This window comes from Microbacterium daqui, from assembly GCF_050408675.1.
In the GTDB taxonomy this organism is placed as follows: Bacteria; Actinomycetota; Actinomycetes; order Actinomycetales; family Microbacteriaceae; genus Microbacterium.
Genome location: NZ_JBNTKF010000004.1, coordinates 53984 through 108629 on the forward strand (window position 1 = coordinate 53984; position 54646 = coordinate 108629).

Annotated in this window: 60 protein-coding genes and 5 tRNA genes (2 of these 65 cut by a window edge); 22 read left to right on the forward strand and 43 right to left on the reverse strand. The window is 64.1% G+C overall.

What is annotated here, in order from left to right; all coding sequences use genetic code 11:
- A protein-coding gene (locus ACQUSY_RS03705; RefSeq protein ID WP_428903169.1) for an SDR family NAD(P)-dependent oxidoreductase crosses the window boundary here: on the reverse strand, nt 1–578 show its 5' portion. 289 nt of this gene lie to the left of the window's left edge; the window shows 578 of its 867 coding nt (coding positions 1–578); the start codon lies at nt 576–578; its stop codon lies off the left edge, out of view.
- Nucleotides 579–669: 91 nt separating this feature from the next.
- On the opposite strand from ACQUSY_RS03705, the gene ACQUSY_RS03710 reads away from it, so the two are divergent.
- The 4 genes from ACQUSY_RS03710 to ACQUSY_RS03725 are packed head-to-tail and all read left to right on the forward strand — an operon-like array spanning nt 670 to nt 4401.
- Nucleotides 670–1410: an SDR family NAD(P)-dependent oxidoreductase gene (locus tag ACQUSY_RS03710; RefSeq protein WP_428903170.1), complete on the forward strand. Its 741-nt coding sequence runs from the start codon at nt 670–672 to the stop codon at nt 1408–1410.
- A complete protein-coding gene (locus tag ACQUSY_RS03715; RefSeq protein WP_428903171.1) occupies nt 1407–1829 on the forward strand; it encodes an acyl-CoA thioesterase in 423 nt (140 codons plus the stop codon). Before ACQUSY_RS03710 ends, ACQUSY_RS03715 begins: the two co-directional genes overlap by 4 nt.
- A complete protein-coding gene (locus ACQUSY_RS03720; RefSeq protein ID WP_428903172.1) occupies nt 1826–3211 on the forward strand; it encodes an MFS transporter in 1386 nt (461 codons plus the stop codon). The genes ACQUSY_RS03715 and ACQUSY_RS03720 overlap by 4 nt, the downstream gene beginning before the upstream one ends.
- Before the next feature lie 14 nt (nt 3212–3225).
- Complete coding sequence (locus ACQUSY_RS03725; protein ID WP_428903173.1) at nt 3226–4401, forward strand: NADH:flavin oxidoreductase/NADH oxidase; 1176 nt, start codon at nt 3226–3228, stop codon at nt 4399–4401.
- 63 nt (nt 4402–4464) lie between these two features.
- Here ACQUSY_RS03725 and ACQUSY_RS03730 read toward each other — a convergent pair whose 3' ends face one another.
- The 3 genes from ACQUSY_RS03730 to ACQUSY_RS03740 all read right to left on the reverse strand — a co-directional run bounded on the left by ACQUSY_RS03730 (nt 4465) and on the right by ACQUSY_RS03740 (nt 7769).
- Complete coding sequence (locus ACQUSY_RS03730; protein ID WP_428903174.1) at nt 4465–5226, reverse strand: hypothetical protein; 762 nt, start codon at nt 5224–5226, stop codon at nt 4465–4467.
- A 166-nt stretch (nt 5227–5392) separates the two neighbouring features.
- On the reverse strand, nt 5393–7105 hold the full coding sequence (locus tag ACQUSY_RS03735; protein ID WP_428903175.1) for an acyl-CoA dehydrogenase family protein: 1713 nt from the start codon (nt 7103–7105) through the stop codon (nt 5393–5395).
- Nucleotides 7035–7769 (reverse strand): hypothetical protein, encoded by a 735-nt coding sequence (locus ACQUSY_RS03740; protein WP_428903176.1) that lies wholly within the window; start codon nt 7767–7769, stop codon nt 7035–7037. The genes ACQUSY_RS03735 and ACQUSY_RS03740 overlap by 71 nt, the downstream gene beginning before the upstream one ends.
- A 107-nt stretch (nt 7770–7876) precedes the next feature.
- Here ACQUSY_RS03740 and ACQUSY_RS03745 point away from each other — a divergent pair, with 107 nt between their 5' ends.
- Nucleotides 7877–8074 carry a hypothetical protein gene (locus ACQUSY_RS03745; protein ID WP_428903177.1) on the forward strand — a complete coding sequence of 66 codons (198 nt, stop codon included), beginning with the start codon at nt 7877–7879 and terminating at the stop codon, nt 8072–8074.
- Between the two features lie 327 nt (nt 8075–8401).
- On the opposite strand, the gene ACQUSY_RS03750 is transcribed toward ACQUSY_RS03745, so the two are convergent.
- From ACQUSY_RS03750 to ACQUSY_RS03765, 4 genes are all read right to left on the reverse strand, one after another.
- Nucleotides 8402–8493, reverse strand: a tRNA-Ser gene (locus ACQUSY_RS03750).
- A 126-nt stretch (nt 8494–8619) separates the two neighbouring features.
- Nucleotides 8620–9936: an LCP family protein gene (locus ACQUSY_RS03755; RefSeq protein WP_428903178.1), complete on the reverse strand. Its 1317-nt coding sequence runs from the start codon at nt 9934–9936 to the stop codon at nt 8620–8622.
- A 44-nt stretch (nt 9937–9980) separates the two neighbouring features.
- Nucleotides 9981–10065 (reverse strand) — tRNA-Ser (locus ACQUSY_RS03760).
- Nucleotides 10066–10216: 151 nt separating this feature from the next.
- The gene (locus ACQUSY_RS03765; RefSeq protein WP_428903179.1) at nt 10217–10552 is read right to left on the reverse strand and encodes a hypothetical protein; all 336 of its coding nucleotides are present in this window, start codon (nt 10550–10552) and stop codon (nt 10217–10219) included.
- 160 nt (nt 10553–10712) lie between these two features.
- Here ACQUSY_RS03765 and ACQUSY_RS03770 point away from each other — a divergent pair, with 160 nt between their 5' ends.
- Nucleotides 10713–10844 (forward strand): hypothetical protein, encoded by a 132-nt coding sequence (locus ACQUSY_RS03770; RefSeq protein WP_428903180.1) that lies wholly within the window; start codon nt 10713–10715, stop codon nt 10842–10844.
- A 4-nt stretch (nt 10845–10848) separates the two neighbouring features.
- On the opposite strand, the gene ACQUSY_RS03775 is transcribed toward ACQUSY_RS03770, so the two are convergent.
- Both ACQUSY_RS03775 and serS read right to left on the reverse strand, forming a co-directional pair.
- Nucleotides 10849–11670 (reverse strand): HAD-IIB family hydrolase, encoded by an 822-nt coding sequence (locus ACQUSY_RS03775; protein ID WP_428903181.1) that lies wholly within the window; start codon nt 11668–11670, stop codon nt 10849–10851.
- A complete protein-coding gene (gene serS / locus ACQUSY_RS03780; protein ID WP_428903182.1) occupies nt 11667–12932 on the reverse strand; it encodes a serine--tRNA ligase in 1266 nt (421 codons plus the stop codon). The genes ACQUSY_RS03775 and serS overlap by 4 nt, the downstream gene beginning before the upstream one ends.
- 42 nt (nt 12933–12974) lie before the next feature.
- Between serS and ACQUSY_RS03785 the strand changes: the two genes are divergently transcribed.
- Nucleotides 12975–13976, forward strand: a complete 1002-nt coding sequence (locus ACQUSY_RS03785) for a diacylglycerol/lipid kinase family protein (RefSeq protein WP_428903183.1) — start codon at nt 12975–12977, stop codon at nt 13974–13976.
- A gap of 59 nt (nt 13977–14035) precedes the next feature.
- On the opposite strand, the gene ACQUSY_RS03790 is transcribed toward ACQUSY_RS03785, so the two are convergent.
- From ACQUSY_RS03790 to ACQUSY_RS03800, 3 genes are all read right to left on the reverse strand, one after another.
- A complete protein-coding gene (locus ACQUSY_RS03790; RefSeq protein WP_428903184.1) occupies nt 14036–14761 on the reverse strand; it encodes a hypothetical protein in 726 nt (241 codons plus the stop codon).
- A gap of 115 nt (nt 14762–14876) precedes the next feature.
- Complete coding sequence (gene cls / locus ACQUSY_RS03795) at nt 14877–16325, reverse strand: cardiolipin synthase (protein WP_428903185.1); 1449 nt, start codon at nt 16323–16325, stop codon at nt 14877–14879.
- A gap of 52 nt (nt 16326–16377) precedes the next feature.
- Complete coding sequence (locus tag ACQUSY_RS03800) at nt 16378–16554, reverse strand: hypothetical protein (RefSeq protein ID WP_428903186.1); 177 nt, start codon at nt 16552–16554, stop codon at nt 16378–16380.
- Nucleotides 16555–16688: 134 nt separating this feature from the next.
- Here ACQUSY_RS03800 and ACQUSY_RS03805 point away from each other — a divergent pair, with 134 nt between their 5' ends.
- Nucleotides 16689–17744, forward strand: a complete 1056-nt coding sequence (locus ACQUSY_RS03805; protein WP_428903187.1) for a DUF4192 family protein — start codon at nt 16689–16691, stop codon at nt 17742–17744.
- A gap of 119 nt (nt 17745–17863) precedes the next feature.
- Here the strand turns inward: ACQUSY_RS03805 and lysS are convergent, their stop codons facing one another.
- From lysS to hpt, 11 genes are all read right to left on the reverse strand, one after another.
- On the reverse strand, nt 17864–19387 hold the full coding sequence (gene lysS / locus ACQUSY_RS03810; protein ID WP_428903188.1) for a lysine--tRNA ligase: 1524 nt from the start codon (nt 19385–19387) through the stop codon (nt 17864–17866).
- Nucleotides 19388–19459: 72 nt separating this feature from the next.
- The gene (locus ACQUSY_RS03815) at nt 19460–20218 is read right to left on the reverse strand and encodes a DUF2520 domain-containing protein (protein ID WP_428903189.1); all 759 of its coding nucleotides are present in this window, start codon (nt 20216–20218) and stop codon (nt 19460–19462) included.
- Nucleotides 20215–21924: a PH domain-containing protein gene (locus ACQUSY_RS03820; protein WP_428903190.1), complete on the reverse strand. Its 1710-nt coding sequence runs from the start codon at nt 21922–21924 to the stop codon at nt 20215–20217. Before ACQUSY_RS03820 ends, ACQUSY_RS03815 begins: the two co-directional genes overlap by 4 nt.
- On the reverse strand, nt 21921–22490 hold the full coding sequence (locus ACQUSY_RS03825) for a PH domain-containing protein (RefSeq protein WP_428903298.1): 570 nt from the start codon (nt 22488–22490) through the stop codon (nt 21921–21923). The genes ACQUSY_RS03820 and ACQUSY_RS03825 overlap by 4 nt, the downstream gene beginning before the upstream one ends.
- Before the next feature lie 85 nt (nt 22491–22575).
- Complete coding sequence (locus tag ACQUSY_RS03830; protein WP_428903191.1) at nt 22576–23043, reverse strand: DUF3180 domain-containing protein; 468 nt, start codon at nt 23041–23043, stop codon at nt 22576–22578.
- On the reverse strand, nt 23040–23567 hold the full coding sequence (folK, locus tag ACQUSY_RS03835; RefSeq protein WP_428903192.1) for a 2-amino-4-hydroxy-6-hydroxymethyldihydropteridine diphosphokinase: 528 nt from the start codon (nt 23565–23567) through the stop codon (nt 23040–23042). The genes ACQUSY_RS03830 and folK overlap by 4 nt, the downstream gene beginning before the upstream one ends.
- Nucleotides 23564–24001, reverse strand: coding sequence for a dihydroneopterin aldolase (folB, locus tag ACQUSY_RS03840; protein WP_428903193.1), 438 nt, complete (start codon nt 23999–24001; stop codon nt 23564–23566). The genes folK and folB overlap by 4 nt, the downstream gene beginning before the upstream one ends.
- Nucleotides 23994–24797 carry a dihydropteroate synthase gene (gene folP, locus ACQUSY_RS03845; protein ID WP_428903194.1) on the reverse strand — a complete coding sequence of 268 codons (804 nt, stop codon included), beginning with the start codon at nt 24795–24797 and terminating at the stop codon, nt 23994–23996. Before folP ends, folB begins: the two co-directional genes overlap by 8 nt.
- Nucleotides 24794–25381 carry a GTP cyclohydrolase I gene (gene folE, locus ACQUSY_RS03850; RefSeq protein ID WP_428903195.1) on the reverse strand — a complete coding sequence of 196 codons (588 nt, stop codon included), beginning with the start codon at nt 25379–25381 and terminating at the stop codon, nt 24794–24796. The genes folP and folE overlap by 4 nt, the downstream gene beginning before the upstream one ends.
- A gap of 1 nt (nt 25382) precedes the next feature.
- Nucleotides 25383–27539 carry an ATP-dependent zinc metalloprotease FtsH gene (ftsH, locus tag ACQUSY_RS03855; RefSeq protein WP_428903196.1) on the reverse strand — a complete coding sequence of 719 codons (2157 nt, stop codon included), beginning with the start codon at nt 27537–27539 and terminating at the stop codon, nt 25383–25385.
- Between the two features lie 184 nt (nt 27540–27723).
- Nucleotides 27724–28275 (reverse strand): hypoxanthine phosphoribosyltransferase, encoded by a 552-nt coding sequence (gene hpt / locus ACQUSY_RS03860; protein ID WP_428903197.1) that lies wholly within the window; start codon nt 28273–28275, stop codon nt 27724–27726.
- Between the two features lie 172 nt (nt 28276–28447).
- Between hpt and ACQUSY_RS03865 the strand changes: the two genes are divergently transcribed.
- Nucleotides 28448–29041: a DUF937 domain-containing protein gene (locus ACQUSY_RS03865; RefSeq protein WP_428903198.1), complete on the forward strand. Its 594-nt coding sequence runs from the start codon at nt 28448–28450 to the stop codon at nt 29039–29041.
- A 106-nt stretch (nt 29042–29147) separates the two neighbouring features.
- On the opposite strand, the gene tilS is transcribed toward ACQUSY_RS03865, so the two are convergent.
- Nucleotides 29148–30125: a tRNA lysidine(34) synthetase TilS gene (gene tilS / locus ACQUSY_RS03870; RefSeq protein ID WP_428903199.1), complete on the reverse strand. Its 978-nt coding sequence runs from the start codon at nt 30123–30125 to the stop codon at nt 29148–29150.
- A gap of 152 nt (nt 30126–30277) precedes the next feature.
- Between tilS and ACQUSY_RS03875 the strand changes: the two genes are divergently transcribed.
- The gene (locus ACQUSY_RS03875) at nt 30278–30811 is read left to right on the forward strand and encodes an inorganic diphosphatase (protein WP_428903200.1); all 534 of its coding nucleotides are present in this window, start codon (nt 30278–30280) and stop codon (nt 30809–30811) included.
- A gap of 73 nt (nt 30812–30884) precedes the next feature.
- On the opposite strand, the gene ACQUSY_RS03880 is transcribed toward ACQUSY_RS03875, so the two are convergent.
- Together ACQUSY_RS03880 and ACQUSY_RS03885 are read right to left on the reverse strand one after the other, a co-directional pair.
- Nucleotides 30885–31193 carry a hypothetical protein gene (locus tag ACQUSY_RS03880; RefSeq protein WP_428903201.1) on the reverse strand — a complete coding sequence of 103 codons (309 nt, stop codon included), beginning with the start codon at nt 31191–31193 and terminating at the stop codon, nt 30885–30887.
- 54 nt (nt 31194–31247) lie between these two features.
- Nucleotides 31248–32654, reverse strand: a complete 1407-nt coding sequence (locus ACQUSY_RS03885; protein ID WP_428903202.1) for a peptidoglycan DD-metalloendopeptidase family protein — start codon at nt 32652–32654, stop codon at nt 31248–31250.
- A 296-nt stretch (nt 32655–32950) separates the two neighbouring features.
- Here ACQUSY_RS03885 and ACQUSY_RS03890 point away from each other — a divergent pair.
- The 3 genes from ACQUSY_RS03890 to ACQUSY_RS03900 all read left to right on the forward strand — a co-directional run bounded on the left by ACQUSY_RS03890 (nt 32951) and on the right by ACQUSY_RS03900 (nt 33259).
- Nucleotides 32951–33023, forward strand: a tRNA-Glu gene (locus tag ACQUSY_RS03890).
- Between the two features lie 21 nt (nt 33024–33044).
- A tRNA-Asp gene (locus ACQUSY_RS03895) sits at nt 33045–33118 on the forward strand.
- A 68-nt stretch (nt 33119–33186) separates the two neighbouring features.
- Nucleotides 33187–33259: transfer RNA gene (locus ACQUSY_RS03900), tRNA-Phe, on the forward strand.
- 527 nt (nt 33260–33786) lie between these two features.
- On the opposite strand, the gene ACQUSY_RS03905 is transcribed toward ACQUSY_RS03900, so the two are convergent.
- The 3 genes from ACQUSY_RS03905 to ACQUSY_RS03915 all read right to left on the reverse strand — a co-directional run bounded on the left by ACQUSY_RS03905 (nt 33787) and on the right by ACQUSY_RS03915 (nt 36434).
- Nucleotides 33787–34911: a DUF998 domain-containing protein gene (locus ACQUSY_RS03905; RefSeq protein WP_428903203.1), complete on the reverse strand. Its 1125-nt coding sequence runs from the start codon at nt 34909–34911 to the stop codon at nt 33787–33789.
- Between the two features lie 36 nt (nt 34912–34947).
- The gene (locus ACQUSY_RS03910; protein ID WP_428903204.1) at nt 34948–35739 is read right to left on the reverse strand and encodes a hypothetical protein; all 792 of its coding nucleotides are present in this window, start codon (nt 35737–35739) and stop codon (nt 34948–34950) included.
- A 107-nt stretch (nt 35740–35846) separates the two neighbouring features.
- A complete protein-coding gene (locus ACQUSY_RS03915; RefSeq protein WP_428903205.1) occupies nt 35847–36434 on the reverse strand; it encodes a suppressor of fused domain protein in 588 nt (195 codons plus the stop codon).
- Nucleotides 36435–36626: 192 nt separating this feature from the next.
- Between ACQUSY_RS03915 and ACQUSY_RS03920 the strand changes: the two genes are divergently transcribed.
- The 5 genes from ACQUSY_RS03920 to ACQUSY_RS03940 all read left to right on the forward strand — a co-directional run bounded on the left by ACQUSY_RS03920 (nt 36627) and on the right by ACQUSY_RS03940 (nt 38303).
- Nucleotides 36627–36812 (forward strand): DUF8730 family Cys-rich protein, encoded by a 186-nt coding sequence (locus ACQUSY_RS03920; RefSeq protein WP_428903206.1) that lies wholly within the window; start codon nt 36627–36629, stop codon nt 36810–36812.
- A 15-nt stretch (nt 36813–36827) separates the two neighbouring features.
- Nucleotides 36828–37193: a rhodanese-like domain-containing protein gene (locus tag ACQUSY_RS03925; protein WP_428903207.1), complete on the forward strand. Its 366-nt coding sequence runs from the start codon at nt 36828–36830 to the stop codon at nt 37191–37193.
- A gap of 57 nt (nt 37194–37250) precedes the next feature.
- A complete protein-coding gene (locus ACQUSY_RS03930) occupies nt 37251–37637 on the forward strand; it encodes a cupin domain-containing protein (RefSeq protein WP_428903208.1) in 387 nt (128 codons plus the stop codon).
- A gap of 153 nt (nt 37638–37790) precedes the next feature.
- Complete coding sequence (locus tag ACQUSY_RS03935) at nt 37791–38057, forward strand: hypothetical protein (protein ID WP_428903209.1); 267 nt, start codon at nt 37791–37793, stop codon at nt 38055–38057.
- Between the two features lie 42 nt (nt 38058–38099).
- Entirely contained in the window at nt 38100–38303 is a 204-nt protein-coding gene (locus ACQUSY_RS03940; RefSeq protein WP_217338607.1) for a cold-shock protein, read from the forward strand.
- Nucleotides 38304–38366: 63 nt separating this feature from the next.
- Here ACQUSY_RS03940 and ACQUSY_RS03945 read toward each other — a convergent pair whose 3' ends face one another.
- Nucleotides 38367–38930: a nucleosidase gene (locus ACQUSY_RS03945; RefSeq protein ID WP_428903210.1), complete on the reverse strand. Its 564-nt coding sequence runs from the start codon at nt 38928–38930 to the stop codon at nt 38367–38369.
- A 100-nt stretch (nt 38931–39030) separates the two neighbouring features.
- Between ACQUSY_RS03945 and ACQUSY_RS03950 the strand changes: the two genes are divergently transcribed.
- Entirely contained in the window at nt 39031–39723 is a 693-nt protein-coding gene (locus tag ACQUSY_RS03950) for a FadR/GntR family transcriptional regulator (protein ID WP_428903211.1), read from the forward strand.
- 12 nt (nt 39724–39735) lie between these two features.
- Here ACQUSY_RS03950 and ACQUSY_RS03955 read toward each other — a convergent pair whose 3' ends face one another.
- Together ACQUSY_RS03955 and ACQUSY_RS03960 are read right to left on the reverse strand one after the other, a co-directional pair.
- Entirely contained in the window at nt 39736–40665 is a 930-nt protein-coding gene (locus ACQUSY_RS03955; protein WP_428903212.1) for a DnaJ domain-containing protein, read from the reverse strand.
- 5 nt (nt 40666–40670) lie between these two features.
- Nucleotides 40671–41753, reverse strand: coding sequence for a 3-hydroxyisobutyryl-CoA hydrolase (locus ACQUSY_RS03960; RefSeq protein WP_428903213.1), 1083 nt, complete (start codon nt 41751–41753; stop codon nt 40671–40673).
- A gap of 109 nt (nt 41754–41862) precedes the next feature.
- Between ACQUSY_RS03960 and ACQUSY_RS03965 the strand changes: the two genes are divergently transcribed.
- Together ACQUSY_RS03965 and ACQUSY_RS03970 are read left to right on the forward strand one after the other, a co-directional pair.
- Complete coding sequence (locus tag ACQUSY_RS03965; RefSeq protein WP_428903214.1) at nt 41863–44295, forward strand: ABC transporter ATP-binding protein; 2433 nt, start codon at nt 41863–41865, stop codon at nt 44293–44295.
- Nucleotides 44292–45107 carry an ABC transporter permease gene (locus ACQUSY_RS03970; protein ID WP_428903215.1) on the forward strand — a complete coding sequence of 272 codons (816 nt, stop codon included), beginning with the start codon at nt 44292–44294 and terminating at the stop codon, nt 45105–45107. Before ACQUSY_RS03965 ends, ACQUSY_RS03970 begins: the two co-directional genes overlap by 4 nt.
- 5 nt (nt 45108–45112) lie before the next feature.
- Here the strand turns inward: ACQUSY_RS03970 and ACQUSY_RS03975 are convergent, their stop codons facing one another.
- Nucleotides 45113–45553 carry a hypothetical protein gene (locus ACQUSY_RS03975; protein WP_428903216.1) on the reverse strand — a complete coding sequence of 147 codons (441 nt, stop codon included), beginning with the start codon at nt 45551–45553 and terminating at the stop codon, nt 45113–45115.
- A 105-nt stretch (nt 45554–45658) separates the two neighbouring features.
- Here ACQUSY_RS03975 and ACQUSY_RS03980 point away from each other — a divergent pair, with 105 nt between their 5' ends.
- Nucleotides 45659–46330, forward strand: a complete 672-nt coding sequence (locus ACQUSY_RS03980; protein ID WP_428903217.1) for a hypothetical protein — start codon at nt 45659–45661, stop codon at nt 46328–46330.
- 2 nt (nt 46331–46332) lie between these two features.
- On the opposite strand, the gene ACQUSY_RS03985 is transcribed toward ACQUSY_RS03980, so the two are convergent.
- From ACQUSY_RS03985 to ACQUSY_RS04025, 9 genes are all read right to left on the reverse strand, one after another.
- Nucleotides 46333–47133 (reverse strand): uroporphyrinogen-III synthase, encoded by an 801-nt coding sequence (locus ACQUSY_RS03985; protein WP_428903218.1) that lies wholly within the window; start codon nt 47131–47133, stop codon nt 46333–46335.
- A 278-nt stretch (nt 47134–47411) separates the two neighbouring features.
- The gene (locus ACQUSY_RS03990) at nt 47412–47672 is read right to left on the reverse strand and encodes a hypothetical protein (RefSeq protein ID WP_428903219.1); all 261 of its coding nucleotides are present in this window, start codon (nt 47670–47672) and stop codon (nt 47412–47414) included.
- Nucleotides 47662–48072 carry a phage holin family protein gene (locus ACQUSY_RS03995; RefSeq protein ID WP_428903220.1) on the reverse strand — a complete coding sequence of 137 codons (411 nt, stop codon included), beginning with the start codon at nt 48070–48072 and terminating at the stop codon, nt 47662–47664. Before ACQUSY_RS03995 ends, ACQUSY_RS03990 begins: the two co-directional genes overlap by 11 nt.
- A gap of 2 nt (nt 48073–48074) precedes the next feature.
- Complete coding sequence (locus tag ACQUSY_RS04000) at nt 48075–48488, reverse strand: hypothetical protein (RefSeq protein ID WP_428903221.1); 414 nt, start codon at nt 48486–48488, stop codon at nt 48075–48077.
- Nucleotides 48489–48564: 76 nt separating this feature from the next.
- Nucleotides 48565–49944: a protoporphyrinogen/coproporphyrinogen oxidase gene (locus tag ACQUSY_RS04005; RefSeq protein ID WP_428903222.1), complete on the reverse strand. Its 1380-nt coding sequence runs from the start codon at nt 49942–49944 to the stop codon at nt 48565–48567.
- A 38-nt stretch (nt 49945–49982) separates the two neighbouring features.
- Nucleotides 49983–50921 carry an ABC transporter ATP-binding protein gene (locus tag ACQUSY_RS04010; RefSeq protein WP_428903223.1) on the reverse strand — a complete coding sequence of 313 codons (939 nt, stop codon included), beginning with the start codon at nt 50919–50921 and terminating at the stop codon, nt 49983–49985.
- Nucleotides 50918–51844 carry an ABC transporter ATP-binding protein gene (locus ACQUSY_RS04015; protein WP_428903224.1) on the reverse strand — a complete coding sequence of 309 codons (927 nt, stop codon included), beginning with the start codon at nt 51842–51844 and terminating at the stop codon, nt 50918–50920. Before ACQUSY_RS04015 ends, ACQUSY_RS04010 begins: the two co-directional genes overlap by 4 nt.
- Nucleotides 51841–54576: an ABC transporter permease gene (locus tag ACQUSY_RS04020; RefSeq protein ID WP_428903225.1), complete on the reverse strand. Its 2736-nt coding sequence runs from the start codon at nt 54574–54576 to the stop codon at nt 51841–51843. The genes ACQUSY_RS04015 and ACQUSY_RS04020 overlap by 4 nt, the downstream gene beginning before the upstream one ends.
- On the reverse strand, nt 54573–54646 hold the final stretch of the coding sequence (locus tag ACQUSY_RS04025) for an FtsX-like permease family protein (protein WP_428903226.1). 2638 nt of this gene lie beyond the right edge of the window; 74 of the gene's 2712 nt are visible here — the last part of the coding sequence; the start codon falls outside the window, past its right edge — the gene reads right to left on this strand; it ends in the stop codon at nt 54573–54575. The genes ACQUSY_RS04020 and ACQUSY_RS04025 overlap by 4 nt, the downstream gene beginning before the upstream one ends.

The following is a 54646-nucleotide window of genomic DNA, read 5'->3' on the forward strand; positions in this document are numbered from 1 at the left end:
AGAGCCGTAACGCCGTGCGACTGCAGATCGACCGCGAAGTCGTGGGCCATTTTGTCGACGCCGGCCTTCACCGCGCCGTATGCCGGCCCGTGCATGAAGCAGGTCCCACCGAAGCCCGAAGTGTTCACAACCAGGCCGCGACGCGAGGGGTCGGCGATCATGAGGGGTGCCGCGAGCGCTGTCATGACGTAGGTCGATCGCAGGCCGATGTCGAACATCTGGCCCATGTCGAGCGCCTGCTCCCAAAACGGCAGGGGCTTCGTGAGCCCATCCGGCACGGCGAACACGTTGTTCACGAGCACGTCGACATATCCGTGCTCGGCGCTCACCTGCTCAACGAAAGCGGCGACCGACTCGTCTGAGGCGTGGTCAACCGCGACGCCAATGCCGCGGCCACCGCGGGCCGTGACTTCGGCGGCGGTCTCACCGATGGTCCCGGGCAAATCTCCCGTCGGGCCAGCGGTTGATCGTCCGGTCACATACACCGTCATTCCCGCTTCGCCGAGCGCGAGGGCAATGCCTTTGCCCGCTCCGCGGCTCGCGCCGGTGACGATCGCAACACGCGGCTTTTCAATCATCTCGTGCCCTCTTTCGGTACATGGGATTGTCGGGGCAAGCGCCACACGCTAGCATTCTGACACAAGCAAACGCTTGGTTGAAAGGAGCATCATGGGCGATGCAAACTTCGGATTCTCCGACGACGCACTTCTGATCACCGGCGCTGGCAGCGGAATTGGCCGCGCCACGGCACTTCGCGCCGTCGACATGGGACTGCGCGTCTCGGGTTGGGACCTCAACCCGGCGGGCCTGGCCGAAACCGCAGAACTCGTTGCCGCAGCGGGCGGAACCTTCCACTCGTGGGTTGCGGATGTCTCTGACGACGAGGCGGTCACTGCCGGCATCGCGGCCGCCACCGCAGAGCTCGGCCCGATCCGATACCTGCACAACAATGCGGGCCCCGCTTCCAGCGCGCCCATCCCCTTCGACCAGGCCCTCCTGATTTGTGTCGGCAGCGTGCGCCGCGTTACGGACGCGTGGGCCGCTTCCGGCCCCGGCGAGGGTGCCGCGATGGTGGCGACGTCGTCAGTTGCCGGCAACAAGGTCGGCACCAACTCCGACTGGTACTCCGCCAGCAAGGCCGCCATCATGGGCTACGTTCGCCACCTCACGTCGTACCGTTCGCACGAGTTCCGCAGCAACGCGGTCGCTCCCGGCATGACTGATACCCCGCGCCTCGCGGGGTTCTCAGCGAGTGACGTGGGTCAGCGCGTGCTTGAGCGCATTCCGCTGAACCGCATGGCCACGCCTGACGACATCGCATACGCCACGCTCTTCCTCCTCTCCCCCATGGCGAGCTACATCAACGGCGTCTTCCTGCCGGTTGACGGCGGCTGGACGGTCACGCAGTGACCCTCTCCCCCGTTCTGCACTCACACACGTCGCGCCTCAGCTACGCCGACACCGACCCCGCGGGCATCCTCTACTACGCGGCTTGGTTTCCGCGTATGGAGCGCCTGCAGTCGGAGTTCATGTACCTGCAGGGGCTGCGCCAAGACACCCTGAAAGACACGCACGGCTGGTGGACGGTCTCGCGTGCCACCCAGTGCGAATACCTCGCTGCTGCCGTGCTGTTCGATGAGATTCGCATCGACCTGCGCATTGGCGATATCAGTCGCTCATCGTTCAAGTTTCACCACGAAATGGTGCGCACGAGTGACAACGTCACGGTCGCCCGCTCCTGGATTCATGTTGTGACCGTTTCGCCCGAACAAAAGGCGATCTCGATCCCCGAAGGTCTGCGCGCGCACCTCGACGCGTGGATGCAGTGACGCGCCCGGCAGATCGTCGCGTGCTGTGGGCGATCGCGTCCACCGGACTTGTTTCGTCCCTGCAATTCACCCTCATGGTTCCGGCGCTTCCGTCGATGCCCGAGGCGCTCAACGTCTCGGTCAGCGATGCCTCGTGGGTCGTCACGATCACCCTGCTGACCGGCGCTGTGGTGACACCGATTCTGGCGCGCCTCGCCGATCTACACGGCCGCAAGAAGATGCTGCTGGTCGCGATGATCACGCTCGGAGTCTGTTCGCTCATCGCCGCCGTATGGGCATCGAATTTTTGGCTCGTGATGCTGGGGCGCGCGATGCAGGGATTCGGAACCACGATTGTTCCGATTGGCGTGAGCCTGTTGCGCGGGATTTTGCCGCGCGAGCACGCCGTCATCGGCATCGCGATGCTGAGCGCGACCGTCGGTGTCGGCAGCGGATTCGGTTTGCCACTGGCCGGAGTTTTGCTGCATTTCGGTGGCCTGCCGCTGACCTTCATCGTTTCAGCAATCGGCGCCGTCATCACGAGCGTCATGGTGTGGCGCTGGGTACCTGACCGTCACGAGTCGGCACCCGGATCATTCGACCTCGTCGGTGCCGCCGTTTTGGCGGCCGGTCTCACAGCCATTCTGCTCATCGTGTCGAAGGTCGGCGAATGGGGTATCGCAAGCGTGCCAACCGTGATCGCGGCCATCGTGGTGTGTGTATCGGTTGCGCTGTTCATTCCCCTGCAGTTGCGTTCGCCGTCGCCTGTCATTGACCTCCGGCTCGCAATGCGACCAGCGATGGTGATCGCGAACGCGCTCGCGTTTTTCACCTCCTTCGCGATGTTTAGCAATCACCTGCTGACGATGCAGGAGGCGCTGGCTCCCGCATCAACGGATATCGGACTCGGGCTCCCCGAAATCGCCGCGGGTCTCGTCCTGGTGCCATTCGCCATCGCTATGGTTGCCGGCGCGCAGCCAACGGCGGCGCTCATGCGACGCTTCGGCACCCGCACCGTCTTGATGTTGGGATGTGCGGTGATGACCGTGGCCTTCGCATTCCACGTCATGGTGCACAACGGCCTGATCGCGCTCCTGGTAACCACCCTGATAGCTGGCATCGGAACCACCCTCGTCTTCGGGAGCCTCCCCACCCTGGTGCTTGACGTGGTTCCGATCGAGCAGGCATCATCCGCCAGTGGCCTGAACTCCCTCCTGCGTTCGATCTCCGGTGCCGCCGCGAGCGCCGCCTTCGCGTTCTTGCTGACGACGTTCGGCATCGACCTTCTCCCTGACTTCCTCACCGAAACTGGTCTCATGATCGGGTTCGGAACAATCGCGCTTTTCTGCTTGTTATCGACCGTGCTGACGTGGTTTCTGCCGCGTCGCCAGCAATCCCTGTGAACGAAAGATCATCAATGACTGCTCCTGCTCTGTTCCAGCCCCTCACTCTGCGTGGCGTCACGCTGAAGAACCGCATCGGTGTGAGCCCGATGTGCATGTACTCGTCAGAGGATGGTTTCGCCACCGACTTCCACCTGGTACACTTCGGCCGTTTCGCCCTGGGCGGCGCGGGCCTCGTGATCATGGAAGCGACGGCGGTTGATCCCGCCGGTCGCATCTCCCCGTATGACGCGGGCATCTGGAGCGACGAGCACATCCCGGGCCTGGCACGAGTGGCCTCGTTTGTTGCCGCCAGCGGTGCAGTTCCCGGCATTCAGCTCGGCCACGCTGGTCGCCGCGCCAGCGTGCGCGAACCGTGGTTCGCGGGTGCACCGCTCGGCGACGATGCCGTTGAGCAGGGGTACCCAGAGGGCTCGCCGTGGGTCACGCAGGCGCCCTCGGCCCAACCCGCTGGCCCCGAATTCCCGACGCCCGCCGAAATGACCGCCGATGACGTACGCGGCTCGATCGAAGCGTGGGCCGCTGCCGCTCGCCGTGCGGTCACCGCGGGCTTCCGCTTCATTGAGCTGCACGGCGCGCACGGCTACCTGCTGCACTCCTTCCTCTCTCCGCTCTCCAATTTCCGCACCGACGAGTTTGGTGGTTCCGTCGAGGGGCGTCGCCGCTACCCGCTCGAGGTCGTGCGCGCCATTCGTGCGGCCGTCGATGACGACATCGCCTTGTCGTACCGCGTCTCCAGCGTTGACGGTTTCGAGGGCGGTCTCGACATCGACGACACCGTGGATTTCGCGCGTGACCTCAAGGCTGCCGGTATCGACATCATTGACACGAGCTCGGGCGGCATCACGACCGACCGCTCGATGGACACGCGCGTGCGCCGCGGATACGCATTCCATGCCGACTTCAGCCGTGCTGTGCGCGAAGGCGCTGACATGCCGGCCGCGACCGTCGGACTCATCACCGACCCGCATCAGGCTGAGTCACTGCTGTCGCACGGCGACGCCGACATGGTGCTGCTCGGGCGTGAAATGCTGAACAACCCGAACTGGGCTCACCACGCGCTCGCCGCCCTCGCGGACAGCCATGAAGAGTGGGACATTCGCTATGGTTCCGCCATCGCCCCCCGTGCCGGTACGCTGGCACGCCTGGCGGCATCGGGCGAGACGCCGCTGACGCGCTTCAGCATGTAGTTCATGCAAAACGGCGGGGTGTGAGATCCAACTCACACCCCGCCGTTTCGTATTTGTCGACTATTAGTCCCAGTCTTGCCAGGGGATGATCGTCTTGATCGCGCCAGCAAACAGCACCTGCTGCGTGGGGGCAAGAATGTCAAGCTCGCGCTCGATCTCCTGCAGCTTCGGCGTGACAACGGCGGGGTAGTCTTCGAGGTACACGAGGCGCACGCGCAGCGAACCCTGCTTGCGCTCCGCGGGGCCCGCGAACGGCAGCGTCTTGTGCTGCTGAACGTGGCTGAACGAGAAGGTCCACGCACCGGCAACGCCGTCGACATCGAGCAGCGCGGGAATCAACTCACGGTCTTCACGCGTGTAGGCGGTGTGCGTGTCCATGCCGTGGGGCTCATCGGTGCTCGTGAGCGTGAGGTAAACGCCCTGGTTTGCACGGAAAGGCAGCACGTCAGGGTTCACGAGCGCACGCGGCGCCGCGTAGCCCTTGACCGGCTTGAAGAAGCCCAACAGCGGGCGCTTCACCGCAGGAATCAGAGGACCGCGACCCCACTGGAACGACGCTTCACCGAGTGCATCCCATGCCTCAACGGACTGCTCCACTGGCGGGCGGAACCAGTACATCGCCACGTAGTTGGCGTCGGTGAATTCAGCTTCACCGGTCGTCAGTGAGCGGTATTCGTCGAGGTGGCGCCAGCGCTGACCGGCGGCGACGCCCTCGAGGGCCAAGTTTTCGGGCAGGTGGTCTAGCTGGTGCCACTCGTTGTACGCCCGGTGAAATGACGGATCCGTCAACTGAATGAAGGAGAAGAAGGCAAGCTCTGAGAACATACGCTTAGTCAAGCGCTTGCTTGGTCAGCAAGTCAAGCATCTGTTCCGTCTTGCGGGCTACGTTCCGCGCCCCGGGGTTCCGGTCGCTACGACGGCAGAAATCGAGAAGCGGAACCAGCTGCTCGGGTCGTAAGCCGATGGTTCCGCTTCAGAGATGGTGCTGGTTTTACGAGATCTCGCCGCCCGCGACGGTCTCGGCGAGGGCGTGAACGCGCGGTAAGTGGTGGCTGCCGTAGAAGTCGGCGATCGTGAGGCGCTCGGAGTCGGTTTCGCCGGCCGTGAGCACGGCGACGGCCGCGAGGGCGTGCATCCAGCCGCCGGCGAGCGTGCCGAGCAGCATGAGGTACGGCACACTGACGGCAGCGGCGTCACGCGGTGACGACGCGAAACCGAGTAGCGACTGCGTCGCGGTGCGCGCAGCCTCGATCGCACGCTGCAGGCGAGCAGCGGTGCGAGCGGCAACGGGGTTGTCGAAGCTTTCAAGTGCGGCAACGGACTGCGCCATGTCGTCGAGCAGCTGCTCGACGGTCGCGCCCTGGTTGCGAATCACCTTGCGACCGATGAGGTCGTTCGACTGAATCGCGGTCGTGCCCTCGTAGATCGGCATGATGCGGGCGTCGCGGTAGTGCTGTGCGGCGCCGGTCTCCTCGATGAAGCCCATGCCACCGTGCACCTGAATGCCGTCGCTCGTGACGGTCAGGGCATCTTCCGTTGCCCAGCCCTTCAAAATCGGCACGAAGAACTCAGCCAGCTCGCCGGTTCCGTCGGCCTCGGCACGGTCGAAGAGGTCAGCGACGTACACGCCGAGGGCGCGCATCGCGAAGACGTCGCTGCGCATCGACAGCAGCAGGCGGCGCACGTCGGGGTGCTCAGCAATCGGTGTACCCGCGGGGCGGTCAAGCACCGCACCCTGCAGGCGCTGGTTCGTGTACTGCACGGCACCCTGGTACGCGCGCTCCGAAATACCGGTCGCCTGGAAGCCCATGCCCACACGCGCCGAGTTCATCATGACGAACATGCCGGCGAGGCCGCCGTGCAGGTCACCGACGAGGTAGCCGATCGCGCCGTCGTAGTTAAGCACCGCGGTCGGGCTCGCGTGAATGCCCAGCTTGTGCTCAAGCGAGACGGTGGTCACGCCGTTGCGCTCCCCGAGCGTGCCATCAGCGTTCACGAGGAACTTCGGAACCACGAAGAGCGAGAGTCCGCGGGCGCCCTCGGGCGCATCGGGAGTACGGGCGAGAACGAGGTGCACAATGTTTTCGGCAACCTCGTGGTCTCCCCACGTGATGAAGATCTTGTCGCCCTTGAGCGAGAACGAGCCATCCGCCTGGGGCGTCGCGATCGTGCGAATCGCACCGAGGTCGGTGCCGGCCTCGGGCTCGGTAAGGTTCATGGTTCCGGTCCACTCGCCAGACACGAGCTTCGTGAGGTAGGTCTCGCGAATCTCATCAGAGGCCTTCGCGTCAAGCGCGTGAATCTGTCCCTGCGTCAGCAGCCAGCACAGCGCGAAGGCCGCGTTGGAGGAGTTCCAGATTTCTCCGAGCGCCGCGCGCACGGTGTCGGGCAGGCCATCGCCACCGGCGGAGGCGGGCGCCTCGGCGCTGATCCACCCGGCGTCAACCATTTCGCGGTACGCCTCGGCGTAGCCCGCAGGCAGCTGCACGGTGCCGTCGACGAGCTTGGCGCCCTGGGTGTCACCAATGCGGCTCAGCGGAGCCAGCACGTTGGCGGCAAATTCGCCAGCACCTTCGACGATGTCGGTAGCGTCATCTGCGGTCAGGGCGCCATCAGTCGAACGGGCGATGAGGTCAACACCAAACGCGCTCGTGTAGAGAAAGCGGTAGTCGTCGACGGGGGCGGTGTACTGCGAATCGCGCACGGCATTGTCTCCTTCTGTGGGCAAGCCCTCCGAGTATACGAACCCTCACACGCAAGGCCGACTCGTTAGGAGGAGTCCTACAATCGGCAGCGCGCACCTGGTTCTCCCAGAACGTACAACAGGCAGCCGTCGCACACGCGAGTTGCACATGAGCGTCGGAACCATCGCGAAGCAGATTGGCGAGATTGGCGGCAAGGCTCGCGAGCGCCGTCTCCCACGCTTCCTGGTACATCGTTGCGCGCTCTTCCGAGGTCAGCAGCGGGTTCAATCCGTCGCCAGTAATCTCCTTGATGAGTGCGTTCTCTTCGGGCGTGCGCGCGAGGTTGAAGCCGCCGGTGAGGTACAGGTCGACGGTCGCGGCCGGGCCTGCCTGCGGGGCGAAGCTTGCCGTGACGAGCGATTCGAAGTCGCCGGCCATAAAGCGCGTGTTGCTCTCGGTAACCGGAACCGGGTTCAACTGCGCATCAATGCCCACTTCGGCAAGTGCCATCTGCAGCACGTTGGCGGGGGCCTCGGTGTTGGAACCAACGGGGAAGGTGAGCGCAATGCTCACGCCGCCGAGTTCGTCGACCATCTTCTTGGCCTTCTCCGGGTTGTACTCGTACGGGTACTCCCAGTCTTGAAGCGCCGACCAGTCAGCGGGCAATCCTCGCGTCGCTGTCACCGGAAGCCGCCCAAGACGTTTTACAGCTCCACACCGAGGCAGGACTCCCTGCGTACGACGAAGTTGCCCTGCACGCCGAGTTCCTCACCGCAGAGCCCTATGGCGGCGTGCTTGTTCGCGACGGCAAGCATCACCGTTCGGGTATCAGCACGGCGGCAGCGTCGGTCCTGCTCGACGACGCGCCCGTCGCGGCTATCTCGCTGGCGTGGAAGGGCGAACGCACGTCGCTGAGACGCGGCGCCCAGCTCGTGCGTGTGACCGCTGACACGGTCTCTGCCGACCTCGCCGAGCTGCTCGCGTTCTAGCAGTTTCGAGTCTGCCGGCGCGAGCGAGCACGTCACGAGCGGAGGTAAACGTCGTGGGAGGAGGTGATTATTCGCATAATCACCTCCTCCCACGACAATCGCCTCCTACCGTGTCGTGGTTCCGGAACCACGACACGGCAGGAGGCGATTGTCGTGGGAGGAGGTGATTATTCGCATAATCACCTCCTCCCACGACAATCGCCTCCTGCCGTGTCGTGGTTCCGGAACCACGCGCACAGCCCCAGCAGGTGGTTCCGGGACCACGGGCACAAGCGACCGAGATCAGCCCGACAACGCAAAAACCCCGCCGAAGCGGGGTTTTGCATTTGGCGGAGACGGAGGGATTTGAACCCTCGGTCCCCTTGCGAGGACTCCACCTTAGCAGGGTGGTGCACTAGGCCTGACTATGCGACGTCTCCGTGGCTTCACCGGTGAGGTGAAGGCACTCAGCAATACTAACGGGTTCCGGAGCGTGATTCGAACCAAAGCGGCCGAAAGCGCGATTCCTCGACAAAATTGCGCGCAAATTCTGCGCAATTCCGCGATTATTCGTTGCTGACGGTTCCGTCAGAGCAGACATTTTGCGAAGCGTTGGTGCCCGTGACCGACGGCGGCAGTGCGCCGGGCACCTCAGTGCCCGGGTCTGTCGGCTCCGGCGTCGGCTCGATGATCTCGGTCGGCATTGGCTCGCCGGTTTCGTCGTCGAGGCCATCGCCGTCGCCGTCGTACATCTTCTCGGCTTCGAGCGCCGCGATATCTTCTTCGGTCAGCGAGCCACCGGTTCCGCCGGTCACCGTCAACGACTGGCCCGAGGCGATAGCCGCCCACAGCGCGTCAGCGTCTTCGTAGATCGGAATCACGCGGTTCGGGTCGGCGGGGTCATCCTGCACCGGGTACTGCACAAACACGAAGTCTTGGAACGGCACGTCCTTGACGGCCATCGCGATCTGCATCAGCTTGTACGGGTCTGCCATGCTCGTCGACGGGTCGATCGATTCGACAGCAACCTTCGCGAGGCGCAGCAGCGTGCCGGGGTTCGACAGCACCTGCTCGCTCATCAGCTTCTTGACGAGGTTCGACATGTACTGCTGCTGGTTGGAGATACGACCGAGGTCGGAACCATTACCAACGCCGTGGCGGGTGCGCAAGAACTGCAGGGCCTCAAGACCCGAGATCGTGCGGGGGCCGGCCTTCCAGTCGATGCCGGTGTGGCGGTCATACATATCCGCACCGATGCAGACATCAACGCCACCGATGGCGTTCGTCATCTCGATGACGCCACCCCAGTTGATCGACGCCGCGAACTGAATCGGCTGGCCGGTCAGCTCGCGAACCGTCGCCACGGTGCAAGCGAGGCCACCGAGGCCAAAGGCCGAGTTGATCATGGCCTTTGACTGTTCCCAGGTGGGGTTGCCGTTGGCATCGGTGCACTCGGGGATCGGAACCATGAGGTCACGCGGGAAGGAGATGACCGTCACTTTGCGCGGTGCGGCCGAGATGTTCAGCAGCATCAGCACGTCGCTGCGAACGCCGTCTTCGGCATCAGAGCACCGTTCTTGGAAGAGTTCGGCGTACTCCGGCTCACACACGTCGGTACCGGCCATGAGAATCTGGACGGGGCCGTCGTAGGCAGCGATGTCGGGCGGCGGCGCCTCACCACCGATGTCCACCATGTCGGCGCTCAGCGACGACGTCAGGTCGGTTGCAATGAACGCAGCGACACCAACACCGGCAACGAGCACCGTGGCAACCGCGACGCTCAGAAAGCGAACGATCGCTCCCCAGGCGCTCGGGGATTTCATCGAGCCATGACGAGCAAGGGTGCGGCGGCGGTCGCGCTCCGACCGGGTCGTTTCACTCACTCGATTGTGCTCCTACGCTTTTCAGACTTGCCGCGCAGTATGTGCGGAAGGTGTGGGATTCGAACCCACGAGACATTGCTGCCCACTGGTTTTCAAGACCAGCTCCATCGGCCACTCGGACAACCTTCCCGAACGAGCGCACTCGTTCGCGTGAATGAGTCTAGCCGACTCTCCATTGTGCAAAATGCGCCTGAGCGGCTCCTGATGAATTTATGGCGGCGGGCTGAGTGCCGCGCGCTACCCAATGCGGCCGCAACCGCCCTGATACGCCAGCAAATTTCTACAGCGGCGTCGTGGTTCCGCCAATGTGTCCGTGCCCCGGCTGATCGTTGCGGAATCCCGGCACGCCACGCGCACTTGCCACCTCCGGTGCCATCGTGAGACCAAGCTCCGCCACCGGGGCCGTCTTGGCGCGCAGCGCCACATCGCGCTGGATGATCTGCCGCACCTCCAGAACATCGATGGCCGCCGAAATATCGTTGCGAATCGCCTGTTTCGTCGCGAGCGGCAGGGTGCGCACTTGCTCCTCCAGGTAGCCCACAAAGGTCTGCGGTGCACGCTTGGTCGGCGCACCGAAGAGACCTGCGATCATGAGCCCAAGTGGCAGAATCGCCATGGCCGCGAACGGAATCACCGCCCACACGACGTCTTCAGTCCACCGGCCATCGTCGACACGCGACTAAATCAGCCACGCGGCGACGCCCGACGGAACCGACACGAAAACTGCCAACGCGAGCATGCCGACGATGTGCGCCAGCCGACCCCTGAAGCGGTCGATGAGCTCGATCATCGACACCAACGCACAGCCGACGGTGACCGCGATGGCGAACGGAACCAGCTGCGGGCAGTCATGCGCACGACGCTATCGCATCGCCGCCCGTGGCGGCACGCGGCTTCCCCAGGCGTAGCCGGTCAGCGCGCGGGCTGCAGGCCCCGCAATACTTCGGTCACGCCGCCTTCTTGCACGCGGCGGGTGATGTAGCTCGCGGCGTCCTTCACTTCTTCCGGAGCCTGACCCATCGCCACGGCGGTTCCGCCGTTCTCCTGCGCCCATGCGAACATGCCGAGATCGTTGCGGCCGTCACCGATCACGACGGTGTTGGCGCGATCGTGGCCGAGCCATGCGCACACCAGGTCGAGCCCGGAGCCCTTATCGACGCCCTGCGGGGCGATGTCGAGCCACGCTGTCCAGCCGACGGCGTACGACACCTGGTTGAGGCCAATCGTCGAGACGAGTTCAGCGAAATCCTTTTCGTCGTGCTCGGGCGACACCACAACAATGCGCGACACCGGCTGAGCCTTGAGCTCTTCAAACGTCACCTGGTGGGCGAGGTTGAGGCTCCAGTCGTGCATTTCGTCGGTGTACAGGCGCGTGCCGTCGCCGTGCTCGACCATGTAGTGCGCGTCAGGCAAGTGTTGCTCGAGAATGTCGAGCGCCGGCGACGGATCAAACAGTTCGGTGTGAAAGCGCTCATACTCGCCGTCATCGCCGCGCTTGTAGATCGCGGCACCGTTCGCACACACGGCGTACTCGGGCGCAATGCCGAGCATCGTCATGATGCGACCGGTGGCGGCCCAGCTACGGCCCGTCGCGAGCATGACCTCGTGGCCATCCCTCACCGCTTCGGCCACAGCATCAAGCACGCCGGGGCTCGGCGACTCATCTTCCAGCACCACGGTGCCGTCAACGTCGAGCGCGATCAGCAAGCGCTGACCCGAGGCGTTGTCGGTCACGAAAGCGGCTCCAGCTTTTCCAGGCCACCGAGGTACGGACGAAGGACTTCCGGAACCAGTACCGAGCCGTCTGCCTGCTGGTGCGTCTCGAGAAGCGCAACAATCCAGCGGGTCGTTGCCAAGGTTCCGTTCAGCGTTGCCACCGGCGTCGTCTTGCCGCCGTCGGGGCGGTAGCGAATGTCGAGGCGGCGCGACTGGTAGGTCGTGCAGTTCGAGGTCGACGTGAGCTCACGGAATGCGTCTTGCGTCGGCACCCACGCTTCGATGTCGTACTTGCGGGCGGCAGACGAGCCGAGGTCGCCAGCGGCAACGTCGATCACGCGGTAGGCGAGGCCGAGCGACTGCAGCATTTCTTCCTGCCACTGCACGAGGCGCAAGTGCTCAGCTTCGGCTTCTTCCGGCGTCGTGTAGACGAACATCTCGAGCTTGTTGAACTGGTGCACGCGGATGATGCCGCGGGTGTCTTTACCGTGCGAACCGGCCTCACGGCGGTAGCAGGTTGACCAGCCGGCGTAGCGCATGGGGCCGCCCGACAGGTCAATAATTTCGTCTTTGTGGTAGCCCGCGAGCGCGACCTCGCTCGTGCCGACAAGGTAGAGGTCGTCGTCTTCGAGGTGGTAGATCTCGTCGGCGTGCTCGCCGAGGAATCCGGTGCCCTGCATGATGTCGGGGCGTACCAGCGTGGGCGTGATGAGCGGCACGAAGCCGTACTTGAGTGCCGTGTTGAGCGCGTGGGTCATCAGCGCGATCTCTAGGCGCGCGCCGACGCCCTTCAGGAAGTAGAAGCGAGCGCCCGAAACCTTGGCACCGCGTTCCATGTCGATCGCGCCGAGCATTTCGCCGAGCTCAAGGTGGTCACGTGCTTCAAAGTCGAACGTCGGAACCTCGCCGACGTGACGGAGAACCACGAAGTCTTTCTCGCCACCGGCAGGAACACCGTCGATGACGATGTTCTCAATGCGACGGAAGGCCTTGTCGGCGACCTCTTCGGCGGCACCGGCAGCAGCCTGTGCCTCCTTCACGCCCTCGGCGAGGCCCTTTGCCTGTGCGACGAGCTCGGCCTTCTCCTCCTTGGGAGCAGAAGCAACCTTCTTGCCGAACGCGTTCTGCTCGGCACGCAGCTCTTCGTAGCGACTGATGGCAGCGCGACGAGACTTGTCAGCCTCGATGGCGTCGTCGACCGTGTCGGCCGAGTGGCCGCGAGCGATCTGCGACTGGCGAATGACATCAGGGTTATCACGAAGGAGTGCGGGATCAATCACACAAGAAGTCTATCCGCCCGCCGCTACCCGTATGCTTGCCCCATGTCAGACGCCCAGGCGCCCGGCTCGAAGCGGGCCGCCTTGATCTACAACCCGATCAAGGTTGATTTCTCTGTGCTCTCCGAAGAACTGCTCGAGCAGTCGGCGAAAGCCCGCTGGGCGACGCCGCTTTTCTTGGAGACCACGGTCGAAGATTTGGGCCAGCAGGTCACCGCTGAAGCCCTGGAGCTCGGGGCGACGCACATTCTGGTTGCCGGCGGCGACGGAACCGTGCGTGCCGTCATGGAGGCACTGGCCGACACCGATGTTCCGCTCACGATCATTCCCAGCGGCACCGGCAATCTCCTGGCTCGTAACCTGCACCTTCCCCTTAACCGTCCGCATGAGGCGATTGCCGCGACTTTCGGCGACACGGCGACACCGGTCGATGTTGGCTTTGCCGAGGTTGACCGCCCCGCCGGGCACACCGAGCGCCACGCGTTCGTCGTGATGGCGGGCATGGGGCTCGACGCCGCGATGATTCAAAACACGAGCGCCAAGATGAAGAAGCGGGTGGGCTGGATCGCCTACGTCAGTGGCGCAGCACGTTCGTTGAAAGACGCAAAGCCGTTTAAGGCGACATATCAACTGGCCGGTCACCGCGAGCACACCGGTCGGGTGCACAGCATTCTGTTCGCGAACTGCGGGCAGCTGCCCGGAGGCATTGCGCTCCTCCCCGACGCCTCAATCACCGATGGCCTGCTCGACGTCGCGGTGTTTAAGCCGACGGGTTTCTTCGGCTGGGTTTTCGTGTGGCGCGCGGTGTGGTGGGATCACTCGGTACTCAGCCGCTTCAGCGCCGGCCGCACGCTCGCTAAGCGCCGGGCAGGCAAATCATCACACGTGCACTTTTTGCAGGGACGGTGGCTTGAAGCTGCAACGACGGAACCACAACCGATTGAGCTGGACGGCGATGAGTTTGGTGAGGCGCTGCGGTTGCGCTGCTCCGTGGAACCTGGGGCTGTCACCGTCATGATTCCTGCCGCGCATAAGAACGGCTCGTAGCGTCGCGCGAGAACGAAAAACCGCCGCTCCGATAACTCGGAGCGGCGGTTCTTGCCGTTTCAGAAGGAGCCTGCCAAGACGTTGACCGACGTCTCGGTTCCAGCGTCGACCACGGTGAGGGTCTTCACACCGGCGTCGGCGTGAATCGTCGTGACGCGCGGTGCCAGGTCTGACGTGCAGGGCTGGTTGGCATCGGGCGTCGCGAAGGTCACGACGAGGTTCGAGGCATCGTCGCCGGGCTCGGCCGACTCAACGGAAGGAACGCACGTGGACGATCCGTACGTGCCGAGGCCGATCGTGTTGGGGCCGACATAGCCGGCAGCCGGCGCCATCTCCATCGGGTCGGCAGCAGGTGCCGGAGCCGCCTCCAGGTCAATCGTGGTCGTGTTGTCGTTATAGGCAACACCGAGGGTCACGGGCTTGGTTACGTCAATGCCTTCGGGAATGCCAACGCCGGTGATACGGGGCTGCAGGTCGCGGGTGCAGGGCGTCGAGGCGTCCGGGTCTTTCAGCGTGACCGAGAGCGTGTCGCCCTCGGCGAGCACGGCGTCAACAACCGGCACGCACGTGCTGCTGCCAATCGTGACAATGCCAATCATGGTTCCGGACGATACCCAGCCAGCCGTGACATCGGCTGCGGGAGCCGTAGTCTCTTCGGGTGCTTCAGAAGGTGCCGTCGTTGCTTCGGGCGAGTTCGTCGGTGAGGTTGCTGCCGTGGTCGCGCACCCGCTGACGAGTGCGGCCAGGCCGAGAACAGACGCTGTGAGGATCAATCGAGTGCGCATGTACTGACGGTATCGATAAAAGGGCCGTCGCACCCCATGCCGGGTGCCAGAAAAATCCGCATCGTTCAGCGGTTCTTTTGGGTATTTCCGAGAGAATTCTCGGGGGTTGAGACGATTACTGCAGAGCGGACGTAAGGCGTGCCAGGTTATCCAGAACCGTCGAACGGAGCGGTTGCTTCGCCCACTCTTCGGCAGTGAGTTGGCGACTCAGGCGGCGGTACTCGCTAGCGACCTCATCGAGCTCGCGAATGAACTCCTCACCGCGCACGAGCAACGAGATTTCGAGGTTCAGACCGAAAGAGCGCATGTCCATGTTGCTCGATCCGATCACCGCGACCTCGTCGTCGATCGTAAGGCCCTTGGTGTGCAGAATGTACGGCTTTTGGTACATCCAGATCGTGATACCCGCACGCAACAGCGCCTCGTAGTAGCTGCGCTGTGCGTGATAGACGAGAGCTTGATCGCCTTCTTCCGATACGAAGAGCTCAACATCGACACCGCGCGCGGTGGCGGATGTGATGGCATCGAGCACCGCACCATCGGGTACGAAGTAGGGGCTAATAATGGTGATGCGCTTCTGAGCCGCGTGCAACAGCTCGACGAACATGCGCTTGTTGTTCTCGAACTCGAAGCCAGGGCCGGACGGAACCACCTGGCAATCCAGGTCTCCCGTTGCACTGGGCGCGGCGACTTCTGTCGCGTCGTCGGGCACGGTGTCAGTCTCGGAGTACCAGTCGGAGAGGAATACCGCGAGCACGCTCGTGACAACAGGACCCTCGAGACGAACCATGAGGTCGACCCAGTGCAGGCCGCGCTTGATGTTCTTCGGCAGGTTGTAGGTCGAATCGGTGACGTTTTGTGAGCCGAGGTAGGCCACGAGTCCGTCGACTACAAGCAACTTGCGGTGGTTGCGCAGGTCCGGGCGTTGCGTGTTGCCCTTGAGCGGCTGCACCGGCAACATCAGGTGCCAGTCGGCGCCCATCGCGTCGAGGCGGCGGAGCGTCGCCTTGTAGAACGGCTTCCAGCGGTTGGCCCAGTGGTCAAGCAGCACGCGCACCGTCACGCCGCGAGCGCACGCTTCTTCCATCGCGCGGAAGAAGTTGTCTGTCGCCGCATCCGACTGGAAAATATAAAATTCAACATAGACAAACTTCTCGGCGCGACGAATTTCGTCGGCCATCGCATCCAGGCTCTCCTGGTAGTCGGAGATGAGGTGCGCTTCGTTGTCACCGACCAGCGGTAGAGCGCCCAGTGTCGAGTTCATGCGCACAACCGAGGGGAACCACGGCGGCGGGTTGGGGCGAAGCGTGCCCTGGTCGATTTGAGCCGCGGCCTCGCGGGCATACTCGTTAATGCGCTCCTGTTTGCGGCGGCGGGCACGCGGTAGCCGAGGGTTGCCAATCAGCAGGTACAGAAAGACGCCGATAAACGGAATGAAGTAGATGGCAAGGAGCCATGCCATCGCGGCGGTCGGCCTGCGGTTGCGCGGAACCACGATGATGGCCGTAATACGAATGGCCAGGTCGATGATGAAGAGGACAACGACCCACCACGAGATGTCCATACGCCGCCTTCCACTTACGCCTAAGCGTAGTGGTCAGAAGGGTAAACCCTGGTTAGCTGGCCTTCGGCGGCAATCCGCGCGCCGCGCGCTCTTGTGCTTCGATGTCAGCGTAGGTCGAGCGCTCCTTGCGGTCCATGCGCACAATCGATCGCATGATGAAGAAGAAAACCACGCAGACCACGATGGTCGGCAATATCGACCAGACGACGGCTGACCAGTAGGGATCCATATCCTCAGTCTACCGTCGTTCCCTGAGTGCAATGCTGGGCAAAGGCTCCTCCCCAGGTGACCTTCTCGGGCCTCTTCTCCCCCATCAGCCTGCTTCTTGGTTGCGGCCCCCGCGCGAAGCGCACGCTGGGGCGCATGACAACTACTTTTCGAGCACATTCCGCCGCCGACCTCTTGTCGGCCATTCCGACGATGGCGGGCTACAACCCGGCTGATTCTGTCGTGGTTCTCCCCTTTGCCGGCAGTACGTCGGTCGGACTATTTCGCTTTGATCTGCCGGTGATGCAGCCGCAACAGTTTGCGGCCTCCGCGCTCGGTATCGTGTGCCGGCTGGAGGAGACGACCGGCATGATCGTCGTCATATATGCCGGTAACACGGTGGCGACGCCACTGTCGAACCCGTTTGCGCCGGTGGCCGACGCTCTTCGCGTCACCGCTGACGCGTGCGGCATTGAGCTGGGCGATGTGATCACGGTCGCCCAGAATGGCTGGTTCAGCGAGGCTGACGACGAGGTTCATGCGCACAGCGAGATTGGCGATGGTCCCGACGTCGGTGCGCCGAAGCCCAAGGCGAATCAGTCCAGCGGGACCAGGCTGCCGCGGGTCGATGCGGGTCGCATGCGTGAGATGCGTGCTGAGCTGGCACGTTTGGATGAGGCGTCGGGCGTCGAAGCACCGCGTGAGGTGGCCGAGCGCCTGGTACGCATGAACGACGTGTTTGAAGCGGCTGTTGAGGCGCAGCGCGGCAGCGTCGCGGGTGACGCTCTGCTGCTGTGGTTGCTGAGTCGGCCATCGTTTCGTGACGTGGCGCTCGCACAGTGGTGTTACGACGCCGACACCGCCGAAGAGGTGCTGGAGTTTCAACTCGATTTTCTCGACGGCGAGCCAGAGCCACCGGAGGCACTGTTCTTGATGGGTGAGGGACCGGCACCCGATGCTGACCGATTACGTGCCGCGTTACGTCGTATGCGGCAGCTGGCCGCGTGCGCGTCGGGTCGCGACCGAGCCGCTCCCCTGGCGTGCGCCGCGTGGCTCAGCTGGGCGCTCGGCATGTCAACGCACGCCGCGTCCTACGCGCAGAAGGCGCTGCGCGCGCAACCGAGTTATGGTCTCGCCCAGATTGTCGCGACTCTGTGCGCGAACGGGCATTTGCCGCTGTGGGCCTTCCCCGCTGAGAACCGACGACGGTGAGGAGTGCGGTGTGGGTGAGAGCTCGGGAGCTTGGCCAGAGTGGGCCCAGTGGCATCGGTGGCTAAAAACGACACTGGCGCACCGGCCGAAGCCAGTGCGCCAGTGCGATGAAAGAATCGCTACTTCACGAGGGGGAAGAGAATCGTTTCGCGAATGCCGAGGCCGGTGATGGCCATCAGCAGGCGGTCGATGCCCATGCCCATGCCACCCGTCGGCGGCATGGCGTGCTCGAGAGCGCGCAAGAATTCTTCATCGACGCGCATCGCTTCATCGTCACCGCGGGCGGCAAGCTTGGCCTGCTCGACGAAGCGCTCGCGCTGGATGACGGGGTCGATGAGTTCGGAGTAGCCGGTGGCCAGCTCGAAGCCGCGAACGTAGAGGTCCCACTTCTCGACAACGCCCGGAATGCTGCGGTGCTCACGCACGAGCGGGCTGGTGTCGACGGGGAAGTCCATGACGAACGTGGGGCGCTCGAGGCCGCCCTTCACGAAGTGCTCCCAGAGCTCTTCCACGTACTTGCCGTGGGTCGCGACCTTCTCCGGAACGTCGACGCCCTCCTTGTCGGCGAGAGCCTTGAGGTCTGCGAGCGACGTCTCCGGCGTGATCGTCACGCCAGCGGCAGCCGACAGCGAGTCGTACATCGAGATGCGGTCCCACTGACCACCGAGGTCAAACTCGGTGCCGTCTGCCCAAGTCACCGTTGTCGATCCGGAAACAGCGATCGCTGCTTCCTGAATGAGCTCCTGCGTGAGGTCGGCAATGCCGTTGTAGTCGGTGTACGACTGGTAGGCCTCGAGCATGGCGAACTCGGGGCTGTGCGTGGAGTCAGCTCCCTCGTTGCGGAAGTTGCGGTTGATCTCGAACACGCGGTCCAGGCCACCGACAACGGCACGCTTGAGGTACAGCTCGGGAGCGATGCGCAGGTAGAGGTCGGTGTCGAACGCGTTTGAGTTCGTGATGAACGGACGAGCCGAAGCGCCACCGTGCTGCACCTGGAGCATCGGGGTCTCGATCTCAAGGAAGTCGCGCTTTGCAAACGTGGCGCGCAGCGACGCGTTGGTCTTGGCACGGGCGACAGCGTTGGCACGAGCCTGGTCGCGCACGATCAGGTCAAGGAAGCGGCTACGAACGCGGGTCTCTTCGCTCAGCTCGGAGTACATGTTCGGCAGCGGCAGAATCGCCTTCGATGCGATCTGCCACTCGTTCACCATGATCGACAGTTCACCACGGCGGGAGGAGATGACCTCGCCCGAGACGAAGACGTGGTCGCCGAGGTCAACGAGCTCCTTGTACGCCGCGAGCGATTCTTCGCCGACGTTTGCGAGCGAGATCATGGCCTGAATGCGCGAGCCGTCGCCGGCCTGCAGCGTGGCGAAGCACAGCTTGCCGGTGTTGCGGCTGAAGACGACGCGGCCAGCGACGCCAGCGGTCACGCCGGTAGCGGTGTCAGCCTCAAGCTCGCCGTACTCGGCGCGCAGCGCACCGATCGTCGTGGTGACCGGAACGGTGACGGGGTACGCGCCACCGGCGAGGCTGTCTCGCTGCTCGATCAGCTTCGCGCGCTTTGCCAGACGAACGGCCTTCTGCTCGAAGATGTCTTCTTCGGTGGGTTCGGTGGGCTCAGCGGACTGCTGGTCAGACATGGGATCTCCTCAAAAAGTCAACCCCTAGTCTATCGAGCCGAACCTGTGCGCCCGACCGGTGACCGGCGTGCGTCAGTTGTCGTCGTCGGGGCCGTCAGGAAGCTCGGCCCAGTCGTCACCGAGAAAGTCGTCAAGCTCGGTGACGGCGAGGTCGCGAGGCGTTGCTTCGCTCAGCGCCCGGTCGACCGTGGAGCGAATCAGCGCCGACAGATACCCACCCGGGTTCTCGACGCCAATGCCCCGCAACAGGTCGGATGCCTGATGCACAATGGCGCTCGAGAACGTCGTCGCGGTCTGGATGGCCTCGGCGTATGCGGGGCGATCTGCTTCATCGACAACGATCGGCTCACACCCCATCTCCACCGCGAGCGCCTGCGCAATCGGCAGCACAGGGCCGGGTGCGGTGACTGCGGCCCACGCGGACTGCAACTGTGTCAGGTCAATGCGGGAGCCGGTGAAGCTGATGGCAGGGTGAACGGCGAGCGGAATCGCACCCTTTTCGGCTGCGGGCCGTAGCACCTCAACCCCGTATGCGGCGTCAACGTGCATCACGAGCTGGCCCATTTGCCAGGCGCCCACCTGAGCAAGGCCAGTCACGAGCGCGGGTAACTCGTCGTGAGGCACAGCGAGCACGACGAGTTCGCTGCGCCGGAGAATCTCTTCGGCTTCCAGCAGCGGAACGTGAGGAAGCATCGCGCTGACGCGGTCGTCTTCACTCCCCCGCGTGATTCCGGTGAGGGCGTGGCCAGCGCCCGCGAGTGCGGCGGCGATCACCGGCCCGACGACTCCGGCACCAATAACACCAACGCCGAGTCTGCCTTCGCGGGTCATACCGTCTCCCCCGTCTGCGGAGCCGACGGCGCACTCGAAGCCGCAACTACTGGTTCCGCCTCCGCGCTCGCACCCCAACGGTGGGTGTGGTCTTCGTTTCCGGCGGCAAGAATTCCCACCTCGGCCTGCGCCCACACAGCGAGGAGCGCGTCACGGTCGATGGCCGCCAGGTTTCCGGTGAAGGAGCCCATCACCGTGTGCACCTGCAGGGTGCCAACACTGAGCAGGCGATCGAGCGGGCCCTGCGTCATCGCGACGCTCTGCACGCGCGCGAGCGGGAAGATCGCGAGCGAACGCCAGATCTGGCCGCGGCGCAGCATGATGGCGCGCGGGTGCATCAGGAATCCGTTGCGTCGGAACGACAGCGGACGAATGAACCAGGCGCGCTTCGGCGTCACGGTGAACGGGTCGTTCTTGGGGAGCCGTGCGGCACCGTGCTCAAACGCGTACGCCCAGTCGCTCGCGGCAACATCGGGCATGAGCAACGCGAGAACCTTTTCGACATCGGCGCGCTTACCGACGGGCAGTACCACCTGGAACTGGTCGACCTGCCCCTGGTTGATGTTCTTTCCGCTGAGGCGGATGAGGCGAATGCGGTACCAGCCGAATGGCCGCCACATGAGCGATTGTGTGACGGCGAGAGCGTGCACGCGACCCGGCGGCAGAATCTCGGTGATCGTCGTGGTGAGACCAAACACCACGCGCACACCATCCGGCGTTGGCGCAATCGAGTACCGCAGCGACTTGAATAGTTGGCTGATGTTCACACCCGCGATCGCCAAGAAGGCGGGCACGAGGGAGAACAGAATCCACGGCTGGTCGGTCACGTTAACCATGACGATGATCAACGCGGCCATCGCGATGAGCCCGATGGTGCTGGTGCTGATCAGAGTCGAGGCGATCAGGCGTTCGGTCGGAATCGACACGACGCTCGCGGGCTCACCCACCGGGGTCTCGGCACCGCTGACGAGCCCAGTAACGCCCGCACCAAACGTGTCGAGAATGTGGGCACGCTGTGCGGCCGACGGGTTGCCGGTGCGCTCGGCACGTGCGATCCGGGCGCCCGATGCGAGGCGCAGAATGTCGCTGCGCACCAGTTCTGCGTTGCGCGTCGTGAGGTACTCCAACGGTACGTTCGCGTCGTTACCCGCGCCCACAACTTCAAGCTTGGCGAGACCAATCAGGCGCGCAACAAACGGACGCGTGAGGTTGACACCCTGCACCCGGTCAAGCGGTGCGCGGCGGTGCTTGCGAAACAGAATGCCCTGCGTGACCTCAACGTCGGCTTCGCTAATGCGGAACTTGTGGAACCGCCACGACAGATAAAAGCCACCGATGAACAGCACGAGCGCTCCGGCAATCACGCCGAGCGCGGCAAGCCACAGGTTGTTCGCGAGTACCCAGTCGATGGGGTCACCGTTGAACTCATCCATGTATTCGTTGAGCTCATCGGCCGGGAAGAAGATGCTGACGATGCGCCCCTGCAGGTTGCTGAGGACGATACCGAACAGCACAATCAGCACGATGCCGCCCTGCAACAGCGGCGTCAACGGGTGCAGGCGGTGCCATTCGCCGTCGCTCAGATCGCTCTGCAGAACGGGGCCGGCGGAACCATGGGGTTGCGCGGGTGCGTACGAGCCGGGATGCGCAGGCGCCCCGTCGACGGGGTCGGCGGGGGTCCGCGGCGGGTAGAGGTTGCCGCTCACAGTCCGGTCCGTCGCGTTTCTGCGACGTCGATCAGGGTGTCGCGAAGAACCTCTGCGGCCTCCTGCGTGAGGCCGGGAATCGTGACGCCCGTCGTTGCCGCAGCGGTCACCATCTTGAGCTGTGCGAGGCCGAAGCCACGGTCCATCGGGCCGTGCGAAATGTCGACGAGCTGCATGCGACCGTACGGCACGGCAACAATGCGTTGCCACAGAATGCCCTTGCGAAATACCAGGTCGTCATCGCGCAAGCGGTACCCGATGGCACGCGCCTGACGCGGCGTGATGATCATCGTGACCAGCAGAAGCGCGGTTCCGGCACCGAGTACGATCCAGATCCACACGTTGTTCGGAATGAAGTCCACCAGCATGGCAACCACGACGGCGGCCGGAAGAAGCAGCAGCAGAGCGCTGGCGATGAGCTGCTCCCGCACATACTTCGGCGAAATCTGGTGCCACGTGCCGTCCAGCTCCAGCCGCTTTTCCGAGCGCGCCGTCTTCAACCCTGTGAAGGTTCCGCTATCCAGTACCGGGTGCGGCCCATTCGACGGCACCGCGGCCGGCTGCATGGACTCGACGAGCGGAACCTGCGGCTGAGCGGGTGTGACCTGCGGCTGAGCTGGAGGCAACGGCGGCTGCACCGGAACGACAGGCTCAGAGTTCGGTTGCATGGGGGTCGTCATCATCATCCTTCGGCAGCACGCAAAAACTTTCAGCTACCAGGGCGGCGATAACAAGCAAAACAGCGACGCCAACGGTCACCCCAATAACCGTGACTGAGCCTACCGGGGGTTGCACCGGCCGGGTCAACAGAAAGCCGAGGAGTCCCAGCCCGAACCCAGCCGACACGGCACCGACGAGGCTCGCAGAGCGCGCGAGGGTCACCGTACGGAAGGCCCGAATCGCGTCAACCGAACCGGGCTTCGCGCCCTTCAATTGGCGGCGCACCGGCCACGCGAAGTACAGGCACGCGATCGCCAGCAGTGCCAGGACGATCGGCAACGACCACGCGGGCGTGAACGTCGGCTGGCGCATCCACGTCAGAACCTGGTCGGTGAGGAACCCGGCGACGAGACCTGCGCCGGCAGCAATGGAGAGCGCACGTGCGCCAGTGCGCTTCATGCTTCACCCCGCAGCCCGGCCAGCAGATCAGCGACGCGGCCGTAGCCGACGAGCTCGGCGTCAGCGTCGAGCGTCAGCCACGGTGCGAGAACGAAGTCGCGTTCAGCGGCACGCGGGTGCGGCAACAGCAGGTGCGGATCATCGCTCTGCACGTCACCGTACGCGATGAGGTCGAGGTCGAGCGTGCGATCACCCCAGCGCACAATGCGCTCCCGACCGTGCTCCTTTTCAATGCCGTGCAGGTGCGCGAGCAACATGCTCGGCGCGAGCGTCGTGGTGACGAGCGCGACGGTGTTGAGGTACGAGGGCTTCGAGTCGTCGAGCCCCTCAAGCGTGAGAGCAACGGATTCGATCGGCTCGGCCATCGTCACGTCGGTCGTGAGCGGCAGCTTCGCGAGTGCGTCACGCGCGTCAGCAATGATCTGCGCGCGGTCACCGAGGTTGGATCCGAGTGCGACGACAGCGCGCACCGGTGCGCGGCGGGCGCTGGGTGGCGGCGGCGTGATCGGGCCCGGACGCCTCATGTGGCGTCTGCTTCCGTCGACGGAACCACGGTGCGAGCCGCAGCATCCGTGGCGGCTACAGCACTGGTTCCGCTTGTCTGCTCCCGCTCAACCGTCACTGAAACGTCCGCGAAGGTTTGCTCGATCGGAGCCTGCGGCTTGTGCACCGTGATGCGGCACCACTGCACGCGGGCATCTCGCAGAGTCTCGGTGGCGAGGCGCTCGGCGAGGGTTTCGATGAGGTTGACAGGTTCGCCTGCGACGATCGCGGCGAGCGCATCGGCGAGCTCGCCGTAGTGCACGGTGTCGAGTACATCGTCGGAAGCTGCGGCGACCGCGAGGTCGAGGCGCAGTGTGACGTCGATGACGAACTCCTGGCCGTTCTCGCGCTCAAAATCGAAGACACCGTGGCGGCCGAAAACGCGCAGCCCGGTGAGGGTGATGAGATCAGTCATTCGTGACTCCTTGCCAGGCTGCAGCGACGGCGAGAGCATCGCGGTTGACGGCGACGTTGTGTACGCGCACGGCCCATGCTCCGGCCTGTGCGGCGAGCACCGAGGTGACGGCCGTCGCGACGTCGCGCTGCTCTTCGGTGGCGTCATCGCCGAGCGCAGTTGTGAAGAAGCGCTTGCGTGACGTTCCGATCAGCACGCGGTGGCCGAGGGCGCTGACGTGGTCGAGCTCACGCAGCAGAGTCCAGTTGTGCTCGGCCGTCTTCGCGAAGCCCACGCCGGGGTCAACGACGATGCGCTCGGGGGCGATACCCGCGGCGAGAGCACCGGCGAGTCGCTCGGTGATTTCGGCTGCGACCTCGGCACCGACGTTTGTGTAGTTCGCCAGGGCATACATGTCGCTCGACGGGCCGCGCCAGTGACCGAGCACGTAGTCGGCGCCGCTTTCGGCGGCGGCGGCGTACATGTCGGGGTCAGCCAAGCCACCCGCAACATCATTGATGTATCTGGCCCCGGCGCGTACTGCGGCGGCCGCGGTTGACGCATTCATGGTGTCGATGCTGATGACGGCACCCGCCTCAGCTAGTGCTTCAATTACCGGAATCACGCGCTGCTGCTCGACCTCGACCGGCACGCGCTGTGAACCAGGGCGCGTGGATTCGCCACCGATGTCAAGCACGTGAGCGCCGGCGGCCAGCAGCTCGTAACCGTGCGCCATCGCAGCGTCCACCGAGGCGTAACGCCCACCGTCGGAGAAAGAATCAGGTGTGACGTTGACGATGCCCCACAGCTGGGTCATGCGCCGCGGCCAATCAAAGCGATCAGTTCTGCACGTGCTGCGGGCTCGGCAAGCTCGCCGCGGGCCGCGATCGTCACGGTGCTCGCGTCGACCTGCTTGCCGCCGCGGGCGGTGACGCACTGGTGCTGGGCGTCGAGAATCACGAGGGATCCGCGCGCGTTGAGCTTCGTTGCAATCGTCTCGGCGATCTGCTCCCCCAGGCGCTCCTGCACCTGCGGGCGGGCGGCGAGAATCTCGACGACCTTCGGCAGCGCGCCGAGCCCCACGACATCGTCGCCGGGAAGGTACGCAATGTGCGCCCGCCCGAGGAAGGGCAGCAGGTGATGCTCGCACATCGATCGGAAGTGCACGTCACGCAAAATCACCGCGCCCGACGGCACCGTCTCCGGCGCCGGGCCGTGCGAAACGCTGATCGTGTGCGAGAGTGGTTCGGTTTCATCCATGCCAACGCCGCTGAAAAACTCAGCCCACGTCGTCGCCACCCGCTCCGGGGTTCCGCTCAGCCCTGGACGCTCCGGGTCTTCACCGATCGCAACGATCAGTTCGCGCACGAGCTCCGCAATGCGAGCGCGATCAACGGCCATGTCACTTCTTCGGTTCGTCGGGAAGCTCGGGGCGCGGCGGAACCACGGGGGCGTCTGGCAGCGTCGGCACCGGGGGCGCCTCAACAACCGTAGGCTCCGCGGCAGTCTCTGCTGGTTCCGCTACCTGCTCAGCCGGTGCTTCTGCTTCGGCGAGAGCCTCGGCAACCTCGGTGACGGCCTCAGCGTTCTCGCCATCTTCGTCAACGTGGGTCGGCTCAGCCTCTGCCATTTCGGCGGCAGACTCGACCGGAACCACCTTCGTGGGCACCTCAACCGGCGGCAATGTCGAAACCGGGCGTTCGTCGCTCGAGAGCCACTGTTCACGCACCGGAAGCTTGCGTACGTTTTTGAAGATCTCTTCAAGCTGCAGGTGGTCGAGCGTCTCCTTGTCGAGCAGCTCAGCGGCCAGCAGGTCAAGAATGTCGCGGTTGTCGTTGAGCACCGCGTACGCCTCGTCGTGGGCACGCTCAATGAGTGCGCGCACCTCAACGTCGACGCGCTCGGCGACGCGCTCGGAGTATTCGCGGCCGTGACCCATGTCGCGACCCATGAAGACCTCGCCGCTCGCCGAGCCCAGCTTGACCGGGCCGACCTCGGTGGTCATGCCGTACTCGGTGACCATCTTGCGGGCGATGTTCGTGGCCTTTTCGATGTCGTTTGACGCACCTGTGGTGGGGTCGTGGAAGACGATCTCTTCAGCAACACGGCCACCCATCGCGTAGGTGAGCTGGTCTTGCAGCTCGTTGCGGGTGACGGAGTACTTGTCGTCGACCGGCAACACCATCGTGTAACCGAGGGCCTTACCGCGCGGCAGAATCGTGACCTTCGTGACCGGGTCGGTGAAGTTCATCGCGGCAGCAGCGAGGGCGTGACCACCCTCGTGGTAGGCGGTGATGAGCTTTTCGCGGTCTTTCATAACGCGGCTGCGGCGCTGCGGGCCGGCAATGCCGCGGTCGATCGCCTCGTCGAGAGCGCGGTTGTCGATCAGCTGCGCGTTGGAGCGCGCCGTCAGCAGAGCGGCCTCGTTGAGCACGTTGGCGAGGTCAGCGCCGGTGAAGCCGGGCGTCTTGCGCGCAACGACCTCGAGGTCAACGCTGTCGGCAAGCGGCTTGCCGCGGCCGTGCACCTGAAGAATGCGCAGGCGGCCCTTCAGGTCAGGCGCGTCGACGCCAATCTGACGGTCGAAGCGGCCCGGGCGCAGCAGTGCCGGGTCAAGAATGTCGGGGCGGTTCGTTGCCGCGATGACGATGACGTTCTGCTTCGGGTCGAAGCCGTCCATCTCGACGAGCATCTGGTTGAGCGTCTGCTCGCGCTCGTCGTGACCGCCACCCATACCGGCGCCACGGTGGCGACCGACGGCGTCAATCTCATCGATGAAGATGATGGCCGGCGAGTTCTCCTTCGCCTGTGTGAAGAGGTCACGCACACGGCTGGCACCGACACCGACGAACATTTCGACAAAGTCGGAACCAGAAATCGAGTAGAACGGAACGCCCGCTTCGCCAGCAACGGCGCGTGCAAGGAGCGTCTTACCTGTTCCGGGAGGGCCGTACAGCAGCACGCCCTTCGGAATCTTGGCGCCAACGGCCTGGAACTTGGCCGGGTCTTGCAAGAAGTCTTTAATCTCGTCGAGCTCTTCGATCGCCTCGTCTGCACCGGCGACGTCATCGAACGTGACGGTCGGTGACTCCTTCGAGACGAGCTTCGCGCGCGACTTGCCGAACTGCATGATCTTGCCGCCGCCGCCCTGAGCGCTAGACATCAGGAACCAGAACAGCAGACCCAGCAGCAGGATCGGGATCATGAGCGAGAGCAGGCCATCAAGGAAGCTCGGGCGCGGCACAACGTCGTTGAAGCCGTCCTTCGGGTCGCTGTCGTTGATCGCTGAGATCACGTCGTCAGCACGAGCCGAGTTGTAGTAGAACTGGACGTCTTTCGCGCCCTCGAACTCCTTCGACAGCTTCATGTCAACGCGCTGGTCACCATCGGTCGTGGTGACCTCGACGACGCTGTCGCCCTTGAGCAGCTCGAGACCCTCCTGGGTCGAGATCTGCTTCGGCGCCGCGAGCGACGAGAACAGGCTGAACCCGACAATCAGCGCCAGGCCGATCAACAGCACAACCGTCACCGGGTTCTTGATGAGCTTTTTCACGTTCATGGTGCGGGGCTACGCCCCCGGGCCCTTCTCTCGCGTGCGCGCCAAAAGCGCTGTTGTCCAGGCTATCGCGCGGGCCCTATGCCGCGCCTGATGATTCGCCCAAGGCGTACGCCCGAAACTCGTGCCCTCTTTGCAACGGCACTCATGGTTCCGTCTCCCCGTGGGTGCGGAACCAGCAGATGGTTTAGCTGTAGACGTGCGGTGCGAGCACGGCAACGTCGCGCAGGTTGCGGTAGCGCTCGTCGTAATCGAGGCCGTAGCCGACGACGAAGTCGCTCGGAATGTCGAAGCCAACGTAGCGGCTGTCGATCTCCACCTTCATAGCGTCGGGCTTGCGCAGCAGGGCGAGCACCTCAATCGAGGCAACCCCGCGAGACTCGAAGTTCTCCAGCAGCCAGGCGAGGGTCAGACCCGAGTCAATGATGTCTTCAACGATCAGCACGTGCTTGCCATTGAGGTCAATGTCAAGGTCTTTACGAATCTGTACAACACCGCTCGACTTCGTGCTGGCACCGTACGACGAGACGGCCATCCAGTCCATCGTGACGTGCTTCGGCAGCGCACGCATGAAGTCAGCCATCACCATGACCGCACCCTTCAGCACGCCCACGAGCACAAGCTCTTTACCTTCGTAATCCTTCGCGACCTGCTGGCCCAACTCGGCCAGGCGAGCATAAATCTGCTCTTCAGTCACAAGAACGGTGGTCAGGTCATCTGCAATATCTGCCGCACGCATGAACACAATTCTAGGCACGCGAGAGCGCATGTGCGGAGGCCGCGCTCGTGTGCGCACCCGGTGTCGATTCGTGCAGGCTACTTGTGCGTCGCGCGGTCGTGCGTCACAGTGGCGGTAGGTTGTCGATGAATCTCATGCGTCGACAGCGCAATTTTTGAACGAAGGGGATCCCATGACGGGTCTGAGCGACATTCTCAAGATGCTTCCGATTGACGACATTGCCAAGCAGTTCGGCGTGGACTCGGCGGTCGCTTCCCAGGCAGTGGAAGAAGGATCGGCGACGATTCTGAGCGGTCTGGCGAAGAACGCCCAGACCAGCGAAGGCGCTTCCGCGATCGAAAAGGCACTCGGCAAGCACAGCGGCCAGGGCGACACGGTTGACGTGAAGTCGGTTGACGCGGTTGACGGCGGCAAGATCTTGAACCATATCTTCGGCGACAAGAAGGAGACGGTCGAGAAGGAGCTCACCAAGAGCGACAAGACCGCCGGCATTGACTTCGGTCAGCTACTGCCGATGCTCGCACCGATCATTATGGGCATGCTCTCGAAGAACAAGACGCAGTCGGCTGAGGCTGGCGGCGGCGGTGGCGGCGGCATCATGGACGTCATCGGCGGCCTGCTCGGCGGTGGCGGCAGCAACGCCGGGACCGGTGGCATCGGCGACCTCCTGAGCGGCGTGCTCGGTGGCGGCGACGACAAGAAAGACGGCGGCCCCCTCGGCGGCATCACCGACCTGCTCGGCGGCCTCTTCGGCGGCAAGAAGTAAGACTTCTGCTTGGGGTCATTGAGCCCTGACTTTTGGGTGGCGCATTCTTCGGGGTGCGCCACCTTTTTGCTTGCATTCGCCGTGATTCCGTCGCTTGGCGTTGGCGCTAGGCGCGGGCTGAGATGACGATCTTGCCGGCTTCGCGGCGGGCTTCGCAGCCGGGCAGGTCGATCGGGCCCTGGCCGCGCCAGTCGGTCGCGAAACGCGCAACTTCAAGGGTCTGCACGCGCGTCAAACTGACGTGAAACTCACTCGCCACGACGTACCGAATGATGCGGTTTCGCAGGGCTGCCGGGTTGGCGGCGAGGGCCGATACCGAGATCGCGATGCCAGCTTCGGCGGGCTCGACGATGTCTTCAATGGTCTCGTCGATGATCTCCTGAAACGCGTCGTGGTCTTCGCGGAGCTGCTCTGCCGTACGAGCGAGCGCTTCTGCGATGCCCGGGCCGAGCTCTGTCTCGAGCGTCGGCAGCACCGTCGTGCGAACGCGCACGCGGGCATAGCTGGGGTCAACGTTGTGCGGGTCGTGCCACGGTTCAAGATTCTCGGCCGCGCACGCCGCCTGCGTGGTTTCTCGTGAAACATCGAGCAGTGGGCGCACGCGAAGCCCCGATGACGGCGCCATTCCCATGAGGCTGGCGGCGCCGGAACCACGGGCAAGGCCGAGCAGGACGGTTTCGGCTTGGTCGTCACGAGTGTGACCGAGCAAGATTGCGGTCGCGCCCAGGTCGGCGGCTACCCGCTCAAGCTCGGCGTAGCGCGCTTCGCGTGCCGCGGCCTCCGGGCCGTCTTCGTGGTTCCGCTCCACCGTCGCTGTCACGACAATCGCATCGACAGCCAGCGCGCGGGCCTGTGCGGCGGCGCGTTCGGCGATATCAGCCGAACCGTCTTGCAAGCCGTGATCAACGGTGACGGTCGTGACGCTGACACCAGCCTTCGCCGCTTCGTGCGCTGTCGCCGCCGTGAGCGCGAGCGAATCAGCGCCGCCAGAGAGGGCAACGATGACCCGCTCCCCCGCCCGATCGGCAAGAACGGGGCGCACGGCGCGACGAATTTCAGCAACAGCAGGACTCAACGAAGGCACCTCTCAACGGTACCGTTCGCACGCCTCGCCAGCTGATGGTTTCGCCCGCCATCGGCCCTTTGTGTGACCCCTCCGGACTTTCGGCGGTGGGAGGTCTCAGCTATGGCAAGTAGTCTTATGTGATCCCTTCCACTTCTTTGAGGAGAAAACGCATGGGCGCGTACGACGCCGTTATTGAGATTCCGCGCGGCAGCCGCGTGAAGTACGAGGTTGACCACGGTACCGGTCGCGTGTTCCTGGACCGCGTGTTGTACACGGTTTTTGGTTACCCCACCGACTACGGATTCTTTGAGAACACCCTCGGTGAAGACGGCGACCCGCTCGACGTCATGCTTCTGCTTGACCAGCAGCTGTTCCCGGGTGTCATGGCTTCGGTTCGCCCCGTTGGCGTGCTCAAGATGAGCGACGAGGCTGGCGGCGACGACAAGGTTGTTGCTGTGCTGGCTGGCGACCCGCGTTGGGACCACATCCAGGATGTCAACGACATTCCGGAGTACACGAAGAAGGAAATCTCGCACTTCTTCGAGCACTACAAGGACCTCGAGCCCAACAAGTGGGTCAAGGTTGACGACTGGGCTGACGCTGCTGAGGCAGAGCGCCTGGTGAAGGAAGCTTACGAGCGCTTCGAAGAGCACGAGGGTCAGACCAAGACCCAGGGCTCGGGCGAGGCTCCCTCGACCCTCTAAGGGTTTATGTCAGAACGGCCGTCCTTCGGGGCGGCCGTTCTGCGTTTTGGGAGTTGTGGTTTAGCGCTCGCGCTTAGGCTTCGGCGAGGGCGGCGAGTAGCTGTGCTGCGCGCTCGCGGTCCCAGTCGAGCACCTCTTCGTTGGGGTACGCTTCCATGTTCTCGATGGCCGCTTCGAGCACGAGCTGAGCAGCATCGGGGTCGGTCAACGTGAGCAGCTCGCCGTAGGAGACGGATGCCTGGCATCCGATCATCGACTTGGGGTCGATCTCAATGATCTCGCGGAACAGGGCCTCAGCCTTGTCGTACGCCTTGCGCTCAACAAGCATGTGGGCTCGCTGAAACTTGACCTTTTGCTGGGGTGTTCCGATGTTGGCAGTCACAGCCCTAGTGTCGCAGGTTCCATGCGGATTGCGCACATCGGATTGATGCCTGGATTAGACCCAAATGCCGCGTGCGGCCATGAAGTCGATGGGGTTAATGGTGCTGCCCCAAATGTAGACCTCGAAGTGAACGTGGCAGCCGAACGAGTTTCCGGTGTTGCCCTCAAGCGCGATGAGGTCGCCAGCATTGACCCACTGGCCGTAGTTGACCAGAATTCCGCCTGACTGGATGTGTGCGTACCCGGTGCTCGTACCACCACCGTGGTCGACGCGCACGTAGTTGCCGTAGCCACCGTTGTAGCCGGCGTACGTCACGGTTCCGGATTGTGCGGCGTAAATGCCGGAGCCACAACCAGACGCCAGGTCGACGCCCTGGTGGAAGCTCGACATGCAGTAGCTCGGGCCACACTGCGAATAGCGCGGTCCGTACCCGGAGGTGCGGCTACCGTAGCTCGGGCGAACCCAGCCGCCGGTTCCGGCGGAGCTACCGCCACCGCCACCGCCGCCACCAGCCGCGGGCGGCTGGGGAGTCGTGGCCGGCGGGTTCTTCGCGGCTTCTTCTTCCGCTCGGCGACGCGCCTCTTCGGCAGCCGCAATGCGCGCTGCCTCCTCTGCTGCGAGTCGCTGACGCTCGGCCTCAACGCCAGCTTCGTACTGCGTCGTGACGTTCGTCGTTTCGTCTTGCAGGGCGAGGAGCTGAGCCTGCAGCGTCATCAGGTTTGACTGTTGCGCGGCGAGCGCATCGGCTGCGGCCTGAGCAGCAGCCTGGGCGGTGACCCACGCGTCTTCAGCAATCTTCTGCAGGCGGTCACGTTCGTCGCGAGCGACCTTTGCTTGATCGCTCAACGACTGTGCGGAGTTGGTAGCAAGCACGGCGTCGTCATAGACGGTCTGATTGCGCTCCATCAGCTTGTCCATCTGACCGAGCTGGTTAAGCAGCTGATCGGCGTCGGTGCTGTCTTCAGAGAACAGCAGCTTCAGCGCGGTGTCGTCGCCACCTGAGCGATAGAGCTGGGATGCGACCTGACCAACCTTGGTCTCGGCATCGGTTGCCGCTGCCGCCTCGGCGTCAGCCTGGGTCTGCAGTTCGGTTGCACGGTATTCCTGCATGAGGTATTCCTGCTGCGCCGCGTAGTACGCGTCGCCAGCGGCAACGGACGCAGCCTGCGTCACCTCGACATTTGTCTGCAGGGTTGAAATCAGGGCCTGAATGTTGGCGATCTCGGTCGCCTTCAGAGACTCGTTGTTCTTGGCGTTCTGCACGTCTTCCCACGTGGGGTAGCCGGCAGCGACGTTGGCCGCATCGGCAGAAGGCGCAGCGAAGCCGGAGAGCCCGGTCGCGAGAAGTGCAGCGACGGCAAGAGTGGAGAAAAGTGCGCGACGAGCGACGACACCAACGCGGCGCGAACGACGCTTTTTCACGGTTCCGCTCTCTTCTGTTTCGTCATCAGTATGTGTCATCGGCACAAGAAACTCCCTTGACTGCGGGCCAGTCACCTCATCCACACTAACAACACCAGTCACATTTGTAACGGGGGTACTTTGCATTGTGGTGCGGACGACGACGGAACCAGCGTGTCGCTCTGCAGATCAGTGTGAAACTTTTTGCATTTGACTAATTGGCTGTTGATCAGGAATTTTCAACCATATTCCGAGCGCGCCACGCGCGAGATGCACGCTCGAATTGGTTTTGGGGCAAAAATCCCCTTATGCTTGGGTGTCGGCAAGGAGCAACTACCTCGGTAGCCTGCCACTCCGGCCCCATCGTTTAGTGGCCTAGGACGCTGCCCTTTCACGGCAGTAGCACGGGTTCGAATCCCGTTGGGGTCACACTACAACTTAATATCTCATGGCCCTGTAGCGCAGTTGGTTAGCGTGCCGCCCTGTCACGGCGGAGGTCGCGGGTTCAAGTCCCGTCAGGGTCGCTCTGAAGCGACGGGCCCTTTCATAGAGAGGGCCTTTCGCATATCAGATCACGACACTTGTGCCGTGAGGCTCTGTAGCTCAGTTGGTAGAGCGTTCGACTGAAAATCGAAAGGTCACCGGATCGATGCCGGTCGGAGCCACAAGAACCATCATTACAATGGTTCCAGAAACCCTCGTCTAGCTTCTACATGACGGGGGTTTTGCTTTACCCTCCCGCGGTTGAACTCCTCCCGCGAGCGCTTCCCCGTATCCCGCCGGGCGGTTGAGCCCGTCCCGGCAGACGCCCCGCGGTTGAGCGCGTTCCGCTCCCCCGGCCGGCACTTCCCGCTGCGTCAACGACCGTTACGCACGACTCAAAACGGTACGCACGCAGAAAATGCCTCATCAGTCACTCTGGTCACTCCAGCCACCCCCCGTCGTGCATAACGGTTGTTGGCGGGTTGCTCGTGACCGTTCTGCAGGATCGAGAACGATCTGCAGGAAAAACAAGCCCCATATCACGGGTTTCGGCGACCAAATCATGCAGAACGGTCACGCGGGCGGTCGCCGGGCTGTGAACTCGTTGCAGAGCGGAACCAGGGTGCGGTCGGCAGGGCGGAACCAGGGTGAGGTCGTCGAAGCGGAACCAGGGTGCGGTTGCCGAGGCGGGGTGCCGCCGGCGGTGGGACTAGATGCGGGGCGGTTGCACGAGGTTGGCTTGCGACGGGTCAGCCACAGGGGCACGGGCGGGGCCGGCGCCGTAGGCCTCGGCGGAGCGCACGAAGACCAGGAGCCAGGCGAAGAGCAGGCCAGCGGCAATCAGTTCCATGCCGGTGAGGTTGTAGTACCCGATCGGCACCCACAACAGCACCGAGACAATGATGCCGATCACCACGACAGTCGTGAAGGCGATCAGGTCTTTCGGAAGATCCGGGATGTACCGCAGCGCATAAAACGCGAAGATGCCAAACAGCACGACCATGCCCGACGCCGACCCCACGTGAATCACAAAACTCACCGCGTCAGGCACGAATCCCACCATCGCCATGCACAGACCGATCGCCACGAACAACCCGGCGAGAACGCGCGGGCGACGCCCCGGTTCTTCGCCCCGATGACGCAATCCGCTCGCGAACGCCTGCCCGACGTATCCCGCGAGCACCGTGATGACGAAGCCCGTGATGATCAGGGCGAGGTTGAAGCGGTACCCGGTGACGCCGCTCGTGTTGCCGAGCTGGGAGAAGTGTAGCTGCCACCACGACTCGTCTGACGACCCCACCATGCTCGCGATGGTTCCGGTGAAGAGTACCGAGATCGCGAGCGATGCAATCGACGATCCCGACACCTGTGCCCCCGCAAGTGACGCAACATAGGCCAGTGATGCTGCGGCGAAGCCGACGAGAACCGCCCCGCCGATCGGGTCGACTTCCAGGCCGCGGAAGCCCATCTGGAACACGGCGGCTACCGCCATAACGACGAGATAGTTGAACATCGCCGTGGCGAGGGTCAGCGCGATCAGGTCGATGATGCGCTTCGCGAGCGGAACCTCGTGGCGCCATGCGAGCGACGGCTGGCTGGACCCACCGCCGGAGAGCAGGTACGCACCCGCGAAGGCGACACCGCTCAAGCCGCCAGCGATCCACCCGGCCATTGACCCGAGAGAATCTGTGCCACCGAGTGGCAGATACCGCCCGCCGGCAAAGAACAGTGCCAGGATTGCGCCGACGATGAAGGCGGCAACGGCGAAGCTGGTCGCCCGAACTTCGCGCAGCGTTGATGACTTGCTCTGATTGGCCTCCACAAAAGGGATCATCTCACCTCGTACCCCCGCGCGCCGGAATTGCGCGCCCTACTTGTCGCCACTCCATTCCGGGCGGCCCTCTCCTATCGGGTATCGCCCGCGCCCTGGGCCGAGTACATCCATGACACGCGTAAAGACCCGCCCGCGGTCTGACGAGATCTCAACGTTCGCCCCGCTCATCAGCCCGGCTACGCAGATCGCTTCCATGGCCCGCACGACGTGCACAGGCGGAACCATCGTGTCGATGGGAATGCGGATGCCGCCATGCGTGCCAATCACCTCGAAGAGCGCACGAAGATCGCGCGGTGCCGCGTCGCGGAGAGATCTGACGCCCCGCACCGAAAGCGCGAACTCCGCTTGCATGACACCCGCATACTGTTCGACGCCAACGGCAAAGGCACGGTAGGCCGGCTGCACTTCGTTGCGCGCGTCGACACCGATTCCGCCGCCCACCACCGACCACGGCACGGTGACGTGCCCGGCCACACGCAGCCCCTCCGCTGAAACGACGAGGTACTCCGCTGTCGACGCGCGCGCAATGCGCATACGCCGGTGCGTCAGATAGAACCGCACGAAGATGAAGCTGAACGCGACCGCCAACAGCCCGCATATCCACGCATACGCCGGGGCAACGAACCCGGTCGTAAGAATCACGACGGTCAACGTCATCCACGCCGCAATAACCACAGCACAGCCGACCATCACGACAACGGACCCGCGCAATCGACGAAGCGCCGCAGCACGATCGAACGGAACCACCCACGACTGCCCCGATGCAAAGAGCTCACGCCACGCGCTGGCGCCGGGATCACTCGGGTGCGGAACCACGGCTTCCGTCACGACGTCTCGCCCCAGGGAGCGCGGGCCCGTTCAACGGTCACGCGACACGCGGGCGCCTGTGCCACATTCGCCCCCCCTTGTCGTGCCCAGCGTAGGGCCGGCAACGTCTACGCCTCGGGCAAGAGGGCGCTGACGCGCTCGAACGAAAAGAAGTCGGGTTGCGTCTTCATGAACACCTCTCCCAAAGCGTCGGAGCCGCGCTCGGCCGCGAAGGCCGCCTCGTCGTCAGTGATGGGCACGAGCTGCAACCACGTGATGTACGCGTCATCCCCCTCAATACTTTCGAACTCGTTCGCCCACACGAATGGCGGCACCGAAAAGAGATGAGGGGTCGTGGTTGCCGGGTGAATCGGCGACACGACATCGCGATAGATCGTGCCCGGGCCGACGCGCACGTCTGCACCCAGCGCGAACGCGCAGGCCGATACGGAGACGGCAAAGTTCTCGAGACGGGCATCAACTGCGGCGACAAACTCCACTCGGATCGGCAGGTCGTCTTGTCGGCGTACCGGAGTTTCAAAGGTGCTCGCGCCGATCGTTGCCCAGGTTGTGATACCCCGCTGTGGGCAGTCGGGCACGGCGAGAATTCCGACGCTTCGCGACTCATCGCGCGTCGAATACTTCATTGGTGGCTCCGTCGGCTCTGCGCCAACGGCCGTAAGAATCCGGTCGAGAACCTCAAACTGATCAATCATGTGCCGCCCCTTACGTCACGTAGTAACAACGTCGTCCCTCAGCCAGTCTTGACCGCGCTTCGGACATTCTCACGGGCGCGCTCCGATTCGCACGGTTCTCCCAGGCTCTCCGTTTGACTTTCGGCATACCCCCCGGGGTACCCTAGATATACCCCCAGGGGTACCCATCAATCTTTAAAGGAGCCCTCCCTCATGTGCCGTGCCGTAACCTGCAAGACCTGCTCAAAGACGACTTGGGCTGGTTGCGGCCAGCACGTTTCGATGGTGAAGGCCGGCGTTCCGTCGTCGCAGTGGTGCAACGGCAAGCACACCGCCGCCGAAATCGCTGCCGCCAAGTCCGAAAAGGGCGGCTTCTTCCAGCGCCTCTTCTCGCGCTAAGTCGGGGCCAGAGATATGCGTCGCGCAATCACCCTGATCGTCGCCAGCCTTGCCCTGACCCTCGGCCTCACCGCGTGCGCACCCGCCGCGTCTGCGCCTGTTGATGTCGGTGCCAACACCATCATTCTCGACGTCCGCACGGCCTCCGAGTTCGCTGCGGGCCACCTCGATGGCGCCAACCTGCTCGACATGAACGCGGGCGAGGTCGCGGCGGCGATCCCCTCGCTCGACCCCGACGCCGAGTATGTCGTGTACTGCAAGTCGGGCAACCGCGCGGGCCAAGCCGTCAAGCTCATGCAAGATGCTGGTTTCAGCAACGTGACCAACCTTGGCTCCCTCAGCCAGGCTGCTGGCGCGACCGGAATCGCCGTCGTCAAGTAGCCCCATCACCCCCTCTATCGGCCCACCGCCCCCGCGGTGGGCCGATTTTTCGCCTCGATGTCTGAGGCAGAAGGTATGGTCAAAGACAAGACCAGGGGGTTTGTTATGACCGATCAGCCGTACACGCTCGTTTCGTCAAGCCGCGAGGCTCTCCTCGCCGAGCCGGTCGCATCGAACGATCGTCCGCAAATGAAGCGCATCTTCCAGGGCCCGGGCACCACGATCGTTCGCTTAACGCTCGCCGAGGGCCAGGTCATGCGCGAGCACTCCACGAACTCGCCGCTGACGGTACAGGTTCTCGAGGGGCTCATCAAGTTCCGCATCGCCGACGATGAGGTCACGATGCCCGCTGGCGCCATCATCCACGTTGCTGCGGGCGTCAAACATGAGCTCGAAGCCGTCACCGAATCGCACATGACGCTGCTCCTCGTAACGGCGCTATAAGCCCATCTGCTAAACTGAGGAGTTCACGCGGGCTCGCACCCGCCCCTGACTCCACGACGCATCAGCCAATGGCGGCCCCGCGTCACTTCATGTTCCGGTTCCGGAACCATTGATTTAGCGTGCGCATTGGCGCGCGTAAGAAGGTTGTAAATTTTGTCTGCTGTTAGCGGCATCGATGCCGCACACCACTCTTTGCGTTGGCTTCAAGCCGACGATGACGTCTACGTGGCTACCCACGAAGGCGAGTACGCCGGGTTCATCGCCGTCGCTCCCGCCGCGGGATATTTTGCCCACGGCGCCCGTGGCGAACGCCTCGGACGCTTCCGTACGCGTGCCCTCGCACAGGATGCTGTGCAGCACGCGCGCAAAAAAACTCGGCCAGCTTTGCGTGCAAAAGCCCGCAAAATGGTGAGAGGATGATAGCGACCGCACAAGCGGTCGGCATAACAAAGGAAAGACACGATGGCCACTGGCACCGTGAAATGGTTCAACGGCGAAAAAGGCTACGGCTTCATCGCTCCCGATGACGGATCCGCAGACCTCTTTGCGCACTACAGCGCAATCGCCGGTTCAGGCTTCAAGGAGCTGCGCGAAGGACAGAAGGTCGAATTCGACGCTGAGCAAGGCCCCAAGGGCATGCAGGCTGCGAACATCGTCGCGCTGTAATCCGTAAAACGAAGAACGCTCCGTCAGGCTCAGCCGACGGGGCGTTCTTTTGTTGTCTCGGCGTCAGGCCGTGACGCCGTACTCCTCTTGCATCCACGCCCACAGCTCAGCGCTGCAGCGGGCAACTACTTCGTCCCACAGCTCGGTGGCACCGTCTTCAGCCTTGTCTGACACCACGCGAACGATGCGCAACGGCACACCGTATTCCTGCGCCACCCACGCGAACGCGTAGGACTCCATGTCGATGAGCGACGCCCCCAGGGCCCGCACCGTCGCGACAACCTCGGCGTCATCAACGAAGCTGTCACCGGTCGCGATAGTCAGGCCCTCGCGCCCCAGCTCCACTACGGCGGGAAGCGTCACGTGCTCCCCCACGACACCCTCAAGGTTCTGAACGTCGTGCTGGAGTGCACGCGAAATGTCGTGCACGCCAGCCATCAGCGACTCGTCAACGCACCCCGCGGTTCCGACGACCAGAATCTCGTCGTACGTGCCACGCTCGAGTGCCTGCGTCAGCCGAACGGCAGCGCGCAGCTTGCCGATTCCGGTGACCAGAATCTCGTAGCCGTCAATGTGAGACGGAAACGCCTCCAGCTCGGCTTCGGCGGCAGCAACGAGTAGCTTCATGGGTCCTCCTGGGGTTCAGATACAACGCTAAGCGGTGGGCGCCGGTGTTCGCCAATCGGTGCGAATAGGCGGTTCTCGGTGGAGGCCGTACTCTGGTGCCATGGCACTCACAGATGACGCCATTGCCAAGATCAAGGCGAAAATCGTTTCCGGTGTGTGGGGTCCCGGAGACCGGTTGCCGCCGGAGCACGAACTTGGCGAGCAATTGGGCATCTCTCGAAACTCGCTCCGCGAAGCCGTGAAGGCGCTCGCGTTTCTCGGCGTTCTCGATGTGCGGCACGGCGGGGGCACCTACATCACGAGCCTCGAACCCGACATTCTGCTGACATCGCTCGCGTTTGTGACCGATATGCACGACGACCGCGCGCTGCGCGAGATGTTTCACATTCGTCGCGTGCTCGAGAGCCACGCCGCGGCCGAGGCAGCACGCACGGCGACGCCGGAAGAAATTCAGGCGCTCCGCGACGAGCTTAAGCCTGGCCATGAGCTCACCGATGCCGCGGCCTATCTCGCTCACGGATCCCAGTTTCACCGCGTCCTGTGCGACATTTCTGGCAACCGGTACCTCACGGCCCTCGTCACGAGTTTGATCGCGCGCCCGCTATTTGACCGGGCAACGGCGGAACCATTGGGTGCAGCAACGGTAGAGCGCACGGTGTGCGAGCACGCGGCGATCGTCGACGCGATCGCCAGCGGCGACGCCGTACTCGCCGCGACGCTCATGGAACAGCACGTCGACGAGATCGACTACTGGGTGCGCGACGGTGAAGAAGACCCCGTCGCGAGCCGATAGCGCCGGCTCTCGTTAGGCGAACTGCACGGCGCGCTGTAGCCGAGTCCGCACGTCGAAGATCTCGTTGCCACCGATGTCAGGCACGCCCGTCACTCCGCGGCGCAGCATCGTGGTGAGCGTCTGCGGCGACACCACGGCGACCGGCAACGACTTCACGCGGCCGAGCTCAGTAATCGTCTCGGGCAGGTCGTCATCGGGCAGCACCAGCATCGCGCCACCAAACTTCACGCCGGCAACACGACCGAGCGTGCGCGCAGCACCAACGAGCGTCGCGATTGGTGATGACGGCACGCCGTCACCAATAACCTCTGAGCGCTTAAACCGCACGGAGGTTCCGTAGTCTTCTGACGCCACGGCGTACAGGCCGCTCGGGCCCAGCACGATGTGGTCGATGATGAGCGGGTGGCCGCTGCGCGTCGGCACGGCGACCTCGTGCCACAGCGTGTAACCCATGCCAAGCTCACTCAGCACGCGCGCCGTCGTTTCTTCGGCGAGTGCATCAGCAAGAATCTGTTTGAGTTCACGCGGCGCGGAGCGCACGAGCGCCGGGTCATACGGGTCAGTCAGCTGCACACCGCGGCCGGCAAATTCGCGGATGCCGGCGAGATACCGCTCGCGGTTGCGACCACCCGGGTGCCCGTAGCTGCGGGGCCCCGGGCGCGTCGTCGACGGCGCGGCTGGAGCCCGAAAACCGGAGTACTCCGGAACCTGCGGCGCCGTGGTTCCAAAGCCGTGGCCGCGGTCGTAGGCGGCACGTGCCTGCGCGGTCCCCACGAGTTCCCACGCGCGTTGCACCAGCACGAACTGCGCGGCATCGCCCCCGGTGTCGGGGTGTGTTTGGCGCAGCCGCAATCGGTAGGCGCGGCGCAACTCGTCTTGCGTCGCGGTGACGGCAACCTGCAAAACGTCGTAGGCCGAAGCCGACAGCGGACTATCGAACACCGCGCTCAGTTCCAGAGGGGTGTTGCGGCGCGGTGCGCGACGGCGCGGGCACCGAAGTCGGCCGGAACCTCGGCGATCGTTGCCGGGGAGAACTGCGGGTTGCGGTCTTTGTCGACGAGCTGAGCGCGAATGCCCTCGACCATGTCGGTGGATTCGGCCCACAGAAAGTCGGAGAGGTTGAACTCCTGCGCGAGCACGGCGCGCACGCCGTCGAGGTTACGAGCCTCGCGTACCGAGGCGAGGGTGACGGCGAGCGACGTCGGCGACATTTCGCTCAGCAGCTGGCGGGCAGCCGCGGCCGCTTCACCAACCTCAGCGTCACCGCTCAGCTCGTCGAGGCGTGCCGCGATCTCGGCGACGGTGTCACGACCGAAGGCGTCATCAACCCAACCCTGCGCAGCAACCAGCGCCGATGGTTCCGGCGTCTCATCAAACAGCAGGATGAGCTCGGTCACCGTGCTCGGGTCAGCGCGGGTCTCAAGAGCCTCGACGAGCGACGTGATGCGCTCGAACGGCACGAAATAGTCGGCGAAGCCGGCAGCGATCGCATCGGCGGCGTTCATTGTCGCGCCGGTGAGACCGAGGTATTCACCGAGGTGGCCCGGCGCCTGCGCGAGCAGCCACGTGCCGCCGACGTCGGGCGTGAAGCCGATACGGGTCTCCGGCATGGCGAGCTTCGAGGTTTCGGTGACGATGCGGTGCGACGCGTGGCCGGCGATGCCGATACCGCCACCCATCGTGATGCCGTCGGCAATCGCCACAATCGGCTTCGAGTACTCAGCGATGAGGTCGTTCATGACGTACTCGGCGCGGAAGAACTCGGCCGCCTCGGTGAGCTTGCCCGCAATAATCGCTTCGCGCAGCGCGCGCACGTCGCCGCCGGCGCACAAGCCGCGCGGGTCAGCCGAGTCAATGACGACCGTCTCCACGTCGGTGTCGTCACGCCACTCGTTGAGGGCACGCGTAATCGCGAGGATCATGTCGAGCGACAGAGCATTGAGCGCGCGAGAACGATTGAGCGTAATTCGCCCGAGTCCGCCGCGCGCAGACACCAGAACGTGCTCGTCAGTGAGGTTCGTATCGGTCACGAGTCCCAGGCTACCTCTCAAAGATGGAGAGATTTCTGGTGCCAAAGAGACAAACGGGGGCAATTTCCGAGAGGATAGACAGAACAACCCCGGATAGAGAGGCCCACGCATGTCTGATGGCCAGGTGCTGGAATTCTCTGGCGTCACGAAGCAGTACGGAAAAGTCACTGCGGTATCCGATTTTTCGGCTCGCGTTGAGCCTGGTCGCATCACCGGCTTTCTCGGACCAAACGGCGCCGGAAAGACCACGACCCTCCGTATTCTTTTGGGGCTCGTAAACGCCACCAGCGGCACCGCGACCATTGGTGGTTCCGCGTACCGCGATCTGAAGAACCCGCTGCAGACCATCGGTGGCGCTCTCGAGGCGAACACTTTTCACCCCGGCCGCACGGCAGCGAATCACCTCAAGGTGTACGCGGTCGCCGGCCGCGTGGCGCTCAGCCGCATTGATGAGGTGCTCGGCCAGGTGGGTCTCGCCGATGCCGCCGGGCGCAAGGTGGGTGGCTTCTCGCTGGGCATGCGCCAGCGTCTGACCCTCGCGACCGCCCTCCTCGGTGACCCGGGCGTTCTGGTGCTCGATGAGCCGTCCAACGGCCTCGACCCGGAGGGCATCAAGTGGATGCGATCCTTCCTCCGCGACCGCGCACGCGAGGGACGAACCGTATTCGTCTCCAGCCACATGCTCAGCGAAGTGCAGCAGATGGCCGACTCGATCATCATCATCGCCCAGGGAAGAAAGGTCTTCGACGGCGACTTCGGCGACCTCATCTCGATCGACGCGACCGACACGGTTGTCGTTGACTCTCCCGATCGTGGTTCGCTCGCTCGCGCCCTGCGCGAGGCGGGCCTGCACGCCGACGTGCTGCGCTCCGGCCTCACGGTGCGCGGCGCGACGACCGCGGAAATCGGCACGGCGGCCGCTGCGGCTGGCGTCACGCTGTCGGCTCTCGGCAAGCGCGGCCCCTCGATTGAAGAGATCTTTCTCGATCTCGTCAGTGGCGCCCGCGTGCAGGAGATTCCGGTTGCGGAACCAGTGGCTGAGGTTGCGGCTGACGCTGAGGTTGCGGCTGACGCTGAGGTTGCGGCTGAGACTGAGACTAGCGCTGACGTCGTGGCGGAGGCCGATGGCGACGAGAACACTGACGCTGGCGCTACGGACGCTGGCGAAGACGTCGCTGACGTCAACGCGGCTGCGGTGGCTGGCGTCGGTGGTGCCCTGGCCGCTGGCGCGCTCGCGGCAGACACCGCCGAGGCTGACGCTGACGGCGTGACCGATGCTGCTGAGGCTGCGGCAGACGATGTCGATGCCCACGATGCCGAGTCGGCAACAGATCAGTCCGAGACGACCGACGGCGACACTTCTGACAACGACCCTGATGACTCCGGCGATGATGCCGACGAGTCCGATGACAACGATGACGCCTCGGATGACGAGTCTGACAACAACGGCAACGACTCGGACGACGAGCCCGAAGACGCGTCGGACAAGGACGAGTCAGACGACGACGAGTCAGACGACGAGGCGGACAACGCCTCCGATTCCGATGACGCAGACGATGACGCAGCCGACGACTCCGACGAAGACGAGTCGAGCGAGGCCGAACCGAACCCGGCATCGGCCTGGGTAGCGGCCGCGGAAGCCATCGACGCTGAGTCCAACACTGCCGCCGAGACCGACGATGCTGACGCGGTCATTGACGAGGCAGACACGTCCGATGAGGTCGCCGCAGCAGACGAAGAAGCCGAAGAAGCCGAAGAAGCCGAAGCTACTGACCCAGACAGCGATGAGGAGACCACCGAATCGTTCGACGACCTTCTTCAGGGCGACGAGGCAGCGCACGACACGTTCAGCGAGCCGGCACACGCTACCACCGACGATGACGAAGACGACGAGCCGGTGTCGGCTTGGGCCCCGATTCTGTCGCCGTGGGCTCCGCGCACGGAACCGATCACGGTTGCCGACGCTGAGGCCGTTGCTGAGGCAGAAGATGTGACTGCGGCAGACGCTTCCGACGCTGATGCCGATGATGACGCCCCGGCAGACGACGTCGTCGAGGCTGCTCCGGTAGACCCGTCGGCGGCTGAGGCGATCGCCGAAGCGATGGATCCGGAGTCGTGGACGACCGAGAACCCGTTCGTCGGTCTGCTCGAGCACGAGGGCGTGACGGAGATTCCGGTGTCGCACGACCCCGATGAAGACCCGGACGCATTCGTTGACGAGGCTCCGGCTGACACCGTCGCGACCAGCATCATCACGGTGAGCGCCGCCGAGCCACGCACGTTCACCGCGTCGATTCCGGTATTCACGGCCCCCGACGTAGAAGCCGACACCGATGCACCGGCACCTGAATCTGACGAAGAGGCCGACACCGACCTCCCCGGATTCGACGACCACGGAGCGTGGGAGCGTCGCACCGACCGCACCCCAGCAGACGACGCCGCGGACGAGTTCTTCCGTTCAGTCGGGCTGAACCATGCCCCCAATTCTGAGTCGGCCGAGTCTGACTCAGCCACGTCACAGGAAGGCGGTACCGCGGAATGAGCATCGGTTCTGCGACCCGTTCTGAATTCACCAAGTACTTCACCACCTCCGCATGGTGGGTGCTGACACTCATCACCGTGGCGGCCCTGGCTCTGATGAGCGGCGGCTTCGCCGCGGCGATCGGCCTTGCCCAGACGGGTGCCCTCGATGAGGTTCCGGATGCGGCGCTCCTCGGCGCTGCCGCACCATCACTCGTCTACGGACTTGCGGTCAACATCGGCTACATCTTCCCGATCCTGCTGGGCGTGCTGCTCGTCACGGGCGAGTTCCGCCACCACGCCCTCATTCCGACCTTCTTGGCGACTCCGAAGCGCGGCACCGTGCTCGTCGCCAAGCTCGTCACGGGCGCGATCGTCGGAGCGGCACTCGGCATTGTTGCCGTCGCGGCGACGGTCGGCACGGCCGCTGGTGTCTTCGCCGCAACCGGCCAAGACCCAGAGCTCACGACAACCGACAACCTGGCCATGATGGGCCGTATGGTGCTCGCGTTCGTGCTGTGGACCTGGGTGGGCCTTGGTCTCGGCAGCATCGTGCGCAACCAGGTCGCAGCGATCGTCATCGCGCTGGTATTCACTCAACTGGTTGAGCCCCTCGTACGCACCGCAGCCGCGTTCGCTCCGGCTATTGAACCGGCCGCTCGCTACTTGCCGAGCGCAGCCTCCGACACGCTCGTCGGCTCGAACTTCTACGTCATGCTCGGCGCTTCGGGCGAGGCGCAGGAGTGGTGGGTCGGCGCGGTCATCCTCGCCGTCTACGCCGTCGCACTGACGATCATCGGCGCGGTCACGACCTGGCGCCGCGACGTCGACTGATCTCGCTAGGCCGTGGCAGGCTTGGCGGCGTGCTGCGGTTTAACCGTCGGAATCGGTGACGTCAGCGTCACGACATCGTTCAACTCGACCTCGCCATCAAGGCGTAGCGCCTTGACCAGCGCGAGTCCGTGCTGGGTCGACAGCACGAGCCGCTGAAACGGCGCATCGTGCGTCAGGTCGATGACGACGCCAGGCTTCTCACGCCCCCGCACGATAACGAAATCTGCCCCGGCAACCGAACGCCAGGTTCCGGCGGCCACAACGCCCGGCACAAACGTGCCCGGGCTGCGCACGCCACGCAACCACGTCCACAGGTCGTCGGTCAGCTGCACCTTGGTGATATCGCTGCGGCGCACCCGCACGTTCTGCTTCTGCAGGCTCACCAGACGCTCCGAGGCTGATAACCCAACCTCAAGGTTCGCAGAATCCAGCAACAGCGTGACCATGGCAACCAGTCTGCCACGCACCGTGGCTCACAAAGTTCACAGCTCGGCAACAATGCTCCGGTGGATTGCCCCTTTCTCACCAGCAAAAATGACAGACTGTGAGGCATGACCGCTTCGTGGACCATCGTTGTGCCGTCCGTGCGCCTCGCCGAAAACTCGTCGCGCCTCGGCACTGAAGCCCGCCGTCTGACCCGTGCGATCGCGCTCGACACTGTCGCAGCAATCGCCGCCGCACGGCTTGTTGAGCAGATCATCGTCATTAACGATGAACCCGACGCCACCGACGCATTCACCGCGCTCAGCCCGAACGTTACCGTCGTACCCGCCGAAAAAGACACGGAGACCCTCGACATTCCCGCGGTCGTGCACAGCGTCACGGGCGTCGCTGACGGCCCGGTCGTCGTCGTGCGCCCCATCCTGCCCGCTCTCGACTCGGTAGCCGTGTCGTCGATGCTCGATGGTGCCGAAAGCGTGGATTTCGGAGTGCTCGAAGACTTTCATGGCCGCAGCGGAACCACGGCCCTCATCGCGAAGCACGCGACGAGGCTGGGAGCATTTCCGACGACGTTGAAGATCGAGAGGCCCGCTGGCGCGCAGCTGTTGGGCTTGAGCGCCACGCTCCATAAGTCAGCAACGTCGGCGCGCGACATCGCGCACCTACGGAGCGAACCCTCACTCGGGGCGCGCACACGTGTTGCCGCCGCGGCTCTCCTTCTCGAACTTCCGACGAAGGAGTCGGGTCGGCGCTACGGCATCGACCCGCCGCCGCAGAACTAGGTTTACGGCTGCAGTTCGTCTGCCGCGTGCGGCAGCGGGAAGCGCGAAACGGCTTCGATGAGCGCGTCAACAGTCTGACGGTCGGCGATCACGTCAACATCGAGGCCAACCTTGCGGGCGTCTTTCGCGGTGCGCGGGCCGATCGCGGCGACGATCGTCGTCGACGGAATGTCGGTGAACTGTTCGTGCACCTGAACGGCGACGGAACCACTGGTCACCAGAATCGCGTTGATGCGGCCGCTGACGACGTCGCGCATGATGCGCTCGGTAACCGGTACGCCGACGGTGCGGTACGCGACGACGCTCGAGACATCGTGTCCGGCGGCCTGCAGAGCCTTGCTCAGCACGGGCTTGGCGATCTCACTGCGCAGCGACAGCACGCGACGCGGTGCGGCCTGCTCGAGAGCAATCATCTCTTCAGCCATACCAGCAGCCGAGTTGTCTTTCGCCGGCACGAGGTCAACCTTGAACCCGGCTGCGGTGAGGGCTGCCGCGGTGGTTTCACCGACGGCCGCGACCTTGGTCTTCGCGGGAATTACGGCGCGCTGTGCGTAAAGCACGTCGACCGTGGTTGCGCTCGTGACGGTCAGCCAGTCGAACTCGCCGTTGCCGAGACGCTCCAGTGCGTCGTTGAGGGCATCGGGGTCGGTGGTTGCAGCGAAGTTAATGAGGGGTGCCACGACGGGCACAGCGCCCTGTTCACGAAGCGATGCGGCAACGCCGTCGCCCCAGGGGCCACCACGAGGAACGAGAACACGCCAACCGCCCAGTGGCTTGTGGTTCTCTTCAGTCAGCAAATTCATGGCAACTCTCAGGCATCGGTGGATTTTGCAGACGCGTAATCCAAGGAAAAGCGGTCGTCCTCAGGGATTTTTCCGGACTAAACAGCTGGCAGTATCCGCTCCATTGCCACTGCCTGTTCCATCGAATATACCCCTGATTCCTGATTCTCGAACTCGGGAGCGCAATGCGAGACGTTTCGAGGCGCTACAGTTAGCGCCCGCCGGCGCGTTCGCGCGTCGAATTAGCCACCACTGACGGCCGGTATTTCACGCGATCAGTGGGCGGGATGAAAAGTCTCTCACCGAGACAAAGAGCGGGCGATGCCCCAAACCACGAGGCCCGTTGCGACGGCAACGCCAACGACAGCCGCGATCACAACGCCGGGCTTGCTTGCGGCGTAGGTCTTCACCTTGGTCGTGGCCTTACCGACCTGCTTGGGTACGTTGACCTTTTCTTCGATGGCGCTCAGCGCCGCCTTCAGCTCGGCGCGAGCCGCTTCGACCGGGTCGGTAATTCCGTACGGAACCGCGGTGCGGGGAATGTTCGCGTCAGAGCTCATCTGCAATCTCCTTCACCATGCGCGCATCCGTCTTCACGGCCGTCACAGGGTCTTCAATGGCGGTCAGGCGCTTCATGCGCAGGATGCCGAGCACCGCGAATACCGCGACGAGCACCAGCATGAGGGCAAATACGACAAGGGTGGAGACCCACCAGGGCCACCAGCTCGATAGGCCCACGATGACGAACGCGGCGAACGCGGGAACCGTCCAGAACAGGAAGAACAGCGCGATGATGAACCACACCGCGCCGATGCCGGCGTCTTTCGAGACCTTCGCGACCCACTTCTTCGCCGAGTTCAGCTCGGCAAGGACGAGGTTCTTGACAAGCTCCGGAACCTCGCCAACGAGGGTCAGGAGGCCGTCTTTCGAGCGGTCGCGGTAGCCAGAGGTGTTCGACACAATTAAGCCTTCTTGCCGCGCGGGCTCTTCTTTGACGCGGACTTCGATTCGGTGACCTTCTCGACAAGGTCTTCGGCAGCGTCGCTGATCGCTTCGGCCGAGGTCTCAGCGGCACGCGATACTGCGGGGCCCGCCTTCTTGGTTTCCGAGATCGCCGCGTCGAGCTTGTCGCCCGGCGACTTCTGCGCGGAAGCGGCCTTCGTCACCTTGACGGCAGTGTCCCAAATGGCGCCAGGGAGCGCGAGCGCAGAAGACTTCGCGAAACCTTTCACTTTGTCGACCTGCTTCTGCACGGGGGCGGTGCTCCACACCGAAGACGCAAACTTCGCGATCTGGTTGTAACGTTCGCGCCCAGCGCGTGCGCCGAGCACGTATCCGGCGGTAAGCCCGACGATGATTCCGATCTTGCCCTTCATTTGTCCCCCTTGGGTGGCGAAATTTGCAGGTACGCGATTCAGCGTAGCGCTATATGCCATTTCTGGCATCCATGTCTCACACAGAAAAGAGTGCCCTGCGGCGAATCGCTTCGGCCGTTGCCATCGCATCGGTGATGACGTCTCGCACGGTGTCGCCCGCGACCCACGCGCCCACGACGTCAAGGTGCGGCATCGTCGCAGCCTGCGTGCGAATCGCAGCAACGCGGTCGGCATGCGTGCGTGCGGCACGCGACTGCGCGCGCACGAAACGCTCGACGTGCGAATCGATCACCGTCACCGTCGCGCCGTAGGCCTCACCAACGGCTCCGGCCGCAATCTGCACGGCTTCGTCGTCGTCGGCGCCGCGCTCGGCCAGCGTGACGCGAACGATTTCGTGCCCCGTGGCACGCTCGATTGACGGCCACTGCGCCGTGACGTGGTCAATACGCTGCACATCGCTTGCGGCGTCGCTCGCGTACACCCCGGCACCGCGCGTAGCGGTGATACCGGAGACCGCAAGCGTCACAACGGTCTGCTCGGTCGAACCATCAGCCGCCAGCGACGGGATGAGCGGAACCAGCAGGCTGTGGGCCGTGCGGCCGTCGGTTGCGAGCACCAGGTGTTGCACGGTCGTCTCGACCGGCTCGTCAGCGTCGGTCTCAGCGTTATGCACGGTCGTCGTGATCGTCCAGTTGTCGACCGCGCGCTCAACACTCGTGGCCGGCGTGTGCTCGTGCACGGTGCCGCCGAGCTCTTCGATACGTGTGCGTAGCGCCTCGGCCAGCACGCCCAGGCCACCAGCAAGGCTCAGGGAGGGAGGTGTCACATCCAGCAGGCCGACCCCGCCAGAAAGACTGCCTGCTCGCGTCAGCGCGCTGTTGAGTTCGGGCAACGCGGCGTCGATCAGCACGTCGGCCGGGTCGAGGCCGAGCTCGGCACGGGTGCGGGGCGCGACCAGCTTGTCGCGCACCTTCGCCCCCACGCGCTGGCTCACGAGCTCGCCGAGGCTCTCGGCGTTGCCAATCGTGAGCACGGGCTTCAGCCGGTCAAGGTAGGCACGCCATGCGGCACCCCACCCGATGACGCTCGTGACGTCAGAAACGAAGGGGCTCGCGGGAATACCCAGTGCGGGCGACTCCGGAAGCACAACCGGCGTGCGCTGTAGCAACCACCGTTCGTGGGTAGCCGAGGCGACCAGCTTGTCGGTGAGACCAAACGCACTCAAGACCTCGTCGACGGCTTCACTGCGCTCAATGTTGTCTGCCGCGACATCAACCCGCGCACCATCCACCGAAACGAGCCGGGTCATGCCGCCGATGTCGCCGGCGTCCCACAGCGTCACCGACATCCCGACCTTTACGCACTCCCACGCCACGATCAGACCGCCGAAACCGCCACCGACTATCCCCACGGAGTGTGAACGGGCGGCTGAGGCAAGATCCGGGGTTTCAGGCATGTCTCCATGATCCCATCCGCTTGCCGCGAGTCTGAGAATTAGCCGCCCTGCGGTGTCTCCCCGCGTGGGTCTATGGCACTGCCATCGTCAGAGAACCGGATGATCGGAATCTCACCCGTCATCGCCCGCTGAATCTTGAGCGCCTTGCGAGTGAGCGGCGGGGTGGGCGGAACCTCGGACTGCTCTTCGACATCGGGCTCGGCTGGTGACGACTCGCTTTGAGTCGGCTCCGCACCCTCCTCAGGAACCTCAGCCGATGGTTCCGTCTCATCCCCTGGTTCCGCTGTTGCGTCGTTCACTCTCACCGCGGTGATGCGGCCGTCGTGAATGTCGATGACGCGGTCGGCGCGAGCGACGAGCAGTGGGTCGTGGGTGGAGACGATGGCGGCGAGGCCCTGTTCGTGTGCGAGTACGGCAAGGAGGTCCATGATGCTCGCGGCGGTGCGGGAGTCGAGCTGGCCGGTGGGTTCGTCGGCGATGAGGATGTGCGGGCGACTCACGATGGCTCGGGCGATGCCGACGCGCTGTTGCTGGCCACCAGAGAGTTCACTTGGGCGCTGTTCGGCGTGCTTTTCGAGGCCAACGCGTTCGAGGGCTTCATCAACGCGCTCGGTGCGTTCAGCGGCGGGCACACCGGCGATACGGAGGGGGAGCTCAACGTTTTCGGCCGCCGACAGAATCGAGACGAGGCCGAACGACTGGAAGATGAAGCCCAGGTGATCGCGGCGGATCGTCGCCAGCGCGTCTTCGCCGAGAGCCGTGACCTCCTTGCCGTCGATCTCAATGGTTCCGCTCGTCGGCTTGTCGAGGGTGCCGAGCAGGTTCAGCAGTGTCGATTTGCCGGCACCCGATGGGCCGCGCACGACGACGAGTTCGCCCGCCGACACCTCGAGCGAGACGTCAACGCACGCATGCACGTCGCCAGCGGCCGACGAATACGTGCGGGTCAGGTTGCTGGCCCGAAGCAAGACAGTCATGAGGCCTCCTCATCGTCGGCCTGTTTCTGGCCGGGCCAGACACCAACGTGGTCGGGTTCGAGGGCGAGGCGCACGCGCTCGCGCAGGTCAAGCGACGAGACGAATTCGTCAGGCAGCTGCAGGCGGCCCACCTTGTCGAGCACCGCGTACTCTTCGGCGACGGCGTGCTCGGCACCGTGCTCGTCGACGCGCGTGGAGCGCAGCACTTCGGTGGCGGTGCGGCCATCGCGAATCTGCACGGTGCGGGCAACGTGCTCCGACACCGTCGGGTCGTGCGTCACGATGAGGGTGGTCACGCCGAGTTCGCCGTTGACGGAGCGCATTGCCTCGAGCACCTGCACGCTGGTGTCGTCGTCGAGCTCGCCCGTTGGCTCATCGGCGAGCACAACGCGCGGGGTGTGGGCGATCGAGCACGCGATCGCAACGCGCTGCTGCTCGCCGCCCGACAGCGCCGTGGGCTTGCGGTCGGCGAGGTGCGAAATTTCCAGCAGGTCGAACAGCTCGGCGACGCGGGCCGCCCGCTCTTTCGCCCCCTTCGGCTCCCCCACAATCGCGAGCACCGCGCCCACGTTCTCTGCCGCCGTCAAATACGGCAGCAGGTTCCGCGATGTCTGTTGCCACACGAAACCCACGTCTTCGCGGCGAAACGCGACGCGCTGCTTGCGGGTCATCGTGAGCAGATCGCGCCCCGCGACGCGGGCAACGCCGGCGGTCGGCGTGTCCAGGCTCGACAGAATCGACAGCAGCGTACTCTTGCCCGAGCCCGAAGCGCCGACAACGGCAACCAGCTCACCCTGCTCAATACGCAGGTTCAAGCCCTGCAGTGCCTGCACCTCAACGGCTTTGCCGTCGCGCCCCTTCACCGCGAAGATGCGCACCAGATCGGAGCACAAAATGTCGGGCTCAGTATTCACAGCGGTCATGATTCCTCCACGGTTCGGAGCACGCTCGACACCTTCACGCGGCGTGCGAAGAACAGCGACAACAGGGTAAACAGGGCGGCGACCGCGAGGAAGCCTCCCAACGAGATGGTGAGCAACAGTGGGTCAACGCTGTAGGCCGGCGCGTTGTCTGCGCCCGAGAACGAGCGCAGATCCAGCACCTGGAAAAGCAGCAGCGGCAACGTTAGTCCGAAGGCAGTGCCTGCGGCCACGGCTGCGATGCAGAGCGGAACCAGTTCCCACGACACGATGCCACCGCCGGAGCGAGGTGGGGCGCCGAGCGTCTTCAGCAGAGCAAGTAGGCGGGCGCGTGCTGGCGCGTTGAGCACGAGGGTTAACACGATCGCGATCGCGCACAGCAGCGCGGTGAGGCCGATCGCGGTGAACAGCGTGCCGCGCAAACCGGCGGTGGTAGAGCCCGACGTTGTCTCTGCGAGAGCCGACTCCGGCGTGATCCACGAGACAAATGGTTCCACTTCACGCTTGACCGCTTCGACGACCGTCGCGGGGTCGACGCCGTCGTCAAGGTCAACGAGCAGGGTCGACACGGTACTGGCGGCGGGCACAATGTCGTCGAGGTACTCGTCGTCGACGAGAATCCAAATGTCCATCGCCGCGAAGCCAGTGGTGTCTTCGACGACGGCAATAACGTTCGCGGTGACCTTTTCTTGGGTGCCGCCGATCGTGAGGTCTCCCAGCGTGATGCCGAGGCGCTCCGACGCCGATTGCGAGACGATGACGGGCACGGAACCATCGGCACGGAGCGAGTTGCCGTCAGGGATGAGCGCATCGGCGTGCGGAGAAATACGCTCGAACGCTTCGGAGTCGAAGGCGTAGATCGGCACGCGCGTCGTGCGATTGTCGACCACGACGGCGACGTTCGGTACGTTGCGCACCGGGACGACTTCGTTCACACCGTCAAGGGCGGCGACGCGTTCGGCGGCATCGTCGGCAAAGCGCGGCACGCTCAGGGTGAGGTCGGCGCCGGCACGAATTTCGGCCATGCGCTGCGCGCTGGTGTCGATCGTGGAGAGCACAACGGTCGATGACACCGCGATGGAAACACCGACGAGCAGGGCGAGGAGCGCGGCAGCGCCCGCGGATGCTTCGCGCACCGCGCGGGCAGAACCGATGAAGTCAATGAATCCGTTGCCCGCGCGGAGGCGGGCGTGCACGGCGCGGAGCACGAGCGGATACAACCGCAGGGTGATGAGCGCGGCGGTGACGGTGAGTAGGAGGGGCGTGAGCGTGGCGAGCGGGTCAACCCCGGTTTCTGCAGTTCCTGCGCCGCGAGAGGTGAACGCAATCGTCGCCGCGACTGTGAGAATAACGACCGCCATTTCAACGAACACGCGAGCATGCGCAGGCTTCGCATCATCAACGCGCGCGGCACGCTCAGCACCCGGCGCCGATGCCGCGAGCGCCACCGCCGGAAACAGGGCAACGCCGACTAGCAGCGCGATCGTGAGTGCCGAGAACAGAGGCACGCTGGAGCGCGTAAAGATCGTGAGCACTAGGCTCGCGCCGATCGCGACGCCGATGATCGCGGCGGGAACAGCAGCGATGAGGCCCTCCCCTGCCATGAGGAGGCGGCGTTGGAGTGGGCTCGCACCGCGGGCATCCATCAGCGCGAAGGCGCTGCGGCGGTGCTGGCTGATCATGCGGGAGCCGAGCACGAGCACGGCCACACCCACGCCAATCGGCCCGGCGACGAAGATCAACGCGAGCGCGGTGAATGCATGGTTGGTGTCTGAGACTCGGTCAAGCACTCTGCCGAGCTGGGTTTGAAAGCGGGCGCCACCCGGATCCCATTCGCTGAGCGTGTGTGACTGAGCGATGAACGTTTCGATCTCTCCCTGCAACACCGGGACGGTGGACTCGGAGATCTGCGCCGAATCAATCGGGAACCAGTACGTCGTCGGTAACGGTGCCCACTGTCGCGCCTGCATAACTGAGGCAGGGTTGGTGAAGAAGTACCCGGTGACCGACGGCTGGCCGTAGGGGTCGTAGTACGTGGTTGGTCCGGTGAGCGGCGCCAGCTGTGACCAATAGGAAGATCGCACGTCATCGGGCTGGTAGATACCCACGAGAGTGAACCGGGGCAGCGGGCTCTGCACGATCTCGCCGTTCTCGTCGATCGTCATCGTTTGGCCGAGCGGAATCTCACGAGTCTCGTTGAGCTGCCAATCGAACGCCTCAGCGGTCGCGCGCGGAGCAATGATTTCAAACTCCGTTGTCGCGCCTTTCGTTGGCACAGTCTCAGGCAAACGGCCTTCGACGAGCTCGAAGTGCGTGTCATAGAACGGGTCCATTGCGATGAAGACACGGCCGTCCATCGACTCGTCTATATTGCCGGCGATGGCCACGTAGTTCGGGTCTTCCATAGCTGCGCGCAAATGCGTTGGCGCGTCAGCGCGAATTGCTTGCAGACGGTCTTCGACGCCCGCCCATGCCGATCGGAATTCGGCGGGTAAACGCTCTCCCGTACCCGCCGAGGGCGGACCGACGTCGCGTGTCTTCACGACAAGGTCACGGTTTGTCACCGAGATCTCATCAAGATGCTCGCTGAGGGTGTCTTCCCGAATCGAGGACAGCACATGCGGAAGCACCGTAATCGCGATCGTGAGGAGCATCACGATCAGCGCAACGACGAGGGTGGCTCCTGGTGCATGCCGCCAGTGAGTGCCGACAAGGCGGCTGCGTGACAGGCTCATTCGGCAGCCTCCGCCGTGCGTGTTGAGATGGCGTGTTTCCGCACCATTGCTGACATGACCAACGCCGCGA

Coding starts and splice junctions, on each gene's coding strand:
- folB (WP_428903193.1), bottom strand. CDS start 24,001: ATGACTGATCTCATCACCCTCACCGGGCTGCGCGTTTTCGGCCGCCAC.
- ACQUSY_RS03965 (WP_428903214.1), top strand. CDS start 41,863: ATGTCTGATGGCCAGGTGCTGGAATTCTCTGGCGTCACGAAGCAGTAC.
- ACQUSY_RS03815 (WP_428903189.1), bottom strand. CDS start 20,218: ATGACCCGCGAAGGCAGACTCGGCGTTGGTGTTATTGGTGCCGGAGTC.
- ACQUSY_RS03710 (WP_428903170.1), top strand. CDS start 670: ATGGGCGATGCAAACTTCGGATTCTCCGACGACGCACTTCTGATCACC.
- ACQUSY_RS03830 (WP_428903191.1), bottom strand. CDS start 23,043: ATGAAGCGCACTGGCGCACGTGCGCTCTCCATTGCTGCCGGCGCAGGT.
- ACQUSY_RS03800 (WP_428903186.1), bottom strand. CDS start 16,554: ATGGATCCCTACTGGTCAGCCGTCGTCTGGTCGATATTGCCGACCATC.
- folP (WP_428903194.1), bottom strand. CDS start 24,797: ATGACCCAGCTGTGGGGCATCGTCAACGTCACACCTGATTCTTTCTCC.
- folE (WP_428903195.1), bottom strand. CDS start 25,381: ATGGCCGTTGATCGCGCTCGCATTGCGGAGCTCGTGCGCGAACTGATC.
- ACQUSY_RS03915 (WP_428903205.1), bottom strand. CDS start 36,434: ATGATTGATCAGTTTGAGGTTCTCGACCGGATTCTTACGGCCGTTGGC.
- ACQUSY_RS03950 (WP_428903211.1), top strand. CDS start 39,031: ATGGCACTCACAGATGACGCCATTGCCAAGATCAAGGCGAAAATCGTT.
- ftsH (WP_428903196.1), bottom strand. CDS start 27,539: ATGAACGTGAAAAAGCTCATCAAGAACCCGGTGACGGTTGTGCTGTTG.
- ACQUSY_RS03785 (WP_428903183.1), top strand. CDS start 12,975: ATGTCAGACGCCCAGGCGCCCGGCTCGAAGCGGGCCGCCTTGATCTAC.
- ACQUSY_RS03940 (WP_217338607.1), top strand. CDS start 38,100: ATGGCCACTGGCACCGTGAAATGGTTCAACGGCGAAAAAGGCTACGGC.
- cls (WP_428903185.1), bottom strand. CDS start 16,325: ATGGACATCTCGTGGTGGGTCGTTGTCCTCTTCATCATCGACCTGGCC.
- ACQUSY_RS04010 (WP_428903223.1), bottom strand. CDS start 50,921: ATGACTGTCTTGCTTCGGGCCAGCAACCTGACCCGCACGTATTCGTCG.
- folK (WP_428903192.1), bottom strand. CDS start 23,567: ATGAGGCGTCCGGGCCCGATCACGCCGCCGCCACCCAGCGCCCGCCGC.
- ACQUSY_RS03980 (WP_428903217.1), top strand. CDS start 45,659: ATGACCGCTTCGTGGACCATCGTTGTGCCGTCCGTGCGCCTCGCCGAA.
- ACQUSY_RS03975 (WP_428903216.1), bottom strand. CDS start 45,553: ATGGTCACGCTGTTGCTGGATTCTGCGAACCTTGAGGTTGGGTTATCA.
- ACQUSY_RS03770 (WP_428903180.1), top strand. CDS start 10,713: ATGAGCTCGATCATCGACACCAACGCACAGCCGACGGTGACCGCGATG.
- ACQUSY_RS03925 (WP_428903207.1), top strand. CDS start 36,828: ATGCGTCGCGCAATCACCCTGATCGTCGCCAGCCTTGCCCTGACCCTC.
- ACQUSY_RS03885 (WP_428903202.1), bottom strand. CDS start 32,654: ATGACACATACTGATGACGAAACAGAAGAGAGCGGAACCGTGAAAAAG.
- ACQUSY_RS03945 (WP_428903210.1), bottom strand. CDS start 38,930: ATGAAGCTACTCGTTGCTGCCGCCGAAGCCGAGCTGGAGGCGTTTCCG.
- ACQUSY_RS03875 (WP_428903200.1), top strand. CDS start 30,278: ATGGGCGCGTACGACGCCGTTATTGAGATTCCGCGCGGCAGCCGCGTG.
- ACQUSY_RS03970 (WP_428903215.1), top strand. CDS start 44,292: ATGAGCATCGGTTCTGCGACCCGTTCTGAATTCACCAAGTACTTCACC.
- ACQUSY_RS03985 (WP_428903218.1), bottom strand. CDS start 47,133: ATGAATTTGCTGACTGAAGAGAACCACAAGCCACTGGGCGGTTGGCGT.
- ACQUSY_RS03865 (WP_428903198.1), top strand. CDS start 28,448: ATGACGGGTCTGAGCGACATTCTCAAGATGCTTCCGATTGACGACATT.
- ACQUSY_RS03905 (WP_428903203.1), bottom strand. CDS start 34,911: ATGATCCCTTTTGTGGAGGCCAATCAGAGCAAGTCATCAACGCTGCGC.
- ACQUSY_RS04020 (WP_428903225.1), bottom strand. CDS start 54,576: ATGAGCCTGTCACGCAGCCGCCTTGTCGGCACTCACTGGCGGCATGCA.
- ACQUSY_RS03920 (WP_428903206.1), top strand. CDS start 36,627: ATGTGCCGTGCCGTAACCTGCAAGACCTGCTCAAAGACGACTTGGGCT.
- ACQUSY_RS03990 (WP_428903219.1), bottom strand. CDS start 47,672: ATGAGCTCTGACGCGAACATTCCCCGCACCGCGGTTCCGTACGGAATT.
- ACQUSY_RS04015 (WP_428903224.1), bottom strand. CDS start 51,844: ATGACCGCTGTGAATACTGAGCCCGACATTTTGTGCTCCGATCTGGTG.
- ACQUSY_RS03725 (WP_428903173.1), top strand. CDS start 3,226: ATGACTGCTCCTGCTCTGTTCCAGCCCCTCACTCTGCGTGGCGTCACG.
- ACQUSY_RS03765 (WP_428903179.1), bottom strand. CDS start 10,552: ATGGCGATTCTGCCACTTGGGCTCATGATCGCAGGTCTCTTCGGTGCG.
- ACQUSY_RS04005 (WP_428903222.1), bottom strand. CDS start 49,944: ATGCCTGAAACCCCGGATCTTGCCTCAGCCGCCCGTTCACACTCCGTG.
- ACQUSY_RS03930 (WP_428903208.1), top strand. CDS start 37,251: ATGTCTGAGGCAGAAGGTATGGTCAAAGACAAGACCAGGGGGTTTGTT.
- ACQUSY_RS03790 (WP_428903184.1), bottom strand. CDS start 14,761: ATGCGCACTCGATTGATCCTCACAGCGTCTGTTCTCGGCCTGGCCGCA.
- lysS (WP_428903188.1), bottom strand. CDS start 19,387: ATGTCTGACCAGCAGTCCGCTGAGCCCACCGAACCCACCGAAGAAGAC.
- ACQUSY_RS03805 (WP_428903187.1), top strand. CDS start 16,689: ATGACAACTACTTTTCGAGCACATTCCGCCGCCGACCTCTTGTCGGCC.
- ACQUSY_RS03825 (WP_428903298.1), bottom strand. CDS start 22,490: ATGCAGCCGGCCGCGGTGCCGTCGAATGGGCCGCACCCGGTACTGGAT.
- ACQUSY_RS03730 (WP_428903174.1), bottom strand. CDS start 5,226: ATGTTCTCAGAGCTTGCCTTCTTCTCCTTCATTCAGTTGACGGATCCG.
- hpt (WP_428903197.1), bottom strand. CDS start 28,275: ATGCGTGCGGCAGATATTGCAGATGACCTGACCACCGTTCTTGTGACT.
- ACQUSY_RS04000 (WP_428903221.1), bottom strand. CDS start 48,488: ATGAAGGGCAAGATCGGAATCATCGTCGGGCTTACCGCCGGATACGTG.